The following is a 55,121-nucleotide window of genomic DNA, read 5'->3' on the forward strand; positions in this document are numbered from 1 at the left end:
AGCACCCCACAGACAAGCGTATCACACGTCAGAATTCTTACTATCTTTTGATTTCTGGCCGTCGCACATCGAGACCGCCCTCCTTGACGTCATGAGAGTGGCGTTTCTACTATCTTTTGATTTCTGGTTCCATGTTCTGTTGCCGTGTGAGATTCCAGCATCACAGCTGAGGTTTCTACTATCTTTTGATTTCTGGCGGCGGGAAGTCCGCTGTCGAATTGCTGACCGGGGAATATGGTTTCTACTATCTTTTGATTTCTGGCGGCGGGAAGTCCGCTGTCGAATTGCTGACCGGGGAATATGGTTTCTACTATCTTTTGATTTCTGGACCTCGTTAGTAAAGCAACGAAGAAAATGGCACAATAGAACCTATGTTTCTACTATCTTTTGATTTCTGGACGATTGTGTTTAACCCGGCGCCGTATCCAACAGAGCACATATGGTTTCTACTATCTTTTGATTTCTGGTTTAGGGTCGGTAGCGGAGCGGAGACGGGCGACGGCGATCAAGGTTTCTACTATCTTTTGATTTCTGGGTACCCGTGGGCAAGCGAATATTGGGCTATGGGGCTGTATAGAGTTTCTACCATCTTTTGATTTCTGGCAAGAACTCCGCGGCAAATATGTAAAGTTGCATATCATTGATCTGTTTCTACTATCTTTTGATTTCTGGTCACACTGTCTGTGGTGAGAGTACTTTAAGCCCCCCAATAGTTTCTACATATCTTTTGATTTCTGGGCCCTCAGGGCGGTTTCGGCGTCCATCATGGCGACCAGCTCGTCGTTTCTACTATCTTTTGATTTCTGGCTCTCTGCAGAGGACAGACCAAGGCTTGTCGCTCCAGATGCAACGTTTCTACTATCTTTTGATTTCTGGTTCGTGCGGACGCCGTGTAGCTTCCTCGCGAGCGAGAAGTTTGTGTTTCTACTATCTTTTGATTTCTGGATGCTAAGGCGGGCGCCAGGTTTGCGGCCGGCGGCACCGTGGAGGTTTCTACTATCTTTTGATTTCTGGCCTTAACCACGTGGCCCACGATGTCAGTCCCGATAATGTTGGTTTCTACTATCTTTTGATTTCTGGCGTGGCGGCCCTCCTCAGGGCCCTCCGCCATGAGATAGACATGTTTCTACTATCTTTTGATTTCTGGAAGAAGCGCGACGTCTGGCACAGATAGACGAGATAATACACTCAGTTTCTACTATCTTTTGATTTCTGGGGCTTGTGTTTTTGGATCTTTTGGGTTTTTAAGTTTTTTCGTGGTTTTTTGTCTGGCCGGCGGTCGCTTTCCAACCCCTCTTTACATTCATACATTCCTCTGTCTGAGAGACGGCGTACGCCATTCTTCGCCTTTACCATCATACACGCGCCTTAGAGATGGCGGAGACCCAGCGCCATTCTTCGCGTTTGGCTGTCTAGCCCCTTGTCTAAAGTATATTGTGTCCTTTACCGACATATATTGGAATGTTTTAATGCTTGTGGGATATCGTGGGCATGTATCTCTACTTTGGCCGTATGAAGATAGGCCCTCTCGTGGGGTACCTCTGGCTTTTGGGCAGGCGGCTGTACCTCAAGCTGGGCTGGCGCCCTCGGGACACTGTCTATCTCGGCTCTGTGGACGACCTTCTTGGCGTCGCCGTGAGGGTGAGGAGGCTCGTCCCGAGGCCTCTGCCCGTTAGGCAACTCGTCGCTGCGCTGGTGGACGCCCTCAAAAAGGCCTACTACGTCGCCAGCCGGTGCCGGGACTCGCCGCGTTGGAAGATACGCGCCTGGGAGGCGGCAATGGCCATCGAATACGCCGCCTCTGCGCTGGCGATGTACTGGCCAAGCGCCGCCAAAAAGATACTAGACGACGGCTAGGGTTTTAATATGTGGGTTTTTGTTTTGTTGTGGCTGTTGTGGCTTTGTTAACGGATTTTGGGTTTAGGGACTATTTTGTGGCTGTTATGAAGGGGGTTATACTTTCTATAAATCCTGGGGCGCGTATCGTCGATATTACTCACGAGGTGCCTCCGCAAGATGTTTTTACCGGCGCTTTTATCCTTAAGGCGGCTTATAGGTGGTTTCCGCCTGGCACGATTTTTGTCGCTGTGGTAGACCCTGGGGTTGGCACTGAGAGAGCTCCCCTTATTTTAAAGACGAGGAGGTATTTCTTCGTAGGTCCTGACAACGGCCTTTTGGCTCCTGCTGCTGAGGAAGACGGCGTGTTAGAGGCGTATAGGATTGAGGTGAGGCTTCCACAGCTCTCGTCGACGTTTCACGGCCGAGACGTTTTTGCGCCTGCGGCGGCCTATCTGTCGCTTGGCGTAGAGCCGCGCCTCATTGGGTCTCCTATTTCGCAGTGGAAGAGGTTGGAGATTCCAGAGGCGCGTGTTGTAGACGGCGTTGTGTACAGCCGCGTTGTGTATATAGATAGGTTTGGCAATGTATATACATCTGCGAGAAGTCTCCAGGGCGTGTCGTATGGAGAGGTTATGTGTGTAGAGACGCCTAGGGGCGTCCTCAGGGCTAGATATGTAGAGACCTATGGCAGAGTTTCGCCGGGGGAGGCGGTCTTGCTTATAAACAGCGAGGGGTATCTAGAGCTTGCGGTCGCAATGGGAAACGCCGCCGCTACATACGGCTTGAGGCCGGGAGATGAGATAAAAATCTACAGGTGTTAAAAAACGTGATGAACTTACGCCGCCGCACAGACAAGTGAAGAGGGGATAGAGACTGAACCTTCTGCCGGTTTTTAAAGATAACAAACGGCCCCCTCCCAGCACGGCGGTTTCCCGGGCCCTCGCGGAGCCCAGTACTCCCGTCCGCGGCGCCGGCCTTAACTTCCGGGTTCTGATGAGTCCGGGTGTAGCACCGGCGCCTATGGCCGGGTTAGGGGCCGGTGGCATAGTATCTGGCTGTTTATAAATTTTTTGCCTTAATGTTTATAAAGGGGGGCGTCTATTGTGTTGGAGTTGAGCGGCCCGCCTGGGCCACTATGAAGACTCCGCGTACGCCAGTGGCTAAGGCGCGTTTTCCACTCTTACGCTAGTTATATAGTCTATTGTAATTTCATAATTCCAAGCTGTAGATGGGGCGCCGCGTTGTATAGAAAATTTTGTAGACGCCGTCAGATAGCCTCCGCAGTATATATTGACTAGGTAGTCTGTGGCGGGGGCTTGGTATAGTCTTATAGAGCCGTCTGACGCAGTAGAGATAAACACGTCGACCCATCTGCCTCTGGTGGCGGCATCTATAACTCTGGCGTAGCAACCCGCCGCCGGTCTCCCCCCGGCCTCTTTTACTACGACAGTGACGGGGTAGGCCCAAGTCCTAATTTTTCCGCCTGTCGGCTCGCCTAGCTCAACTATATCGCGTAACACAGCGCTGTCGTATATCCAAATCACCTGGCCGGCTGCTATCTCTCTAGGCGACGCGATCCCCCAGGCCACTCTAAGCACATATCCAGGCCGCCAGGGGAGGCCATATAGCGTCTCTCCGCCGAATATATAAGTTAGGGCGACTAACGACCCCTCCTCGTCAAATACGGCCGCGGTGCCGTAGGCGAGAGGTCTGTCGTTCCAATCTCTAACTCCAAGAGCCGCCGCGGCTATGGCTAAAAACAAGGCGGCTAGGAGATGTTTCACAACACCTCCCCGCCACTTTTTAAAATATCTTTCCGCTATGTGACATGCGTATTCTTATCTTCGGAGGCCTCGGCTTTATAGGGGCGAACCTAGCCGAGGCTCTGTCGGAGTATGAGCTGTACGTAGCCCACAGGCCTGGGTCTAGAGAGGCTAAGCCGCAAGTAGCCCGCTTCGTGGCCCAGTACGCCACCCTTCTGGAGTATACTGACCCCGCGACGGCGTTTGAAAAGACAAGGCCCCACGTCGTTATAAACCTCGTGGGGCAGTACTACGGCAGGTCCCAGGAGCTGTGGCAGGCAAACGCCGAGTTCCCCCGCCTCCTCTGCGACGCCGCGAGGAGGGCGGGCTGGCGCGGCAAGGTGGTGCACTTCTCAGCGGCTACTGTCAGAGGGCCCGTGGGGGCCATAATCGAGGAGGAAGAGCTCCACCTCCACGGCGTGGTGCCAGACAACGACTTCGACCGGTCGAAGGCAGCCGGCGAGGAGGCCGTCGCAAATTGCTTCAACGACTGGGTGATAGTGCGCCCGGCCTTAGTATACGGCAGGTTTAACACACACCCCGAGTGGGTGACCCTCACGCGGTTTGTCAAAAGGGGGGTCGCCCCCATGTTAAAGGCCAGGGTGTCTGCCATATCTGTCAGAGAGCTGGCCAAGGTGGTGAAGGCGTCGCTGGCCTTGGCCAGGCAGTACTTCTTCGCGACAGAGTGCCAGCCGAGGCCGCTGTCGGAGTTCGTAAGAGCTATCGCAAAGGCCTTGGGAAGGCGTGTGGTTCCAATCCCAATCCCCACCGCTGTATTGCACATAGCGGCGTCTCCCGAGTTTAAGAGACACCTCCCCTATCTAGACAAGGCCTTTAGTTGTGAAAAAATGAGGCGCCTACTCGGCCTAGAGCCCAGGCCTAACTTCGAGACGGAGGTAAGGGAGATGGTAGAAAGTATCAATGTTTAAATTGTAGTATATGTACTAAAGTATGGCTTTTCAAGTTGTTTTTATTTTTAAGAGATGTCCTCTCCCCGACCTCCTTAGACTTAAGTGGTGGGGCTGCGTCCCCCTATCTCTTTCTTGGCCCCTCCCTGGGGGACTTGGGGGCCCGCCCCGGGTACACCGGGGCGAGAGGGCGGGTCATACGGGGGACGTGGCGCCAAGTCATTAACTTTCCCCATCTTCGCGCCCCCGTCGGCCGCCCCGGGGCCAAGTAGATGTCGTTCATGAGTAAAAAGTAGTTACGAGATTAAAAGTGTGATGGTTCGGAGTGGGGAAAGTGGGTTGTTTTGTCTTCTCTATCAGCTCTTGATACTTCTTCTCTGCCCATATCATGGGGACGTTGTCTCTATGTGCCCCGAAACCGCAAGAGGGACAATGCATTCGCCTGTTCCTCAGCTCCTCCATCTTCGCACCGCACTTCGGACAGATGGTTGAATACAGCCGTTCCTCCACATACGGCAGTCCGTACCACTGCGCGAGCGCTTGCAAACGTCTCCTCAACTGCCCAAGCCCGTCTAGGAAGTGCTTCTTCACGCCGTTTCCGCCCCTCTCCTTCAACTCCCGGTAGGTGTCGTCCTCCACTGCGTCAACTACGACGGCGGCTTGGTGCTCCCTCGCAAGCTTTATGATCTCGCGGGCGGCGTTTATAACGACGTCGCGGATTACGCCGTAGCGCTTTGTCTCAAGTTTCCACAGTTGTCTCTGGATGTCCAACGCTCTACGCGGATCCCTGTCTTCATCTACACGTGCAAGAGCTCTGCTTAATTGACTTATGTGGGCGTGGATCTTCTCAAGCTTCCGTATCCGCTCTTTCTTGGGGAACTTCAATAGCTCCACGACACGACCGTCGGCCACGAGACCAACCTTTACGTAGTGGTCTAGGCGGTTGACGTCAACAACGACAAGCGCCTTGGGCTCCACCGGCGCCACCTCTCTAGCGAAGACTAGGGCGATGTACAAGCCGCCGTAAGTAGGATCCTTGCCCCTCCTTACGTCAACGCCCAAATATGCCAACTTGAGTTTGGCGCCTTCCTGTAGTCTCTCTCTTATCCAAGAGATGCTGCCCTTCTTCAACTCGACGGCAAAAGGCGGTATGCCCAACTTCCGCACTCTGAGAACGCCGCTCTTTAGGTCGACGAAGACTGCCCTACTCATATCTTTCTCGTTTTCAACCCTAAGTTGGGTGCTCAACGGAATTGCCTGTTGAAACACTGTATCGTGCCAGAGGAACTTGGCATATCTCACAAGAGCTCTCCCAAGCCCGTATTTGGGGAATATCTCCTCGATAATCCGGTGCGCCAACTCCCGCCTGTCTGGCGTGAGGTGTCTGTCCAACTCCTCCGCCGTGAGTCTGGGCTCCTCTTGCCCCGTCAACTCTTTCAACAGTCTTTTGACGTACTCCTCTGCCGCCAAGTGCATTCTTGTCACAAGGTCAAGGACGTCCGGCCGCTCTTCGATGAGTTTCCAGGGGATTTCCACCTTCAGTGTTCTGTATGCGTACATGGCCTTGTATGTGGTGGGGCTGAAATCTCTGTTGGTTATAAAAGGCGCATGGGGGCAAGCCGGAAGTTTTACAAGACAAACCCACGGCGTTGTGCCCCGCCTCTCCTCAGAGCCTGCGAAACACCGACCCCCCGCCCTTCTTCCCCGGCGTTGAGAGACGCGTGCCGGCCATGTTGCTAATCTTCGCCGCCACAAGAGCAATCGTTGTCATAAGCAACGTGTTGACACCCGCCGGCGTTATACGCCGCTGTTGCCGCCCCCAAGTCCAATTCATACCGGCGATACCCACCGCCGTACCGACGGCGCTCACGGCGATAATCGCCGTAAACCCGTTTTTTAACCCACCCACACCTCTAAACAACGCAACCACACACCACTTCCCACTCCCTCGGCTCACCTGCCTGACGTCGTCGCTGTCAGGCAGGTGTGTGAAAGGAGTTGAAAGGTTGTTTCTGACTTTTTGTATGGTCCGCTGTTATTTGTGGTTGGACTCGCCGCTGTGGCGGTCAGTGACATTGCGTTGGCTCTGTCCAACCTCGTCGTGGTATATAAAGGGGCTTTGCCATCACCTCTCTTTCAGACTGCCCCGGCGTTGAGAGGGTGTTGGACCTACGGCGTTATATAGAGGGGAAGTTTGTAGTTTTAGTTGGCGATAGAGAGCTGGCCGAGAGACTCGGCGTGGCGCACGCCACGGTAGAAGAGGTAGAGAGGTTTCTGGCTTGGCTCTCGCGGGAGGTGCCGCTGGTCTTTAAGCCATATCTCCAGTAACTTTTATATAGAGGTGGCTCCCGTGGGGCGTGAGTTTTGAGAAAAACCTCCTGGAGAGAATCGCCTCCTATATACCGGGGTACGCAGGGTATAAGGAGAAGGAGGTGAGGAGGGAGACAGACGCCCTTGTTAGACGACACGTCGCGTCTATACTGTCCGCCGCCGCGGCTCAACTGACGCTGGGCCCCGCCGAGGCTAGGGCCGTGGCGGCGAACCCAGAGGCGAGGTTCCTCTGGGACTCCGTAAAGGCGGCTCTCGACAGAGTGACTCAGAAGATAGACAAGGCGCAACACGGCTACTCTGGCTTCTTCGACCTGGCTAAGGTAGACGAGTCGGTCCTCGAGGAGGTCTACAGACACGACCTAACGCTTGTGGAGACGGCGAAGAAAGTGGCTGAGACAGTTTCCTCTCTAAAGGCGCTGAGGCCTCTCTCCCAGGAATGGCTCGACGCGCTTAGGCAGATCCTCGCCCAGCTCCAGAGTCTCGACTCGGCGGTGGACGAGCGCAATAGGATACTAGACGCCATAAAGACGCCTCCGCAGCCCCAGTGGGAGTCCGGCGGGAGGAAGAGGGGGCTTTTAGACAGGCTTTTTAAGAGGACATAGCCACGTCTAGGTATAACATTGTGAGTACGCCTGCGACAAAGCCGTAGGTTGGGAGGTCTTTTCTCTTGTCTTCTGCATATATGTCTGGATATAGCTCAGCCGCCGTGACGTACATCATGGCCCCTCCCGCAAGGCCCATAGCCGCCCCCATCGCCAGAGGTACGGCTGATAAAAAGAGGGCGGAGGCCAAGGCGGCGCCGCCCTCTACTACGGCGCTGATTACGCCAATTAAAACTGCGGTTTTTAAAAGTCTGAATCTTAACAACGGCATTACCACCGCCGCCCCCTCTGGCACGTCTTGAATTGCTATAGCCAGGGCTGTGACAAAACCAAGTTCTGCGTTGTATATTGTCGAAACTCCGACGGCAAGTCCCTCTGGTATGTTGTGTATTGTAATGGCGAGGGCTATAAGCCAGCTCTTTTTCAACTTCCCCGCGAGGACAGCAGGCCCCTCATACCCCTTGACTAAGTGTTCATGTGGGAGTAAGACGTCTAGTAGACGTATAAACGCGACGCCTCCGGCAATGCCTAAGCCGACTTGCCAAAAGCCCCACCTCTCTACGGCGGGGAGTATTAAACTTGTAAAACTAGCCACAAGCATGACGCCGCCTGTAAAACCAAGGCCGAGGTCCACAAGGCCCTCGCCCCATTTTCTAAAGGGTAGTACCCCCGCCGCCACGCCTGCCAGAGTGCCCATTATTAATATTAACGCATTTAGAACTAGAGGATCCACGCCAGACGGCCGTTTCAACTTTATATACTAACGCGCTAACTTCTACAATGCCACAAGTAATCCAATGGGTTAACCCCAAGGAGGGCGAGATCATATGGAGATACCCCGTGGACAGGATCGAATGGGGGGCCCAGCTCATCGTCGAGGAGTGGCAGGCAGCTGTCTTCATGAGGGACGGCAAGGTCTACGACGTGTTTAGGGCAGGGAGACACACCTTGACCACCCTCAACCTGCCCCTCCTCACCCAAGCCCTGAGTAGGGTCGCCGGCTTCGACAAATCGCCTTTTGTAGCCGTCGTTATATACGTCTCGCTGAAGCAACACCAGCTCCCCTTCGGCGGGCGGGGGCAGACGGCGGAGCTCGCCCCCATACAGTTCTACGGCTCCGCGTGGTTCCGCGTCGCCGACCCGGCCCTCTTTGTGACCCAGGTGGTGGGGGGCCAGAATATATACACCACGGAGGACCTCCAGAAGTTTCTCAGAGGCTACTTCAACGAGCTCCTAATGGCCGAGCTCTCCCGCCAGTCCATATTCACCATATACGGCAACCTCGACCAAGTCAGCTTTATCGTTAAAAACGCCATAGACCCCCACTTCAGGAGGCTAGGCCTGGAGCTGGTAGACGTCAGGTTTGAAGGCCTAGACGTGACCGACCAGGTGTGGAGAGACCGCCTCTTCTTCATCAGAGCCACGGGGGTAAACCCCGCCGAGTATCTGAGGATGGAGACCGTGCAGAAGGCCGCGGCGGAGTTGGGCAAAAGCCCCGGGGCGGCCGCCGGGACGGGCATAGTCCTCATACCGCCCCTCCTCTGGCCTCAGCAACAAGCCGCGCCGCCGCCCCAGCCGGCGCAGCCCGCCGCTCAGCAGGGCGTGGTCTGCCCCCAGTGTGGGTATGTCAACCCGCCGGGGGCTAAATACTGTATAAACTGCGGCTATATGCTGGGTAAGAAGTGCCCCCAGTGCGGCTACGTAAATCCGCCGGAGGCCAAGTTCTGTATGAACTGTGGAGCCAAGTTATGACGCCTGGCGAGAGGGCTGCCGCCTTGGCTACACTCGCCTTCGGCCTCTACCTAATAGCGGCGTCGCTAGGCGCCGCCCCGCTGGCTTTAAATATAGCCGTCGGGCTCCCTCTGGCCGTCTTTGGAGTAGTCTACGCCGCGTTTGGAGGAAGTAGAGAGGCCCTCCTCTGGGGCGGCGTGTTGGCCATAGCGGGGGTCGCCACGGCGGCTGGCGGAGCGGCCTCTCCCCTCTTAGTCGCTGGGGTGGCGCTTGTTTTTATCTCGCTTTTTGCACTTTTAGCCGGGCGGAGATGACGCTTTTCTTAGCTATTGGAGGCGGCGGAGATGTAATAATGGCGGCGGCTATCGCCGGAGACGACGCAGTTGGCCAAATACCCTGGGAGAGGTATGTAGTAGATCCCACGCCGGGGCCTGTGCCTCCAGACGCGTTGCGGGAGGTGGTTGAGTTAGGCGGGGGGCTTTACTTAGCTACGCCTAGGAGTTACGTAGAGAGAGGCGGCAGGAGGTTTAAAACCCAGGGCATGTGCGCCGCGGGGGCTCTGGGAAAATCTATCTATATTGTAGACCCGTATAGAAAACCCTCTGAGTTAGCCAAGGCCCTGGCGCGTTTTGGCAAAGTCGTGGGCGTAGACGTCGGCGGAGACGTACTGGGGGTCGGCTGTGAGGAGTCGTTGGGGAGCCCGCTGGCAGACGCCTATGGCTTGGCTGTGTTGGCTAAACTGGCTGAGGCCGGCGCCGCCGCCGAGCTGTTAGTGATGTCTCCTGGGGCAGACGGAGAGCTCGACAGGAGGTATATAATGCAGAGAGTTGCCGAAGTGGCAAGAGAAGGCGGCTTACTTGGCGTAGTTGGCCTCTCTAGAGAGCAAGCCGCGGTTTTAGAAAGACTTGTAGAGAGGTGTGTCACAGAGGCGTCGGCCGTCGCCCTGAGGGCTCTCCGCGGCGAGTATGGCGTTTATACATTGAGGGGCGGCCTTAGGAGAGTTGAAGTAGATATATGCGCCGCAGTGGGCCTCCGGCTTGAGCCTAGAGTCTTGTTGAAGTTTAACCGCGCGGCGAGGGTAATATACGAGGGAGATCTGCCCATAGACAAGGCTGCAGACGTCCTTTTAGAAGAGGGGATCCCCACTGAGTTACATTTAGAGAGACTTTTGGCAAGCGGGCTTGAGCCCCGGCAGGCGATAGAGGAGTTGAGAAAATACAAGAGGTGTTAAGCCTTGGCGGTCTGGGCGGCTTTTGTCTCTCTAAGCACTTGTCTATATCTATCTTCGTTAAAGGGGCCTGCGGAGACGGCGGCGGACTCTATAGAAACTGTGAGCGCTAGCCTCTGGCCGTATACAGTGATATTTAAATAGGCGGTTCCCGCCGTCTTTAAAGGCACTCCATTTACTTCACATATCTTTGTCGTATATACGCCTGTGCCATTCCCAGCGAGATTTCCCAAAATCTGGGCCACGGCCTCTTGTGATATACGGCCGCGCTCCTCTACTTCAACCCCGCCGTAGCCTAAATATGTACAAGGCCCCTTCTCAACTCTAGACGTTTCAACTCCCCTCAGTAGATAAATCGTAGAGTAATTGGCCGGCCTGACTTCAGTTTGACACTGCCCCCCTGCGCAAGTTACAATATAGGCGACCCTCCCCTCTGTTGCAACTTTAAACACAAGTTTGATGGGGCCGTGCGGCGGGACAGTTGCATAAAGCTCGCCGAAGCTATAATTGCCGAGAGCCCCAGAGCCCTCTACAGACCAGCCCCTCATACTTATCGACACGTCGCCTACTGCCACAGTGATTACAACAGTGTAGTTAACCTCGTAGTTTTTAATGTCGAATGACGGCCGCACGGCGCCGACGGCAGGCGTGTTGACCGCCGGGCTTGTCTGCGTCGTAGTTGTAGTAGGCAGTTGTGACGTCGAAATTGTCTCAAGCCCGTGTCTCGGCGCTGTGTGTATAAAATAGAGCGCCGCCCCTATGATTAAAACTGCCAACACTATATACGCTGCTTTTCTCATATAGACGACTGAGGCCACATATATAAGGGTAACTAGACCTATAGCCTCGTCTCTCCCTCATACTGGCCTTTTCTTGCGGCGGCGAAAGTAGTTAGTCTAATAAACGCACCAAGCCCCGCGAGCCCCCCGCCAAACGCCCCCGGCTCCGGCGGGAGGCCTAGGAAGAAGGCGGCGAGGGCGCCCACGGCCGCGGAGCCAGAAGCCGCGGCTAGGCCTAGGGCCAGGCCCCCAGCCCTTCCCCTCTTAGAGAGGGGGTACTCTAGATAGAGGAGAGAGCCCTCGGCGCCGTCTACTAAAGCGCTGTAGCTCCTCCCGCCGTATTGATATATGAGTAGCCAGAAGGGGTAGTAGACAATGCCCTCGAAGCTCCAATTTATCTCTACCCTAGTCTTAAAGACAGAGGCGTAGGTCTTCGCCTCGTCTACAACCTCATCGAGAGATCTAAAGGCCTCCTCAGGCTCTAGGTCTGGCTGGTGGAAGACCCCCGCCCTCTCTAGAGAGGGCTTGAAGGGAGTCCTCCACCTGGCCGGGAAGACGTAGCCTTTGGGCAATCTGAAAGGCGGCTTTGACAGAGCGAGAGCGGCGGCGTAGGTCTCTAACTCTGGGAGAGGCTCGAAAGTTATGTGGTAGAGGTAGAGGGGGAGGAAGTGTAGCTCGGCGCCAGTCGGCGAGGCTGTGGGGAGGTCCTCCGGCGCCCCCACAGGCCTGAAGTTTAGCGCAGTGCGGAAGGCCGCGGTTTTGTCTACAGAGGGCTTGAATATATAGACCCTCTCGTAGGTTCTCCCCTCGCTGACAACAGTGCCGCAGTAGGGGCAGACGTAGAACTTCCTCCCCGGGGGAGCCTCGTACCTAGCCCCGCAGTAGGGGCACTGGACAATCATTTCTCCACCCTACGGCTCTTGAGGAAGCCCCCCGCCGCCATGTAGGAGAGGGCGCCGCCGGCTGCCACTACGGCTGCCCCCACATAGGGGTCTACCCCCAGCGCCGCGTAGCCGAGCCCCCCGGCGAGACCTCCGGCGGCAGCTGCAGCCAGTAGGCTCGCCGCTTTATGCTCGACGAAGACAGGCTCCTCCGCCAACACAACCTCGCCGTCCCAACCCGCTATGTAGTAGCGGAAGCTAGAGCCGCGGTAGAAATACGGCATGACCCACAGAGGGAGGTAGGTCAGGGGGGAGGCCACAAGTCTCTCCACCTCGTAGTCGACTGTCTTATCTCTCACATAGGCCGCCGCAGTGAATACGCCGACGGCAGCCCTGGCCCTCTCTTCAGCGTCTCGGTCGACGGCGGCGAGGAGCCGGGGGATGAGGGCTCTAACCGCCTTGGCCTTAGCCCGCTCTGCCGTAAACTCGCCAGCCATGAAGGCAGAGGCCTGGCCCCCCGAGGCAACCTCGGCGAGGGGCTTGGGCTCGGGCCCAGTCTTAAAGAAGTGGCTTGTAAGTCTGTCTACGGAGAGACCCCAAGCCGCCCTCCTCGCCAAGACGGCCACTACGTCTGCCAGAGCCACTCTGCCTCCCACTCTCACCACCTTAGTCACGATCTGAGTCCGCGGCTGCCCCCTCATGTACACAGTCTTAGTGTATGTTACCACCACCGTAGCCTGATACGTTGCGGAGAGCTTGACGTCTACGAGGTAGAAGGGGAGGTAGTAGAGGTCTGGGCTTGCGAAGTTTATCTCAGAGATCCTCCACCTGAGGTTGAGGTCACGCCGCGTCCTCTCAACGGCCCTCCGCACTATTTCAGACGCCGGGAGTGTGGGCACAGCCAGCACGTCCCGGGGCTCCCCAGCGAGGAAGTTGGCCCTCCCGCAGTATCTACACACCACGACGACTGAGTCGGGAGTGACGTCTAGGGGGGCTCCGCAGTAGCTACATCTCACGAAATCTCACAGAGACAACTTAATAAATATACAACGCAGCCCCGTCGTGGAGATGTTTAAATGGATTAGAGAGAGACCCGCCGAGTACGACCTCGCCAGTAGCGGCGTGGCGAAGATAGAGGTCAAGCCGGCGGACGAGCCCCCCGTAGAAGAGATCCTCACCTCGCTCTACAAGATATCCCCCCGGGAGCTTGCTCTCACGGCAGGCGCCCAGGAGGGCCTCTTCCTGGCCTTCCACGCCGTGAGGCCGAAGGCCGTAGTGACAGTGGCCCCCGAGTATGAGCCAATATGGAGACTACCCGGCGCCATGGGAGTGAGGCACGTGGAGGTTAGAGACGTCTGGGAGGCCCCCCTCGGGCCGGAGACAGTCCTCGTGTTCTCAAACCCCAACAACCCCACGGGGAGGTTCCTCGGCCGGGGGGAGCTCTGGGAGCTCGCCGACGAGGCCAGGAGGCGGGGCGCCGTCCTTATTGTGGACATCATATTCTCCGACTTCGTCACAGACGACCTCGGCGGCCTCCCCCTTGAGAACGCCGTCTACGTCCACAGCACGGATAAATTCTACACAAGCGACTACAGACTCGGCTGGGCCTTCGGCGACTCTCGCATCGTGGAGAAGATACGCGTCTTCAAGGACTTGGCAAACCCGGGCCCCCGCGACTTGGAGAAAAAAGCCGCGGCGGCTCTTCTATCAAGGAGGGAGGAGGTGAAGAAGAGGAACCTCGCCGTGATAGATAAAAACGCCGCGGCTCTGCTCTCTGCGTTTCCAAACGCCATCTACAACCCCCACATGCCCATAGCCCTAGTGGAGGTGGGATGCGACGACGTCGCCTTCGCCGAGGGGCTTCTAAAACGGGGGGTCAGGGTCATGCCGGGGACCTTTATGAAGGCCCCCCGGGCTGTGAGAGTTGGACTAGGCGTAGAGCCTCCGCCCCGCTTCGCGCAAGCTCTGGGAATCTTTGGCGAGGCTTTTGGCAACTGCCGCACGTAGTTTACACACGGCGCATATCTCGCCGCTGGCCGGCTCGCCGCAGATCTTACACTTGTGTAACTGCTCCACCTCCGCCCTTCCAAACTTCATGTTGAAGTCCACAACTCCCCCAATCAGCTTTAAGTCGAAGTCTGGGTCTCTCCTCCTGGCTGCCGCCAGCATTTCGTATACCTCGGCGTGGGCCGCGCCGCAGAGGCCGTATTCACAACAAACGGCGCTGACCGGGAGGCCCCGCCGCCTGCAGTACTCCTCGTTTTCCTCCGGCCGCGCGAAGATCAAAGGCCTGATTTTAGTCACTAGGAGGCCTCCGCCCTCCACTCTGGGCAGAATTTTGAAATTCCAGAGGTGGTTACGCCCAACTAAGTTCTTGATGTAGTACGTCAGGAAGTCGTAGGCGTGGTGGCCAGTCGCCACTTTAGTAGCGCCGAGTTCTCTCGGCACTTTGTTCATAAGGTAGCGCTTGACGGCGCCGCATACAGAACATATAGGCCGCCCCGTGGCTCTCGCCGCCGCCTCGATGTCTAAGTAGTCCCGGGCGTAAACCACGTGGATACCCACGCCGAGGGCTTCTGCAAGCGTTCTAACGGCCTCCTCGATCTTTGCAGAAGTCCTAAAGCCGAGGTTTATGTGAAACGCCCTCACCTCGGCGTCTATTCTATACTCCTCTATGTACTCCTTCAAGAGGGCCAAGGCGGCACAACTGTCTTTCCCCCCAGACACAGCCACATATATTACGTCTCTTATCTCGACAAGTCTATACCTCCTAATTGTTTCAAACACTCTCCTCCTATATGTGTCTAAGTCGACTTCGCGCGTTGGAACTCTAATAGAAATCACAGAGAGTGAGATATAAGAATTAAAAAATCTGTATCTCTATGCGCGACATCAGGCGTTGCGCCGTCTGCGGAGCTTACGTAGAGGAGGAAGTCCACTGCGGGGCGCCGACGGCGGTTGTGTTAGACGGCGCCACACGCCTCAAGATCTCCAAACTCCTATCCCTCGCCCTGCGCCACAGCCCCCACGTCTTAGGCATAACGCTAGATGTAGAAGGCTGGGCAGACATAAACGCAGTGGTGGAGGGCTTGCGGAGGGCCGGCCTCCCCGCAAGCCCACAGGTGCTGAAGGCCGTGGCCCAGCTAGACGACAAAGGCCGCTTCGAGATTAGAGACGGCCGGGTGAGGGCGCGCTACGGCCACACTATAAAGGTGCAGATCAGATACGAGGTCGACTTAGACACGCGGCTTCTCTACCACGGAACCGCCCTATACGTCCTGCCCTCTATCCTAAGCCAAGGCATCCTCCCCATGAGAAGACTCTACGTCCATCTGGCAGTGGACGTGGAGACGGCTTGTCTCAACGCAAGAAGAAGACAAAACCCGGCGGTGGTGGAGGTCGACGCAGACTGCGTCCGGAAGAGCGGCAACCCCATCTACAAAGCCACAGAAAAAATAAGGCTCACCCCCTACGTGCCCCCCACCTGCGTGAAGAAGTGGGCCATTTGCTAACGCAGAACCAGACTGTATACACCGCGCCGGCCCCCACCTCTCTATCCTTCCCCCTGAGCCTCCAGTTTCTACAATCCGGCGGAGCCACTACAACCTCCTAAGCCTATTAAACAAAAGACCCAACAGGTAGGCCAACAACGCGGCGAGGACAACTGCAAGAGACGTCGATGGAACCAACGCCAATGCAAGAACCGTTGAGAAGATATACAAGAGGTCTTTGAGGATGAGCCTTCCAGATACAGCCAGCTATCGTGTATACAACCCTTCTTGTAAGTAAGGGAGGCCTTGGAATTCCAAAGGGTCACTTCTTAAAAAGCTCAAACTCAAGGCGTATATTACCAAAGCGGATTTTAACTCTCTCCATATTTAGTTCTACACGCGGCCGGTATAGCGCCGACAAGCAAAGCGGATATGGTCGGAAATGCGGCCAAAGCCGGAAGATGTAGCCGGGCACTATAATCAACGAGATGAATACATGACCTACCAAAACTTTACAAATAAAAAATTATTTAATCCCTATGAGTTAGGCATGTTGAAAAAGAGAGTAGGAAAAAGATAGGTTGTTTATCTGCCTCTTCCGCCGCCGCCCCAATTGCCCTGTCCGCTTCCAGAGCCGCCGCCGGATCCTTGGCCGCCGCTCCAGCCTCCGCTACCACCGCCGCTAGCCTGTCCGCCCGCCCCACCTTGTCCGCCTCCACTGCTCTGTCCGCTGCCTCCGGCCTCTCCGCTGGCTCCTCCTATGGGAGCTTTACGTTGTTTTATAATTTCTTTAATTATCTCACGTATCTCCGCCCCCCTCTGTGATGCAATTTTACTGACGACCTTGCCTCTCTCTTCTGGAGTTAGGGTCTTTAACTCCTGGAGTATAGATATTGTCTCGTTGATTATACGAGCGCGTAGGGCTAGGATTTGAGACAGCTGGGCCATTTTCATTTTTTCGAGGTGGCTCTGTAGCTCTCTGAGACGTTCCATTACTTTCTCAAGGCGGTCGATGGCTTTGTCTAACTCAGACATATTCATATTTCTCACTAGATCTGAGACGTTGGCCCATCTATATACTTCACGTAATAGCTTAAGTCTCTCTATATTTCTATCTATTGCGCCAATTGCTGTACGAGAGGCATTTACAAGGCCAAGCAAGGCTCTAACTCTCATCAGAGTCCTAAGGCCCCTCTCTGTGGCGTTGTCTATGTCGGCGGAGGCGTTGATGTGTGCATAGACCCGATCCACGGTTCTGTTTAAATGCTTGCCCAGCTCCTTTATGGCGGCTAGCCTAATCTCCCTAATCTGTTGAAACACCGCCTTGGGGTCTGACACATTTAGCATCTTTAGCTCTCCCACGCCGATCATGGGGAGCGGCCGCGCCGTGGGCGTCGTAATTATAAATGTCTTATTTAACTGAGATAGTAACACGTCGCACTGTGGCAAGGTGAAGTTTGCCCCAGTTACATTTACATATAGTTCTATAGCTTTACATTTTAGCCATAGGTGGAAGTCCGACGCATTTACCGAAGCCGCCTGGGCCAGGGCGGCCAGTGCCGCCAGCGCAATTACCGGGATTAGTTTCTTTTCCATGGCTTTTTTAGACATAGGGGGGATAAATAGTCCCGCCGCGGAACTACGCGCGAAACTTTAAAATAGACAGGCGGAACAACAGCCATGCTGGTGATATTAAACCTCACCGCGCCTCCAGTCCTCATACTCCTCCTCCCAGCCGCCATGTTTGGAAACTACACGCTTCCCGCGCCTCCCGCCTCCGACGTGGCGGCCTTTACGCCGAGCGGCGCCGCCTTGCCCACCTGGGTAGTCGGCGGCAACCTGTATATACTACAGGGAGGAGACCCCGCCGTAGCTATATACGTCCCCCGGTTTGAAAACTCCAGTGGTGTGTATAAAGTAAGCCTAGGCAGGGGCGACATCATAATCCAAGCGCCTCCCGGGGTAATGATACAAGACGTAAACCCCCTGCCTAGACAGACGAAGCTGAACAAGACAGGCCTATATCTCTACCTCACAGGCCCCGCCACAGTCACGTACTACTTCTTCAAGGTAGAGATAAAGCCGCCCCCAACCCCGCCGCCTCCGACAACTCCAGCCACGCCAACGGCTACAACTCCTCCTGTAACTACGCCACCTGCCACAACGCCCCCGGCGACCACGCCTACGCCTCAGCCTACGCCGACTGCTACAGCAACTCCCACGCCGCCTTCTGGCGCCGGGGCGCAGGTGCCTATGTGGCTTGTTGGCGTGGCTGTTGTGGCGGTGGCGGCTGTGGCGGTTGTGGCTTATCTGTTGACTAGGAGGGGGGGCGGCGGGGGCGACTGCGGCGATTTACACGAGACGGATATAGCCATCCTCAAGGAGCTTGAGAAGAGGGGCGGCTCTGCCGAGAGGGGGGAGCTCCAGGAGGCTCTCGGCCTTCCGAAGACCACCCTCCACAGGCACCTCCACAAGCTCTCCAAATACGGCTTCGTGAGGCTGGTGCAGTTGGGCGGGTCCCAGAGGGTTGAGCTGGTTAGGGGCTGTAGGTGATGGATTTTTCCCCGGTGGGGGAGGAGTCCCTCGGGGTTAGGTCGATGTGTTTCTATGTCGAGACTCGCGACGTGAGGATACTCTTCGACGCGGGGGTGTCCCTAGCGCCGAGGCGCTTCGGGCTGCCGCCGCACCCCCGGGAGTTGGAGAGGGCCCGGGCGGTGAGGGCTGAGATACTGCGGCTTGCAGAGGCCGCCGACGTGGTCACTGTCAGCCATTACCACCGAGACCACTTCACCCCCTGGTACCCCAGCGTTTATATGGCTACAGACGGCGAAATGTACAAGAGAGTGTACAGGGGGAAGAAGGTCCTCATGAAGAGCCCCCAAGACCTGAACTGGTCCCAGAGGAGGAGACACTACGGTCTCTCCAAGGCCCTCCAGGAGACGGGGGCGGAGGCGGTTTACGCAGACGGCGGCGAGTGGACCTTCGGGGAGACGAGGGTCGCCGCCTCCCCGCCCCTCTGGCACGGCCCCGCCGGGTCGAAGACGGGGCGTGTCGTCGGCTTTGCCGTCAGCGACGGCGAGGAGAGGCTTGTGTTTCTCCCAGACGTAGAGGGGCCTCTGGAGCCGGAGCCCATCGCCTTCGCCAGAGAGGCGAGGCCCACCGTGGTAGTCGTCGGGGGGCCGCCCACCTACCTCGGCTGGGATCTCGAGAAGGCGATTAAGAACCTCGCCGAGCTAGTGGAGCTGAGACCCCACACCCTAGTCCTCGCCCACCACCTCCTCCGGGATATGCAGTGGAGAGAGAAAGTGGCGCCTCTCTTTGAGCTGGCCGAGAGGAGGGGGGTGGAGGTGGCCACCTACGCCAGTCTCGCCGGGAGGCCCGAGGAGCTTTTGGAGGCCAGGAGGAGGGAGCTCTATGCCAAAGAGCCCGCCGCGGCTGTGGAGACGGGGGAGGGGGAAGAGGAGGACTAGAGATAGGCGCGGTAGAGGTTGCCATAGCGGCCTGGCCTACCTCTGACGGGGATTTCGTGGCCACATCTGGGGCACCTCCCCTCTCTTAGCTCTATTCTTACAGCTCTGTCGCCGTATCTCTTGACGACGGGGTATCCGCACTTGGGGCAGTAGGTGTGTTGCCCCGGGTGCCCAGGTACGTTGCCCACGTATACGTAGTCTAGCTCTCTCCTCGCCCTGCGCCATATAGATTCGAGAAGGTCGGGCGGGGTGGGCGGGTTGTAGAGCCTGTGCGCCGGGTGGTAGGCCGTGATATGTAGCGGGGTTTCTCGGCCGAAAGAGGCCACGGCGTTTACTACTTCGTCTGCCTCGTCGTCGTTTACCCCCGGGATCACCAAGTACGTGAATTCTATGTAGATGCCGAGTCTCTTTGCCGCTCTGGCCGTGGAGAGCATCTTGTCTAAATCCGCCCCGAGCCACCTTTTATACGTCTGCCTGCCCCCCTTTATGTCTATGTTCATGCCCTCCATGCCGGCAGAGGCTAGTCGCGCCAGAACTTCCTCAGTGAGGTAGCCATTGGTATTTATAGAGGTATGTAGCCCAGCGGCCCTCGCCAGCTTGAACAAATCCTCTGCGTATTCCGCCAGAAGGGTGGGCTCGTTGAAGCTTATGTTTACGCCAGAGTCTCCGTTTTCCACAGCCCACTTAACTACCTCCTCTGGTTGGACGTAGCGGCCCACGGGAGACGCCACTTTGCTTATATGCCAGTTTTGACACCAGGCGCAGGGGAAGTTACAGCCCCACGTGCTTATGGTCATGGCCGAAGTGCCGGGGTAGAAGTGGTAGAGAGGCTTTATCTCCATGGGCCTAGATTCAGCCGCCGTCAGTAAGCCATATGCCGCTGTGTAGAGCCTGCCCCCGAGACTAAATCTCATGCCGCAGGCCCCCATGGCGCCGTCTCTCAGCCTACAGCGGCGGTGGCAGAGCTTACATACGACAGCCCCGCCGGCAGTCTCAAAGTAGGGAGAGGGCCTCACGTTGGGCAGGCGGAGGAGACTCTCGTCGACTTTATAGACAACCTCCGGCCAAGAGTATATCACATATAGCCCCATGTAAAAGTTTTAAGTAGGTTTCTAAGCCAGAGTGAGGATCTGTGACTGGCGAGGGCGAGTCCGACCGGTGGCGACGCCGGGCCGGTTGTACGCAATGGCTCTCCTAAAAACGACGTAATGTTTAAATACCCCAGGATTTTGACAAGGCATGTCGCTATTGATTCTTTTTAAAGGCGATGTGCCGCCGCATTGGAAAAGCCTAAAGGCAGAGGGGCTGGAGGTGAAGTCGTTGAAAGAGGGCCTCCCTCCGTTGGAGGGGAAGTTTGTAGTGGTTGTGGGAGATAGAGAACTAGCCGAGAGGTTAAAAGTTGGATATATGACAGAGGAGGAGGCAGAAGACTTCTACAAGTTCCTCATCCAGAGGCTTTCCTCCTCTTGATATATAGATACCCGCCTGCAGTTGCTACAGCTGTTGCTATTGCAATAACGTAGGCGGCCGGCGGCGCGGCTGTCTCTTGTTGTAGAGACTCGCGAGTTGGGGGTGGCCGTTTCGTAGAGTTTGTCACAGATACCGTCACTATATATGGCATAGTGTAGAGATTGCCGTATTGATCTGTGTAGCTCAGCAAGAGCTGTATGTCGTAATTGCCGGGCGCCGTGGCGTTAAAGCTGAGGGGTATGGTGGCGGTCTGTTGCGGGTCTAGCTGTCCCGCGAAATATATCGGCGCAGTTATCGGCCTAATGCCACGCGGCGGTTTCGCCTCTACCTGGAGGTTTGTAACTGGGGCGAAGCCCTTGTTGACTACAGTGATAGAGATATAGAAGGTCCTCCTCGGCTCTACTATCTGGGGGACGACAGATATGCTTGTGATGTTGACAACAGGCGTCTGGAGGGCTTGGAGGTAGAAGTTTCCCTGCGCCGTGCCTGCGGTCCCCAGCTCGGTGGTGTATATAATGTTGTAGGTAAAGGCTATTGCGCCACTGTAGGTGGCGGGCACTATAAAAGAGATGGGTAGCTGGGCGCTTTCCAGGGGGGCAAGTCTGCCTATCTGGAAGGTGTAGGTCGGCGCCAGGAGGGCTGACGTCGCTGGCGATATTGTCACCACTGCCTTCTGTACTACTACGTCTCCACTGTTGATAATTGTAACGACAACTGTCCTATTGCCGCCGGATTTGACGAGAGAGGGGCTCGGCACTACTGTAAATATGGAAGACGAGGGAACAGGGAGACTTACCATATACTGGTCTGTGCCCTGTCTGTGGTAGATTATGACGGCGATGACGACGGGCTGGTTGGAGAGGGGCATCACGACGAGGTTAGCAGCCGCCTTGTCCACTCCGCCGAAGGTATATGGCATGGGCTTGTCTACGGCGGCGTTAGACATAGATACCGTGGCGTTAAAGGGCCCCGGCGCCGAGACGTAGAGAGTTACGTTGTTGGCAACGCCCGCGATTAGGCGGGTCGGCCTTACGTCAAGCCTAGAGGCGCCGCCCGCCGGCTGTTGTACGGCGGCGGAGGCCAACACTTGGTCTATCTTCGACACGCCGGCGATTTGGTACATCACCTGTGCCGTGAAAGTGACGACGGAGGAGACGGGGTAGACGTCTAGCGACGCGGAGCCGCGACCGCCTCTGATGGGAATCGACACACTTGACTGAGGCATAACCGCCCCCGACGCCGTTATAACTGCTTGGCCGTCGGCAGGCGTTGGCAAGACGACTGTGAGATTCACGCGGTTATACCTATTTGCATAGAGTACGGTTGGGGTTATATAGAGGAGGGGCGGTGGGGGAGGCGTGACGGACAACGGCACAGCGTAGGCTAAAACCACAGGGTTCCCCAGCCAGTCTCTCGTCTGGATTGTCGCTTGTAGAGAGGCGCTGGGGCTGTCGGCCGCGACGACTACAGACACGACCGCCTGTCTGCCGCTGATAGCCACAGGGCCCGTTGGGGATACAACCCTGGCGCCCTGTCCTTGTATGGTCAAAACACCCACAAGGGCGTAGGGACTGGAGATAGTTAGGTTAATCTGGCTGGGGAGACCTAAGTATGTAACTCCTGCGGCTGTCACATTAGCCGTTGGATAGGGCGGTATGTAAACCTCGGCGTATTCCAGCTTCTCTATGCCGGTGGTGAGACTTGAGCCGACTGTCTTATATGTGGCGCGTATCGCCACGTTTACGGGGCACGTCACGTTGAGGGCCGAGGCCGAGGCCCGGAGCGCTATAGTGACTACGCCAGGCCCTGCCGACGGCAGAGAGACTGTCTCAAGCGGGGCGAGGTAGGGGCACCGGGGCGTCAGAGAGACAGAAACGTCGACGTACTGTGCCGAGAGGTAGAAAGAGAGGCTCAACACGCCTACGTCACCTGGGAATTTGGGCAATTGCGTCCACCTAGCGCCGAGCCAGAGGTAGTCTACCGTGGGGCTTGCCACCGTCGTCTGGCCATAGGCGATGAGAGCTAGGGCGGCGGCCAGGAAAACCCTCTTGTCCATAGTCGAGAGGGGCACCTCCTATATATATAAAACTCACGGTCTAGTGAGTTAACTTTATTACCTACACGGCCGTGGTGGGTGTGTTGTTGGAGATCTTGAGGCTGTCTTGGCAAGCCCTCTGGGAGAGGAAGGGGAGGACGGTGGGGGCTATCGTCGGCGTCGTCATTGCCTTCTCGGCGCTGAGCTACGCCTTGCTCCTCGGCCAGACCTTTAAGGACTATACCACGCGGTATTTCACCTCTAACTTCCAGACCAATGTGGTGTATGTCACAGGGACGCAGTTTACAGACGCAGACGTCGGCACTCTGTCGACTATCGACGGCGTGGAGGCGGCTATCCCCATAGCCAGCGCCAGAGGCGTCGTCAGGATCTCGGGCCAGGCCGCGCCTATCCCAGTCACCGTATACGGCGTTGACCCTGCCCTCTTGAGACAACTCTTGCCGTCTAATGTAGTATACGATGGGGAGATGGTCGTTGGCTCTAGCATGGTGTTAATTGGATATTACGTAGCCTTCGACAGATCTACGGGACAACAGAGGATTTCCGTCGGGTCGCCCCTCTCCCTCTCCATAGGCCGGAGGTCGATAAACGCCATCGCCTCGGGGATATTGGCCACCGGGGCCCTGGGCTATATAGACACCGCCAGGGGGGTGGTGATGGACATCTCGTCCTTCCGCCAAGCCACTGGCGTGACGACGTACAGCGTGGTTGTGCTCGTGCTTAGAGACCCCTCTCTCGTGGAGCAAGTGGCTAACGACGTGAGAGCCGCCTTCCCCAACGTAGACGTGATATCCCCCCAGACGGTGCTCCAGACTATAAACAGCTTCTTGACCTCCTTCCAACTCTTCCTCGGCCTAATAGCTGGGGTGAGTACAATCATCACCGCCCTCTGGCTCTACGACACTATGTCCATAGGCGTAGTCCAGAGGACCAAGGAGATAGGAGTTCTGAGGGCCCTCGGCTACAAGAGGAGACACGTGCTGGCCATGTTCCTCGGGGAGGCCGCCATAGTTGCCCTCCTCGGCGTCGCCATTGGGGTCGCTCTGCTATTCCCCCTCTCGCAGATGGGGTTGCCCTTCGGTAGCCAAAGCGCCTCTGCCGCCACGCCCCGCACGGCTCCCCACCCCACCTTCAACATATCTCACATTGAAGTAGATCCGCTTATTGTCGCAGCAACAGCCGCGCTTGTCATTGGGATAAACCTACTGGGCGCCCTTCTCCCAGCTTATAGAGCCAGTAGAATAAACATAGTGGCTGCCCTCCGTTACGAATGATATTATTCGTGGCAGATCTAACTACAGCAGCTCTTGCTACATACATAGCATATCGCGTATTTCAAGCGTGGCAATCTCTCTACGACCGCAGACTCTCTCTATATTTCTTTGGCATGATCCTCCTGGCGGCCGCCTTGGTATTAGAAGCTGTAGTCGATATATATCTAGGCCTACTTAGAGAGACAGAGCCAGGCAGATTTGTGGCGAGACAAGAAGCGGTGTTTAGAGCCGTCGTAAACCTTCTTCTCCTAGCCGCATTAACGCCGATTGCAATAGCGGTGACCCCCGCCATGTTTTATGCCATAGCGCCGTTGTTTATACTAGCGCCGGTAAACGCAATTCTCGCCATCTATATCGCTGCCGTAATGTTTATCAAAACGGCAGAGCGGAAGGCCCCGCCGTATGTACCACTTGCCTTTACAGCTCTAACTATCTCTCTGTTATTCCCAATCTCAAGCAATATAGCCACCGTCTCTAGGCTACTAACTGCAGTTTTCCTCGCGTTGGGCATATGGCACGGAAGAGGCGCACCAGGCTAGAGATAATTGCCGACATACTAGAGATTTTATCCACAGGCTGTAGACCGCCGACGCGGCTGGCCACAGAGGCCAACTTGGCATATGACCGTATGGCAAAGATAGTAGAGGCTCTCGTCAAAAAGGGCCTAGTCAAAGAAGACTACGGAGTTTTCTGTATTACACAAGAGGGGTATAGACTGCTAGAGACTTACCGACAGTGGAGATGTTTTCTAGACACACTTGGCATATAAAGTACAATGAGAACCCCATAGCGGAGTTTATGTCTACAGAATAAAACTCGGCGTCGATCACCGGCGGAAACAAATGGAGTCTCTCAAAGTCAAGCCCCCTGGAGACATCACATGGGGGAGGGGGTTGAAAAAAGGAAGTTTATAAAGTCTTCAAATTCTTCTTTTGTAAAACAGCTGTACCCCATTTTTCTAGCTGTTTCACAATCTTCATAAAATACGACAATGTCAGAGCTCTCTAAAGGAGGTGTTTCAGAGATTTCAAACCCAAATCTCTTAAGAACTTCGACGTAGCGTTCTGGCACCCTGCCTACAAAAACAACTCTCACGTTGTATTAAATGTTGTATAATAAAAATTTTATGTAGTGTCGAAATTAAGTTCTTCTCCTCTTTATTAAAAAGAGCGCTACGGCTAGTATAACTACAACGGCCGCCGCCAGTGTTGTAATTGCTATAGACTGTTCAGGCGGCGTGGCTTGAGTCTGCGTAAGTAGCTTTTCTAACTCGGCCTCTACTCTCTGATATTTCGCCCTGGCGGCCTCTCTCCATGCCTGGACAAGTCTATCTCTATAGGTGGGGTCTCCCGCTATTTTGTCGTTTATTGCGACGGCGTCTTGATATGTAAAGGCCCTAGTCTGGCCTGTGGCGGGGTCTGTGTAGTTCACTGGCGCTCCCAAGAGGCGCCACAGTCTTTCAAACTGTTGTCTAGATATTCTGCCGGAGTAGTAGGCGTCTACTAGCTTCGCCCAGACGGAGGTGAGCTGGTCTTGGAGATCTACTAGAGTGGCCTCGTAGTAGTAGATAAAGGAGTAGTAATACGACGCGCTTTTTTCAGGCGGCACTGCCAATACCTTTGCCTTCATGAGCTTGTCTAAATGGCGTTTTAAAACTGCGGCTTTAGTCTGGTTTACGTCTGGGGAGTCTAACAGAGCTAGATTGCCGGGCAGTATATACCTATCTATAAGTCTCTTCTCTAACTCGGTGAGGAAGACTCTGGTTAATAAAGCCGCTGCTGTGGCATTGGCGCCCCGAGGCACGGCGATGGGGTCAAAGAGTATGTCTGTGCCGTCTGCCGGAATACAGTAGTCAAGCCCTGCGATAAAGACGTAGTAGTCAACCATGGGGCCGAAGAGAGCCTCGCCTCTCTTTACGACGTCTCGCACTGCGCCACTTGAGTCAACAAATCTAGAGTGAGCCGCCATGGCGGTGAGGAGTCTCCAGCCCTCCTCCCAGCCGTATATCTCTGTCACCAGTTGCATCATCGCGGCTGTGGAGGTGGACTTGGTAGGCCGCGCGAGGACGACGGGCTTAGCGCCTGTCTGTAGGTAGTATTTAGTGAGATTCGGCGAGGCGAGGGCCGCCCAGCTACACGCAAGCTGAACTCCCGCCTTGGCGAGGGCCTCGTTGCTATAGCCAATTACATAGCCTAAGAGACCGTAGACCACGTAGTACGTCTTCCCATCTGGCCCCATCCGCTTGAGTAAAATACCCCCCGCCCTCTCTGGCATTTGTCTAAGCTCTGGGACATCTGGCATGGGGGCTAGGTAGCCCTCCCGCAGGAGGGCTTCGTAAAGCACCGGCGCGCCGGCCCAGAGGAAGTCTACGTCTCCCCTCTCTATGAGCCCCCTCCATTGGGTGGGGTCTGCGGGGATTATCCTAATGTCTGGTATATACTTCCGTAGTATTGGATACGCCGCGTCAATAGAGAGTTGGTCTGCTCTAGTCAACACCGTGGCGGAGGAGACAGATAAAGCCAGGAGTAATAGCGACGCCGCCAGCCGCCACATAATGGGCTTGTTTGTAGTTTATTAAAAACTTATACTCTTTCTAAAACTACGGCGGCGCCTTGCCCACCGCCGACGCAAAGAGTAGCCACGCCGTAGTCAACGCCGTCTATCTGCATCTGTCTAGCCAACGTGCCTATTATCCTCGCGCCTGTGGCCCCCAGCGGGTGGCCTATGGCGATGGCGCCGCCTCTTGTGTTAACAATCTCGGGGTCTAGGCCGAGTTGTTTAATTGCATATAGCGTAACTACGGCAAAAGCCTCATTTATCTCCCACCTCCCTATCTGTTTGACCGTAAGTCCGGCCTTCTCAAGCGCTTTTTTCGACGCAGGCACGGGGCCCATGCCCATAACCTCAGGCGGCACTCCGGCGAAAGCCACAGCCCTAATCTTAGCCAGAGGTTGAAGGCCGTGTTTTTTCACAACTTCGCCAGAGACAAGCATTATATATGCAGCGCCGGAGTTTAAAGGCGAGGAGTTGCCCGCAGTTATTACGCCATCTGGCTTAAACACAGGCGGGAGTTTGGCAAGCGCCTCGAGGCTTGTGTCTGGCCTAACAGACTGGTCTCTATCTACAACTTTCCTCTGGCCGTCTTTTTCCACCGCGACGGGCACTATCTCGTCTTTGAAATAGCCCTTTTCATACGCCTCTGCCGCCCTCCTGTGGCTTCTAAGAGACCACATGTCCATCTCCTCCCTCTTTATGCCCGAGACCTCGGCTAGTCTCTCGGCGGTGAGCCCCATGACGTAGCCAATTGGCAGATTGTATAGTCTTACATACTCCTCGTCTGTAAGAAATTTAGGATTTATCTCAATATGTGGGTTTTCATACATAGGGGTCTTAGACATTTTTTCGACGCCGCCAGCTATTACCACGTCGGCCATACCCGTTGCCACTTCCATAGCTCCAAAAGCCACTGTAGTAATTGAAGAGGCGCACTGTCTATCTATATGCGCCGCCGGAATTGTGTAAGGCAGTTTGGCGGCGAAAACAACATGGCGGCCGCCGTAGAGCCACTGCTCGCCTACCGGCAGAGCTGTCCCTGTCAAGAGATCTTCTACATCTTCCGGCTTGACGCCAGTTTTTTCTAAAATCGCCCTCACAGGCACCGCCGCCAACTCCTCCGGTCTTACGTCCCAAAAGTCGTCTTTCTGAGGCTCCTTCCTAGAAAATCTCGTAAAGGCAGTTCTTGCAAACGCCACTATATAGACATTTTCAAGTCTTTTACCTACTGCAGACATAGGGGAGCGGATTTCCTAAGTTAATAATTATTACTTCAAAATTTTTATAGAGGTCTTTTGCATCTCACTAATGTCGTTGCCAAGGGCGTTTATAACATCAGTAGTGGGCTCTTGGCCTAGGCCAACTTGGCTAATAGAGGCCTTCGAGAAGTTCGAAAAGGGCCAGATGGACCAACAGACCTTCAACCAATACCTTGACGATGCCGTCAAACTCGCCATAAAAGACCAAGAGGAGGCGGGCCTAGACGTGATCACAGATGGAGAGCAGCGGAGAACCTCCTTCGTGGCGTTCGTCGGTCAGAAGATAAGGGGGTTCAAGATCGTGAGGGTGGAGGAGCTACACCCCAACGCCAAGGAGATCATGAAGAGATACAAAGCCCCCCTCACCCTCTGGAGGCCTGTCATTGCGGGCTATATAGAAGACAGCGTACTCGCCGTAGATGAAGTGCAATACGCCAAGAAGGTCACCCAGAAGCCTCTCAAGGTCACCCTCCCCTCCCCCTACCTCATAATGTGGGAGGCGTGGCACGCCAAGATCTCCGCCCCCTACTACCCTAGGCCGGAGGACGCCGCGGAGGCCTACGTCAAAGTGCTGAGGAACGAGATAGCACGGCTTATAGACGCCGGCGTGGCCTTCATACAGCTGGACGAGCCCATGCTCGGCGACTTAATCGAGGCGGAGCAAGACAAGCCGGATAGGTACAAACAGGTGGCCTCTGAGCTCTACGGCCAGAAGTACAGAGGCCTAAAAGACGAGATACAGCTGGCGGTTGACCTCGTCAACGAGACGGTAAAGGGCTACACCACCTCTGTGAGGATAGGCATGCACCTAGACCGCTGGCCCACCGAGGAGTCCCCCATAGTTGGCTACGAACGCCTGGCCCCCCAGCTCTTCGACGTGAAAGTAAAGCAGTACGTAGTCGAGTACAAACACCCGAGGATGGGCAACCCCGAGGAGTTCGCCAAGATACTCCCCACAGACAAGGAGATAGGGCTGGGCTCCATCGACGTCCGGGACCCCAAGAGGGTAGAGACCGTCGACGAGGTGGTGGCGCACGTAGAGAAGATTGTCAAATACGTCGACCCCACCAGGATATGGCTAAACCCAGACTGCGGCTTCGCCCCCGGCATGTACCGCGCCTTCCCGCGCGCCGTCGCCATAGAAAAGCTAAAGGTGATGGTAAAAGCCGCCCAGATTCTACGCCAGCGCTACTGGTGGGCTTAGGAACATACAATTTTTGTCGCAACTCCTACAAACAGACGTCAGATCTCTAGTAACATCTTCTGCATGTCGTCTATACAGGCATCCTCTTGGCTAGGCTTTTTATAAGTGCGTTGTCGTTAACGAACCAATCTGCTTGTTTAGGCCGTCTGCCGCCAGTCTATTGGCGTCGTCAACCCTCTCTAGCCGCGCTACTCCTAATGTCGAGGTATAGGAAGACGTCCTCGGTGGAGAGCTCTCTCCCTAAGCTTCTCCACCACCCTATCCGCCGCCACACTGAGGGCCTTCTGTAGGGGACGTGTTTTCAAGTTTTTATGTTGGGCTTGTTTGAAATGGCGTGGTGACTCCGCTTTGGAAGATATTTTTCCAGTTCTTAGCCCAGAGGGGGGTGGACTCTCTGTGTCTCCCTCTGCACTTTAAATGTAGGTGGGAGATTCCCCAGTGTGTGGCTGTGGGAGTACTTGTGGGGAGATACGCCGTGTGTAGGTGGGAGGGACGGGGGGAGTTCCTGGGGAGGTGGGAGGGGGTGGAGGTTTTGAGAGGCCGCGGCGTGGGAGTCTGCCGTTGGGTTTTGGCAAAGCGGTGCGTGGGGGAGCGGCTGGAGGTCGGTTTTTCGCCGCCGGAGAGGCCGCGGATTGTTGTCGACCTATCGCTGTGGGGAGAGCACACGCCGGGGGAGAAGCACGAGCTGGTGGAGCAGATCCTCGCGACGTTGGACGCAGTCCGTAGGGTGCTCTGGGACGGCAACCTCTGGGTGACGAACGCCCCTGGGGAGTTCCTGGAGTTGCTCGGCCTACACGCCAGGGGGCTTGTCCACCGGATGAACATCTCGGGCGGCCCCCCGCCTCTGGAGAAGCCGGTGGTTCTCGACCCCGAGGGAGACTGTCTCTTCACAGAGGAGACAGCGCGGTCCCATTCAGAGTTTATCATCGGTGGGATTGTGGACAAGGAGAGGACGGCTAAGTCGGGCACCAGGAGGCTGGCGGAGTTGCTCGGCGTGGAGAAGAGGTGTAGGATAGAGCTGAGGGGGTCTCTCGTGGGGGTGCCAGACAGGATAAACAAAATAGCCGAGATCGTGCTGTCGGTTCTCGCCGGCGTACCCCTGGAGGAGGCCATCCTCAGGGCCCAGGCCAAGAGAGACAGAGTCTACAGACTCATGTGGGAGATCCAGAAAAGGGCCCGCCGGCTCCCAGACGGCAGACTGGCGATCACGAGAGACGCCCTCGCCGAGGCCAACTGGCTGGGGGCGCCCCCCGGTGAGGTGGAGCTAGCCCTCAGGAAGACCCATGCTGTGGTTCTAGGGTAAGACCTCTCTGAGCACTCTGGCGGCGTTTCTCCACATGACTGCCTCCACCTCCTCACGTCTGAAGCCGGCCTCTATCAGCGCCTCTGCCAGGCGGGGGATCTTATCCACCGACTCCAAGCCCTGGGGCGTTGTAGATATGCCGAGGTAGTCTGTGCCTATGGCTAAAATCTCCACGCCGAATTTATCCCTTATGTATCTCGCGTGTTTCGCCAAATCTCTAGGGGTCGGGTCGCTGGATATAGTAGACGGTATAAAGGTGAGGCCTATCACTCCGCCTACGTCGCGCAGCTTCTTAAGCACCTCGTCTCCGACGTTTCTCCTATGGCTATACACCGCGACGGCGTTGGCGTGGCTCACCACTACCGGCCTCCTCGCCGCCTCTAGGACATCCAAGGCGGTCCTCTCCCCAGCGTGCGCCAGATCCACCAAGACCCCCATCCTCTGCGCCGTCTCCACAAGCCCGTAGCCCTCTTCGGAAAGGCCGCGGTCTCTCCCCCCGCAACACGACCCTCCCCACCGGTTGCTAAGATTCCATGTCAAGCCCAAGGCCCGTAGCCCCAGCCTGTAGAAGAGCCTTAGGTCGTCCGCCGACGAGAGGACGTCGGCTCCCTCAAGTACAATGAGGAACTTCAGCCCCGGCGCGGCTAAATCGCCCCTTCTCTCCACGATCTTTATGCCGTGGGTCTCAGACAGAGCGTAATACACCTTGAACCCCTCCAGCGCCAGCTGGAGACTCGGCGACCAGCCGCTGTAGGAGTTGACAAATGGGAAGACAGCCGCGACCACGAGTTCTGCCCCCGCCCTCCTCAGCTTCGGCAAATCGCTCTGTCTCCACTCTGCGTCTACGTCGAAGGGCTGGGGGCTGAGAGAGGTGAGAAAATAGTGGGCTATGTCTTCGTGTAGATCTATAAACATCACTCTTCTAACTCATCGATTATACTACGGAGTTCGTCTATCGCCTCTTCAACTAGTTTACAATCGCCCTCCTCTACGGCAGACTCTAAGAGATCTACTACTTCGCGAAGCCGTCTAGCCAATTTTTCAGACATACGTCCAAGTTCTCACAGCCTTATAACACTACCTACCTCTGACATTGCCCCACGCCTCTACGTGGAGCCTGGGGGTGACGCGGAGCTTGTGTTTAACCGCGGCGTCCCATATGCGGCGGAGCACCTCGGCGTGTTGCTCCGGCGTCTCGGCGAGCGGCATTAGGAAAACTCTCTCGCGTGGTATGCCGTGTTTCTCAACGTAACGGACTGCCTCCTCCACGTCCTCTTCGCCCCCCACCACGAACTTAAACCATGCCTTGGGGCTCCTTGGGTAATGGGGATGGAGGAGGGCGTCTACTCTTGCGTTAGAGAGCTTAGGCGACACGTCGTAGAAATCAACACAAGCGTCTAACTGTGGAGTGGGCGGGTAGACGCCGCTGGTCTCGACTTCAACAGTGCCCAGCCGCCGGAGGGGGCAGGCCAACTCGTGGAGGTTGCGCCAGATCAACGGTTCCCCTCCCGTGATGACGACATGACCCAGCTGGCCGTATGCCGCAGCCCTCTGGACGACCTCTTCGGCGTCTATCTCAACTCCGCCTAGAGGGTCCCAGCTGTATTTCGTATCGCAGTACCGACACCGTATTGGACAGCCCGCCAGCCTTATGAAGACGGCAGGTTTGCCGAGGTTCACCCCCTCGCCTTGGAGAGAGGCGAAGATCTCAACTACGCGGAATTTCACGGAGGAGAATACTCCAATTGCATTTGGGCCAGTTGTTTTAACACGGCGTCTATATACCGCTCTGCCTCAGCTCTATTGATAGCCCTCTCTGTGTATATATGGCGGAGGACTTCTTCATATTTTTTATACTGCTCGTTTAACTTCCTCCAGGGGATTGTCTTTAGTTTTTCCGCGAGCTGCGGGTCTGTCGGCAGTCTGCCCTCCGCCATTAGACAGGCAATTATTGGATAGCCCACATACCCCCTATACACAGTGCCGTTATCATCGCTATATACACGTCTGCCGGAGATTTCAACGTGATACACTCTGTCTCCCTCTGAAGACAATACTTCACAACGGCCTGGCCCCAACATTTTCACTCTGCCATCTGCCACAGCGCCGAGGGCCTCAAGCACTTTTATCCTAGGCGGCAGTTTAAGTTTCATAGTCCGTCCATTAACCCGACTCATCTAGTCAATAAAAAAGGGGTTATTTAATCCATACACACTCTCTACGTTAGTTGTTACAACGTCGGGATGCAAAGACAACACATCGCGCTATCGGTCAGGGCTGTTGCGTCTGTCGAGCCCGTCCGCCTGGGCGCGGCCGGCCCGCCTGCCAGGGCGTCTGGCAGGGGCGGGCCCCGAGCCCCCGGGGGAAGGCCGGCGTGACATTAAGGGAGCCAAGTTTCACATTGCCTTCTCAACTATAACCTTTTCAATACTCTCTACATACCGCCTTGCTTGCTCTGGCAGATATCTGTGTATATCTGTAGTGACAAACCCCCTCACTAATAGAGACACAGCCTCTTCGTAGGTAAAGCCCTTGGCCTGTAGATAGTTTATCTCCTCCTCAGCCAGTCTCCCAATAGAGGCTTCGTGTGTCAACATCGCGTCTTGGTGATAAGCCGCCAGCTGTGGGATGGTGACTATGTTGGCACTGCCGGAGAGTAAAAGGCCGCTACACTCAACATGGCCTCTAGAGAGCTTATGCGCCTCGACTAAAGCCCTCATGGTGATGTTAGATCTGTCTGTCGCAAGCGCCCTCGTGGTCAACTCAACTGCAGCCCCGTCGCCTTCCAATACAGCCGTCGTCCCCACGTCAATCTGCGCACTCCCCAGCCCCAGGAGTATAGAAGTCGCGTGGGCTCTCGCCCCCTCTCTCAACACAATCCTCGGACTCGTCTGGAGGGAGTTCACCTCTTGGAGATTGGCATAATATCCGACGTACTCTCCGCCCTCCTCTACGAGAACCCCCGTGCGAGGTCTTACATGCGCCGCCTTCGTCCAGTTATGTACCATTATATAACGGAGTTTGGCCCCCCTTAATACGTAAAACTCAGAAATCCCCACGTGTAGCCCCACGACCTCCGGTGCAATTACACACCCAGTGTAGACCACCGCCTCAGCCCCCTCTTCTACAATAACGACGTTGTGCGGCGCCTGGAGACCCCCCCGGACGATAGAAAGACAGGCGAGGATAGGATCTCTCACCTTAGCCCCCGCCTTGACTCTAATCACATATCCCCCAACCCCCCTTAGAGCTGCTACAGCTGTATATTTATCAAGGTCAGGCGGCACAAGACGCCAGAGGTACTCCCTGGCGAGGTCTGGATATGCGTCGGCAAACTCCTCTACTCTATACACCTCGACCCCCGGGATCCTACTTAAGTATCTGAAATATGCACTATCTCCCTGTATGTAGTAAGCCGGCGCTCCCATAGACACGCCGACTTTATTCGCGACTGCAACCACAGCCTCCTCACTAGTGGGCGTCCTCCCGTCGCCAAACTGTGTAACATCGACATCTGGGCCGTGGGGAGCCGGCTTGTTTAACGCCGCTTTAGCTCTCTCTCTTATTTTTTCAAACCAGCCCTGCGAAGCCATAGGTAAACACAGCGTCTAAAACCTCTCTACCCCCACATTTTTTAAACCCGCCGCCGTAGAGAACACAGACTTTATCCGGGGGGAGATGTCTAGCTATATGTGCGCCATGTGTTACAATAATTAACGCAGCGTCTTTTACAAGCTCTTTCAACGCCCTAGCCACAATTACAAGACTTTCTACATCTACGCCGCTGTCTGGCTCATCTATAAGAGCGACTCTAGGCCTCTGGGCTAAAACGGTGGCGAGCTCTACCCTCTTCCCCTCGCCGCCGGAGAGCTTTCCTATTTCTCTATCAAGAAGATGATCTACCTCGACGACCTTAGCCACCTCTCTATAGTCACACTTAGTCTTCCTACATATATTCGACAGAAGTACGCCTACGCGAACGCCCTGTAGCCGCGGCGGGATTTGAAAAGCGAGGGCTAGGCCCCGGCTGGCTTTTTCAAACGGCTTTAGTTTTGTAATATCTTCGCCATCTAAAAGGACTCTGCCCCCCACGACTTCATACCCCGGGATCCCCATTATCGCCTTGAGAAGACTTGATTTGCCAACGCCGTTGGGCCCCAAGATGTAAAACACCTCCCCCGGCGAAATAGAAAAAGAGACTCCGCCGAGGAGAGCCCGCCCGCCTACAGCCACCGAGAGATTTTCTACAGTAAACACATGTGTAAAAAATAAACTAGTTTTAATTCTCTTGGTGCAAAATCTACACCTTTTGGAGAATCTCAGCTATCTTTCTAATACGCTCTCTATACGGCGCTATTCTATCAGGCTCTGTAGTAGCGACGTCGGCGAGATACATCGACCAGCTCTCCAACTCTTCGACAACTTCTTCGATATTCCGCGGGGCGCCGGGCCTAGGTATTTTAGCCCAGGGTATGAGCTTGACGGCGCGTCTGCCGGCCTCCGTCAGCTCGTACCGCCCGTCTTCTCTCCTCTTGGCCAGACCCTCCGCCTCGAGTTGTTTCAACAGCGGGTAGACCGAGCCGGGAGACGGCTTCCAAAAGCCCCACGTGAGCTCTTCCACAGCTCTTATAACCTCGGCGCCGTTCATAGGCTTGTCTGAGAGCAACCAGAGCACTACCTCCCTCAGCCCCCTCCTCGATATAAACGCCCAGGGCGGAGGTGCCATGTGTATAACATCTCTCGTATTTTTAAACTTTTCGATTCCGATATCGAAATCGAAATGCTAATGTATATAAACGACGGCCAACGTCATGTTGTGAAACTACTTACATTTAGAAGGGGGGAGGTTAGAAAAGTTGGGCTTTTTAAAAACGGCAGGATTTTAGACTTGCCCGAGGCGTACAAAGCGGTGTTTAACACAGAGGAGGCGCCAGATTTTCTATACGACATGAGACGCCTTATTGCACTAGGCGAGCCTGCGCTTGAGATAGTTAAGAAGTTAGACGAGAGAGCCAGAGGGCCGTTTTACAAGCCAGAGGAGATAAAGTGGGAGCCGCCTGTGCCAAACCCAGAGAAAATACTCTGCGTAGCCGTCAACTACAGAGAACACGGCGCCGAGACTGGGATAGAGCCCCCCGACAAGCCCTACTTCTTCCCCAAGTTTCCAAATGCCCTAGTGGGCCACGAGGGCTATGTAGTGAAGCACAGGGTGGTACAGAAGCTAGACTGGGAGGTAGAGCTCGTCGTCGTAATGGGGCGCCCCGGCAAATACATAGAGCCAGAGAGGGCGCTGGACTACGTCTTCGGCTACACCGTCGGGCTAGACATGTCTATGCGCGACTGGCAGAACCCAGACGAGAAGACCGCCAGACAGTACGGAAAGAACTGGATATGGGGCAAGACTATGGACACCGCCGCGCCTGTGGGCCCGTACATTGCGACAAGAGACGAGGTGCCAGACCCCAACAGACTGGGGCTGAGGCTTTGGGTAAACGGCCAGCTAGAACAGGAGGGAAACACCTCCCAGCTCATCTTCAATATCCAACAGTTGATATACTGGGCATCCCAAGGCATAACCCTCCGCCCCGGCGACCTCATTTTCACAGGGACGCCGCCCGGGGTGGGCTGGGCCAAGGGGAAGTTCTTAAAGGGGGGAGACATCGTAGAGGCCGAGGTGGAGTCTATAGGCCGTCTCAGAGCGTATATAATTGAGGAGTAGCTACAACACGACAATTTTCCTCACTACCTCAGGCCGGTCGATTCTAACTCCGCCAAACTTAGAGGCCAAGATAAACACCCTGCCGCCCACTTCTACTCCAGACAAATCGAGACGGCCTCCCTCCGACTCTACAAGCACTATATCTCCAGTAGTACGCGCCCCCGACAGATCTACATCTCCCCTAGACCCACATATTGTTATAGAGTAGGCCCCCGCCCTAGCTACAACACCCCCTCTGAACCTCTCGACAATAATTTCGCCGACCACCCCCGCCCCAGTTAAATCAAGACGCCCCGAGGACTCTACCACTTGTAGATGGCCCCCAATTTTTGCGCCGGCCGCCGAGATTTCGCCACGTACTGAAAACACGGCGAAGAGCTCAGCTCTCCCCCCTCTAAAATCTACATCGCCGACGACTTGGTCTATGTATATATGGCGGAATCTAGCCCCCTCGAGATATATATTCCCCCTCACGCTGTAGATAAAAAGATCTATGCCCCCAGCCCCACGGAGGTCTACGTCGCCAGTTACATAGTATATAAAGAGCGGGCCGTGGACTCTAGCCTCCCTCAGCCTAGGCGCGACATCTGACACCTCGCCCCCCGGCAGGTGGCACCTCTCGCAGTCGGCTGTAAAAACTAACTTCCGCCGGCAAGCCAGGTCTTTAACACAGTTGGGGTCGTGGTATGGACAAAAGCCGCTCTCTCTTGCAGGCCTCCCACAGAAACACCTCACAGCCGCCTCATCTACGTGGCTTTAAAAAATATAAGCAAGTGGGCAGATCTATACGTCAGATAGGTGAAGAGCCGGAGTACCCCCGACTGTTGAGGAACACCCGCCCCACCTTTATAACCTAGAGGCCGATGTTATTTATGGCAGTGTATCTCATGTCTATCAAGCCGAAATTTGGCGAAGAGATACTCGGCGGGGCGAAAAAATGTGAATTGAGGAAGCTAGTGGGGCCTTTGATACAGCCAGACGACGTGGTGTATCTATACTTTACAAAACCCACGGCGGCTGTAGTTGGATATTTCACCGCAGGCCTAGTCTTCATAGTCCCCACCCACAACCTATCCAAACTACTCTCCGAGCTGGGGGGCTGTGGCGTTGGAGAAGAAGATTTAAAATACGTCGAGGGCGCCCGCTACTCTATGTTAATAGAGGCCAGAGGCCCAGCCCGCTGTCTAACGCCTGTCAAACTGACAGAGATAGGCCTGAGGCCGCCCCCCAGCTATAGAAAATTAGACGGAAAGACAGCGGCTAAACTCAAAGCGCTTTGCGAAGGCAAAAAGATATAAGGCAGCACGCCGTTTACGATATGAAATTCCCAACTGTCAGACCCCGCCGCCTCAGGACAAACAAAATCATTAGAGACGCCGTTGCCGAAACTGCCCTCGACCCCAGCGACTTCATCTACCCCATCTTCGTCAAGGAGGGCCCCGGCCGAGAGGCCATACCCACCATGCCCGGCCAACACCGGTGGCCCGTCGGCGAGGAGCTAATTAAACACGTAGAGGAGGCCCTCGCCCTAGGAGTCAACAAGTTCATCCTATTCGGCGTGGTGCCAGAGGAGCAGAAAGACCCCCACGGCTCCAGGGGCTACGACCCAGAGGGCCCCGTCCCCAAGGCCCTCCGCCTCCTAAAAGAGACCTTCGGCGACAAGATACTCCTCTTCGCAGACGTCTGCCTCTGCGAATACACAGACCACGGACACTGCGGCGTGGTAAAGACCACCGGCGGCAGGTGGCACATTGACAACGACGAAACTATAAAGCTATACGCCAAGGAGGCCCTCGTGTACGCAGACGCCGGCGCTGACTTCGTCGCCCCAAGCGGCATGATGGACGGCCAAGTGGCCGAGATCAGAAAAGCCCTAGACGCCCACGGCTTCCACCACGTGGGCATCATGGCATACAGCGCCAAATACGCCTCAGCCTTCTACGGCCCCTTCCGCACAGCCGCCGCCTCAGCCCCCAAATTCGGCGACAGGAGGACATACCAGATGGACCCCAGAAACGCCCACGAAGCCCTCAAAGAAGTCGCCATGGATCTGGAGGAGGGCGCAGACATAGTCATGGTAAAGCCAGCCCTCGCATACCTAGACGTAATCCGCCTAGTAAAACAGCACTACCCCTGGGCCCCCCTAGCCGCCTACAACGTCTCCGGAGAATACGCCATGGTAAAAGCCGCCGCAGCCGCCGGATATATAGACGAGAGGGTCGTCACACTAGAAATCCTAACCGCAATAAAAAGAGCAGGCGCAGACCTAATCCTCACCTACCACGCCCCAGAAGCCGCAAAATGGCTAAAAGACGGCACCCCATTCTAGCCGTCGTCTAGTATTTTCTTCGCCGCGCTTGGCCAGTACATGGCGAGGGCGGAGGCGGCGTATTCTATGGCCATTGCCGCCTCCCAGGCGCGTATCTTCCAACGCGGCGAGTCGCGGCAGCGGCTGGCGACGTAGTAGGCCTTCCTGAGGGCGTCCACCAGCGCAGCCACGAGGTGCCTTACGGGCAGGGGCCTCGGGACGAGCCTCCTAACCCTCACGGCGACGCCAAGAAGATCGTCCACACTGCCGAGGTATACCGTATCACGCGGACGCCACCCCAACTTCAGATAAAGCCGACGGCCCAAAAGCCACAGGTACCCAACGAGAGGGCCTATCTTCATACGGCCAAAGTAGAGATACACACCAGCCACAAAACCCACACATTAAAACATTCCCATATATGTCGGTAAAGGACACAATAGACATTTGGAAAACGGTTGTGAGGGTAGAGGCGAAGAACGGCGCTGGGTTCTCCCTTCGGCTAGGCGTAGTTACGATCGTAAAGGCGAAGAACGGCGCACGCCGTCTCTCAGACAGGAGAATATATGAATGTAAAGGGCGGTGGAAAAGCGACCCCCGGACAAACAAAAAACCACGAAAAAACTTAAAAACCCAAAAGATCCACACAAACAAGCCCCAGAAATCAAAAGATAGTAGAAAGCTCCTGCTCGGATGCAGAAGGGACTCGGACGGGCGTGTCGTCTCCAGAAATCAAAAGATAGTAGAAAGTATGCTCCGGGCTAGACGGCCTCCCCGAGCCCGTGCGGGCGAGCCAGAAATCAAAAGATAGTAGAAAGTCGCGGTAGCACTGGACGACTGTGTCCCACCCACGCTCCTCAGCCAGAAATCAAAAGATAGTAGAAAGCAATCGCGTCCATAACCGCCCGCCAGTCCTCGTCGCACCCAGAAATCAAAAGATAGTAGAAACGCCGCCATCGCGATAGCGTACTACGCAGGCGTCAAGAGGGGCGCCAGAAATCAAAAGATAGTAGAAACATAAACAGACGCCGCCCTTCTGGTGGCTCCCCGTCGACCTCTGGCCAGAAATCAAAAGATAGTAGAAACTCTGTAATCAACTCCTCCAGACCATACCTCCTCAGCAATCTGTAGCCAGAAATCAAAAGATAGTAGAAACTACGTCTCGTGGAGCGGGGCGAAGCTAGGCACATACGTCGTCACCAGAAATCAAAAGATAGTAGAAACCTCCAACAGGTGGGGAGGTGGGAGAGGGACATGAACAACCAGAAATCAAAAGATAGTAGAAACTTAATATAGAGAACTCCCCTGTCCACAGGGGCGAAACGTTTATTCCAGAAATCAAAAGATAGTAGAAACGCAAACGTAGTGAAGACCGCGGTCATCGGGAATGGCGGTCATGCTTGCGCTCCAGAAATCAAAAGATAGTAGAAACCCTCTTCTAGCTCTCTGTCTAGGTCTTGAAGAAATTCGGCCCAGAAATCAAAAGATAGTAGAAATGCCCACTCCATAGACCATATCAGTTGTCTTTCCGCCATTATCTGCCAGAAATCAAAAGATAGTAGAAACGGGGCGTCTGAGACGTCTATCACGACGGGGACAGACGTAATGTCCAGAAATCAAAAGATAGTAGAAACATGTATATGCATAGGAGGTGCGCTTCAAGGAGTTTTTCCCTAAACGCCCAGAAATCTAAAGTGTGGGCTTGTTGGTGTGGTGGGGGTTGTCGGGTTGATGTTTTTATGTGCCAGTGGTTTTTCTGGTATGGATTCTCGGTTAGTGGATGTGTTGATGGAGGTTCAGTATGACTTTCCTCTGGTGGAGCGGCCTTTTGCTGTGGTGGGTGAGAGGGTTGGGCTTGGGGAGGGGGAGGTGGTTGAGGTTCTGCGGGGGGCTGTGAGGGCTGGGGTGCTTAAGAGGATTGGGGCGATTTTGAACTACAGGGCGAGGGGGATGGAGGCGGCTTTGGTGGGGATGGCTGTGCCGGAGGACGTCATCGAGGTGGTGGCGGCGGAGGTGAATAGGGACCCGTACGTGAGCCACAACTTCCAGCGGGATTTCAAGCCGTACAACCTGTGGTTTGTGACTAAGGCGCGTAGTAGGGAGGAGCTGGAGGGGAAGGTGGCGGCTGTGGCTGGGAGGTTCGGCCTGGACTACGTGATCCTCTACTCGCTTAGGTCCTACAAGGTGGATGTGAGGTTTGACTTGAGGAGGGGGGTGTCGTGGACGAAGGGCGAGGTCATGCCGGAGTCGCCTCCCTCTGTGGAGTCGCTTGGGGTGCCGCAGGCCTTCTTCTCCAGGGTGAAGTCTCTGCCGCTGGTGCCCGAGCCGTTTAGGGAGGTGGCCGAGGCGCTGGGCACCTCCGTGGGGGAGGCGCTGGCGAAGATCAGGGAGCTCATTAGGCTGGGGGTGCTCCGGGACCTCCACGGCACTCTGGACGGGGAGGCGGTTGGGTTTAGGGAGAACGCCATGGTGGTGGTTAGGGAGCCGGTCTGCGAGGCGGCGGCTAGGCTCAACATCACCACCCACGTGGTTTTGAGAAACACGGTGCCGGGGAAGTGGGAGTATCCCTGCTACTTTATGGTCCACGGCGTGTCTAGACAAGTGCTTGAGGACTATATTAGAGACGCGGTTAGGAAACTGGGCGTCTCTGACTACCGCGTTTTATATAGTGTGCGGGGTTTTTTGAGTGGGCGGGAGATGGGGAGGAGGGTGGAACAAGTGGCGGACTAGGGGCAGACCACGCGGCCTATATTTTCCTTCGCCTGGCTTCCAGAACCTAGCTTGAGATTGGCGGCGAAGTTTGCCGTCTTGCCGCAAGCCTCTGGCTTGCAGACAAAGTCGAAGTCCTCCTCCCAGAGCTTCTTGAAGTGTAGGCCGTATCTCTCCGCCGTCGATCTCGTCGTCACTGTGTACTCTGCCTCACCGGCGGCTACCTTGGCGGCGGCCTCGTCGTGTGTTAAGGCGATGTTGTAATAGCCGGGGGCCTCCCTAGGGGCGAGGCCCAGCTGGCGGAGTAGCCTATCTATGTGTATCCTAGTGCCGGCGCCTGGCGGTCTGTTCACCAGCCTCATGTTCGCCAGCTGGGAGAGGTCGGCGATGGGGCGTCTCGTGGCCACCCCCACCTCCCTCCTGAAGCCCTGGACTAGGCAGAGGTGTGGGGCGTAGGCGGCGACGGCCTGGAGGTTGTCGCCTAGGTGGACCCCGCCGAAGTGGGCCAGCCCCCCGGCTACCATCAGAAGTCCCTGTAGCGACCCGACGAAGTAGGCTTCGCCGCCGCGGAGAGCCTCCTCTACCGCGGGGTCGTGGCTACCGGCGTATATAAAGTCGGAGAGACCCAGCACTATCCCCCTCCTAGCCGCCTCTGCCATATAGAGGCGGAGGGACCTCCGGCCCTCCTCCGTGAGCTTTGTCCCGCCTTTTCTTGACGTCTCCACCAGCCTCGCCCCCAGGGCCCTCTCGGCGCGGGCTACCAGATTCCAGAGGGTGGTGTAGGGCATCCCCAGCGTCTGGGCGGCCCTCTTCATAGAGGCCGTCATGTCTATAGCGAGGAGCGCCTTAAATACGTCTACCCCCAACGAAGCGTCTCCCACCTCTACCCTCAGCTCGGTCACAAAACGCACAACAGTTATAAAGCTCAGTTATATAGCTTCTTATGTCCAAAATTGGATATCTGATAATTGTAGTAGTGTTAATTGCCGCGGCGGCGCTCTTCATTGCCAGCCAGCGGCCGCAGGCCGCCGCGCCGCAACAGACGGCGACTGCAATCGCGGCGCCTAGGCAGCACGTCGTCCTCTACATGGCCACTACCACCAGCGTCAAAGACACGGGTCTCCTCGACGTATTGATTCCAGACTTCGAGAGGTGGGCGGCGGAGAGGGGGTACGACGTGGAGGTTAGGTACTCCGCAGTCGGCACGGGGCAAGCCCTCCTCATGGCGGCTAGGGGGGATGTGGACGTGGTGCTCGTGCACGCCCCCGCCCTCGAGAGGAGGTATCTGGAGAACGGCACCCTAAAGTGCCGAGACGTCGTAGCCTACAATTTCTTCATCGTGGTTGGGCCCAGGGGCGACCCCGCAGGCGCAAGGGGGACTTCCGCGGCTGAGGCCTTCAAGAAGATTGCGGAGGCGAAGGCGCCCTTCGTGTCGAGGGGCGACAGATCGGGCACCCACCTTAAGGAGCTGTCTCTCTGGCGCGAGGCCATAGGGAGGGAGCCTGACCCCAAGGTGGACACGTGGTACATCTCGGCGGGGGCCGGCATGGGGCAGACACTGCTTCTCGCCAACGAGAAGAGGGCCTACGCCCTAACCGACGTGGGGACTTGGCTGAGGTACAGAGATAAGCTAGACCAGCTAGAGGTGGTGGTGCCGGCGGCGCCCGACCTGATAAACATATACAGCTTCGCGATTGTCAAGCCCTCCCCCGCCGCAAGACTCATGGCTCAGTACATGCTGACGAGAGGCCAGGAGGTCATCGGCAATCTGACGGTGGCAGGCCAGCCCCTCTTCACCCCCATCTCCAGAGCTGACCCCAAGGCTCTGGAGTGGATAAAGCCGGCCATCTTCGGCCCCAGCTGTGTCGGCTGAGCTAGTCGGCATAGTGCTGAACTCGGTCTACGTCTCCGCCGTCCCAGCCCTCATCTCAGCTGTCGTGGGCACCCCAGCCGCCCTGTGGCTACACATGAGGGGCGGGCGGCTGGCGGCCGCACTTAAGGCCCTCTTCAACGGCCTCGTGGGGGTCCCCACCGTCCTCCTCGGCCTACTCCTCTACCTCCTCTTGGCTAGGTCCGGCCCCCTAGGCGGCCTGGGCATCCTCTACACCCTAGAGGCGGTGGTGGTGGGCCACACCCTCCTGGTTCTCCCCCTCTACCTTTCCTACGCCCTAACTGCGCTTGAGGGCGTCGACCCAAGGGTGAGAGAGCTGGCAGAGATGTTTGGCCTTGGGAAGGCGACTCTGCTCAAGATATATCTCAGAGAGGCGGCGGGGGGCTTGGCCGGCGCGGTCGCCGCGTCGTATGGAAGGGCGCTGGGGGAGCTGGGGATAGCCCTCATGTTGGGCGGCGACATTAGATATAAGACGCGGGTTCTCACCACGGCGGTGGCCCACGAGACTATGTTGGGAAACTGGGACGTGGCCATACAGCTGGGGGTCATCCTCTTGGTCATGGCTGTCGCAGTAAGTGCTGTCGTAACGGCCCTGGGCTTTAAATACAGGGGATGATAAAGGCCGTCCGTCTCGGCAAAAAATACGGCGGTGTGTGGGTCTTCCGTGGGGTAGATCTGGAGCTTCCAGAGGTCGGCATGGCGGTTGTCGTGGGGCCAAACGGCTCTGGCAAAACCACTCTTCTTAAAATTCTAGCCGGCTTGTTGGAGCCAGACGAGGGGGAGGTGTATATAATGGGGATGCCGCCGGCTGTAGCAATACGGCGTATGAGACGCGCCGTGCTTTATGCACACCAAGAGCCGCTTGTGCTCGCGGGCGCGGTGGAAGACAACTTGTTCTGTCGTAACGACGAGGTATTTGACGCGCTGGGGCTAGGGGGGCTTCTGGGTAGAAAGGCGAGAGAGCTCTCTGGCGGTTATAAAAAGCTTCTTACAATTGCCAGAGTGTTGTCTTGCCGGCCGAAGGTCGCGCTTTTAGACGAGCCGACGGCATATTTAGACGCGGAAAAGAGAAAGGCGCTTATGGAATACCTATGGCAATACTCCAAGAGAGCTCTCGTTGTTTGGACTACGCATTATATAGCTGAGGTGCCGCCTGGAGTGCCGCTTTATGAATTGAGAGATGGGCGCTTGAGGAATTTAGCCACGCCCTAGCAATTGGTATATTGCCTCACTTATCAACTCGGCGCATTTTATACAAGTTGCGCCGTCTCCAGAAAACGCTTGTCTCTCGAGACAGTAGGCGCATTTTTCCACATCTCTAGGCGGCTGGCCTCTAAACGCCTCTCTTACAAGAGCGGGGAGTCGCTTGACGTTATGAACTTCGCCGTATGGGTCAAATCCGAGGGCTCCCTTTATAAGAGCCTCTATAGAAACATAGGCGTTATAACACGCGGCGGCTTCATCGCCAGTTTCAAAAGCGGCTAGCGCCTGTTGGAAATGTCTAGTATGTCTCTCAAGCCATTTTATATGCATAAATGCCGTTAGTCTCTCTGTTTAAATTTTTGACGCACTTCGGCAATCAGCTGTGCGGCCCTCTTCCCCACCTCGACGGGATCCTCTCCGAATACCTTCACCACATATTTAGCTCCGCCTGCGGCGTATCCTGCGGTAAACTCCAGAGACCCCTGGGGGGTGAGTTTCGCCACGCCGCCGATTGCGACGTGGCAGCCGGCGCCTACCCCCGCCAAGAAGGCTCTCTCTGCAGTTGCCTCAATTGCCGCAGTTTTGTCACTAGCTTTTTTCAAAAGGTCTATCAGCCAGCTATCTTCCTCTTTCACTACAGCGACGACAATGCCTTGGCCGGGGGGCGGCGGCACCTCCTCTACGCGGAGCGGCACTATAGAGACGGGGGGAGAGCTCCCATATAGCCTTTGGAGCCCCGCAGCTGCCATAACAGCTGCGTCGTATTGACCAGACAACACCTTCCCCACTCTTGTATCTACATTCCCCCGGAGGGGTTTAACTTCTACGTCAGGTCTCACAGCCTTTAAAAACTCTGCCCTCCTAACGCTAGAGGTCCCCACCACCGCGCCTTTCGGCAGAGTCTCCAGCGTGTAGCCCCCGCGGCTTATAAGTACGTCATGCGGCGGAGCTCTCTTAGAGAAGCCAGCTAAGACGAGGCCTGGGGTGAGCTCAGAGGGGAGGTCCTTTAGACTGTGTACTGCCATGTCAGCCTCGCCCCTCAAGACGGCGAGGTTCACCTCTTTTTCGAAGATGCCCTTGACCCCTATCTGGAAGAGGGGCTTGTCTTGTATCAAGTCGCCAGTGGTCTTCACCACCACGATCTCGAACTGGACGTCTGGCTCCACCGCCTTTATCTGCGCCAAGAGCTCCTCCGTCTGGATAAGGCTGAGCTTCGACCCCCTAGTCGCAACTCGGATCTTCATTTAAACAGGTGGGGGATGGGGCAGAGAGGGTCGTCGCCAAACATATCGCCAGATAGATAATAGGCCCTCGCCCTATCGCCGCCTTTACAATACTGTTTAAACTTACACGTCGAGCACTTCGGCCCTCTGAGGTACCTCTCCGTGTTTATAAACGGCTCTAGCTTCTCGGGGGTGAGGATCTCTCTGAGGGGCTTCTCTCTGACGTTGCCAAGCTTGTAGAAGTCTATGAACTGGCAGGGATATACGTCGCCGTTTGGGTAAATGGAGATTATCTTCCTCCCGCATCCGCCTGTCGACTCTACGAACTTTAGGTATCTCTCGTCCCCCCCGCCGACCGTCTGGGCGATGTATATGCCGTCGTAGGGAGCTAGGGTGGTCTCTATCTCCAGTTTCCCGGCGTACTGCCTGGCCTTGGAGATGAGCGTCTCTATGAACTCTCTGTACTGCTGGGGGGTGTACCACCAGTCGGGGGGGAGCTTCTGGGCTCTGCCGGCGGCGGAGAGGTGGTAGAAAGTTATCCTCTTGACTCCCAGCGAGGCGGCGAAGTCCACGTAGGCCCCCACCTCGTGTATGTTCTTGGCGGTTACAGTGAAGCGGAGCCCCACGTCGAGGCCGGCCGCGATGGCGTTTTTTATCCCGGCGAGCGCTGCGGCGAAGCTACCCGGCGTCCCCCTGAACTGGTCGTGGAAGGCGGGGTCTATAGAGTCTAGGCTGACTCCCACGTAGACTATCCTCACCTCCTTCAGCCTCCTGGCGACCTCGGGGGTGATCAAGGTCCCGTTTGTGGAGAGGACGAGCTTAATCCCGGCGTCTCTAGCCCTCTCGGCGATTTCGAAGAAGTCCTGCCGGACGAGGGGCTCGCCTCCGGTGAAGAGGATGAGGGGTACCCCCACCTCGGCCATCTGATCGACGAGGGCTAGGGCCTCGGCGGTGGTGAGCTCGCGGGGGTCTTCGGCGCCGGCGTCTATGTAGCAATGTAGACACTTTAGGTTGCACCTCCTGGTTATGTTCCAGCTGACGATGGGCCTGAGGGGGGCCGAGAAGTTGCTTGGCTTGTCTATGCCAAATCTGCCCTTGACCTTGAAGGAGGTGGTTCCCACGCCGGCTACCATCACGCTGATGGGGATCATAGAGAATGGGGCGTTTCCGTATATATCATTTTTCATCAGCGGAAGGACTCATCAAGAGTCAGTCTTTTAAAATTGGCTCTATCTATATAAGTGTTTAAGGCGAGGATAAGAGGTATCTATGCCACAGCACTTACAAAACTCGCCCTTGACTGGGGCTTTGAAATTGTACAACCGACTCAACAAATTATAAACCGCTTTGGCCTAAAGCCAGACTACTCACCGCCAGACATCACAGTAAAAGACCACGAGTCAAAGACAGGAGTTGTGACAATTGGGGAATGCCAAGCCGTCGACTACTTTTTGGAGAGACTTAGGCAATATGTAGACCCGGTGATAGCTAAGGCGTCGGCTGGGTTGCACGACGTTTTTATAGGCCGCGTAGTTGGAGAGGGGCTTGTGGAGGCCCCTGGCGGCCAGCTTATGGAAGTGCCAAGGCGCTATGTAGTCCAGCCAGGTAGTACGTCTGTCTTTACAGTTGTAAAACCTCCCATGGGCCCCTTCCGGGGCGTCGCCGTTCCGGAGATAGTCGTCGAGGGGAAGCTTTTGGAGCTCAACACCACGGGGAGGGTCTCCTACAGTAGACATATTGCAGAGCAGGAGAGACTCAGACTGAGGATACTGGCCGAGACGAAGTTAAAAAACTACGCCTCGATAGGCCTACGTTTTAAATCTTCGGCAAAATACGCCAGTGAAGATGAGTTGGCCAAAGAGGCAGAGGAGCTTTACAAAGAGATGCTTAAGATATCGCAGGGAGGGCCCCCCGGCACCTTGTTGAGGAGAGGCAAATGCATAGCCGTGGTGTTATTTGACAGACAGGCGAAGTTTAAACTTGACGAGGCCAGGGCGGCAGTTGTGCCGACGATACGGGGCCACCACGCATTGAGAGGGCAGGGCCTTGGCAAATGTCTAGATCTGCTAGACTACGCAGGAGCTGACGTCTATGAGAAAGCCGTAGAGTTCTTAGCCAGGGGAAGAGTCGTCATCTACCACGTCAAGCCCTGGGGCGAGGTGATCAAAATGCGGGGGGAGGTGGTAAAAATATCTGACGACGTCCTCGTGGTGAAGAGGCCGCTGAGACCCGGCGGCGTCCTCGACGGGATCGGCGCTAAGATCGAGCCGGGGACCTACGCCCTCACTTGTGTGCCGAAGTCCGGCGGGTATGTGGTACACAGTTACTACAGCGCCTCCGGCGTCTATCTGGGGACCTACGTGAACATAAATACAGATCCCGAGTGGGGCCGCCGCATTATATACATAGACCTCCTAGTGGACAAGGCCTATGGTCTCGACGGCGTTGAGAGAGTACTAGACGCTGACGAGCTCCAGCGCTACGCCCACATGCTCCCTGAGAGACTGAGGAGGCCCGAGGCCCCCGGCGGAAAAATATGTACTTCCGAGGGACTTACCTCAGCTCTTCCTCAGTCTTCCTCCGCTTAACCGCCTGGTCGAAGATTATCCAATTCCTGTACCACTGTTCATTTATCTTCTTGAGCTCCGCCAGTATCATCCTCGTCAGCTCTTGGGCTGTCACGTTTTCCCTGTCCATCACGGCGCACTCTACTTTCTTCGCGATTTTCCTCGCCACGTCTGCTGGCGCGCCTGCCTTCAAGACGCTGACGACAACTTTCTCAGGGATAAACTCCTCTACTCTCCCATCTCTCTTTACAACCTTAACCATGTATCTACTGGAGAGGTGTTATATATTTTGCGCCAGAGCGCCCTCTGTTATTGATGCCACCTTGACCTCTGCTCTCAAGCCCTCCTCTATGTAAGCCCTCTCTACAGCTGCCTTTACTACGTCGCTATTTTTCTCTTCCACAAGGGCGATTATAGAGGGGCCGGCCCCCGATATGGACACGGCCAGCGCCCCGGCCTCTAGCGCATACCTCTTGACTCTGCCGTAGGCTGGTACATAAGGCGCTCTAGCCGGCTCGACTACTTCGTCACTCATTCCGAGGGCCACAAGTCTTGGATCTGATTTTGCAAAGCCGGCGACTAGCGCAGAGACTCTTGCCAACTGCGCCACGTAGGTTCTAAAAGACACCTCTCTGGGGAGGACGCTCCTCATGACTTTTGTCTTCTCTGGCATAGGGGGGACGTCTGGCACGCCGATTACAAATATGAGCTTTGGCATAAATTTAACCAACTCCAGAGGCTTGACGGAGGCGATAACTACAGCGCCGCCCAGCGCCGCCGCCGCCACGTTGTCAAAATGCGGACTGCCGGCCGCCGCGACCTCCCCCAGCCCAGCTGCTTCTACCACAACGGCGGGCTCCACCCTAAGGCCGGCCTCCCGTATAAAAGCCGCCAAAGCCGCCACCGCCGACGCACCGCTACTCCCCAAACCTCTGGCGATGGGGATGTTATTTACCACCTCCGCCTCAACTCCCCAACATCTGCCCAGTCTCTCGAAGAGGTGTTGGAAGGCCCTCTTCACTGTGTTGTCACTCCCTGGGTTAAACCCCCGGAACTTTATATCTACGCCGCATCCAGACGTCAGTTTTATATACGCCTCGGCGAAATATGCGTCGTGAGCCACAGCCACTACATCAAATCCAGAGCCTAGATTTGCGCTTGTAGACGGCGCCCTCATACGTCATAACTGTTTGAGACTCATCTCAGGGGTCGCATCGCCGCTGCTGTAGTTCTTTTGCCAAGTCGGGTAGAGAGATAGCGCCGCGCCCACTATGTACATACTCCCGCGGTTGTATATGTATATAAGCTTGGCGGCTCTAGCGCCAGAGGTATTTATATATAGACACTTTACAAATATTAAAGCAATAAATATTACATAAATATTGCGAAGTTACTGTTAAATTTATGTAGACCTATAGCTACAGCCCACGGCGTCTAACCGCCCCCAGGGCCCAAGTCCCCGGAGGCCCCACCTCCGGGGGCTCGGGGGATAAACCGACGGCGCTGGACGGGCCACCCCGCCCGGCGCTGTCGGCCAAATCGGCGCCGACGGTTAGACGCCGTGGGCCCCTTCTCTTCAATAATAAGGTCTACCTCCTCTTTCTAAAGTAGAGTAGGGCCAGGCCTGCCGCTAGCCACAAGAGCAACGCCCATAGATATCTATACTTCTCTAATATTGTAAGGCCTATGCCCACAGGGAGGAGGGCCATGGCTATGGCAGAAGACAGGGGGACGCCGGCTACGACTGGAGTTTTAAACGCGCTGTAGAGAGTGCCACTTCTAGAAAACTTAGCCAGCGCCACGGCGACCATGAGGTAGTTTATTAAAGAGCCGACGGCGTATATGGCTAGGATTATCTCTATTTCTCCCGGCGCTATTAGAACTAGAGATATTATATAGACCAGGAGGAGAGAGAGATGTGGAGTTCTAAACCTCTTGTGTAGTCTTCTAAATACTCCAGGGAGGAGGCCCTCCTCAGCTAACATATATGTCAGTCTCGAGAAGGACACATAACCTGCGAGAGCCGCCGTAATCATTACGAGAAATAGGTTTATAGCCACGGCGTATGTCAAAGCCGGGTTTATCTCCGCCGCGAGATACAGCGGCGCAATAGCTGGGTCGACAAGTTCCTCTGGCCTCAGCGCCGACATTAAAGCAGCTGTGAGGCCCAGGCCGAAGAAGGCTCCTATGGCGACGACAAGCGCAGTCGCCTTGGGCACTTGCACAAGGGGCTCCCTGGCCTCTCCAGCCAGCTGTCCGATGGCGTCTACGCCTGTAAAGCCGCGGGAGAGGAGAGAAAAGGCGAAGAGGAGACTCGCCCCCTCGACGCCGGCCCAGTTGAAGTAGGGCGGCCAGGAGGGGTGGGTGGCTAGAGCCCAGATTATCAACGCCGGCATCACTACGAGGTCGACCACGGCCACAGCCTTTGCGAAGTTCGCTGACTCTCTTATCCCCAGGACTGTCAAGACGAAGAGAGCTGTGGTGATGGCGGCGGCTAGGGCAACTTCCTGTATCCCAAGCCCAAGCGTCTTGTTTATAATTTTGGCGGCGTCTATTGCGCCATATGCAACCATGACAATTTGGTCAAAGGCAATTAGCCACGCCGATATATACGCCAGCGTAGAGCCGAAGGCCGATTTAACATATAGATAAGAGCCGCCTGTCTCGGGGAATCTAGACCCCATCTCGCCATATGTGACAGCTATTGCCGCCATTAACAACACGCCGTATATAGCGCCGAAGAAAGCGTACTGCCCGGCATAGAGGGCAATAAAGCCAAGGAGGAAGTAGTAGGTGCTCTGGGAGTCAGAATGCACCAGGGCATACATGTCGAACACCCCAAGTCTCCGCCTCAGCCACGCTCTAGTAAGTACCACGGCAAAAAAGTGGCAAGGGTATATAAGGCATTTTTAAAAACCCAAAATCCTGCATAGACATGTTCGACTTGGCCTACCTAATTCTCAATACAATAGGCGGCATCTATCTTTTTATCCTCGCCCTTGGCGCAGTTAAAAAGCCTGGGGGCCGCCCGGCGGGGCCTATAGATAACTACCTCGTAGTAGTCGTCACAGTAGGCAACGAGAGAGTCCTCCCGGCTCTTCGCGAAACTGTGGCACAGTTAGAACGCCTCGGTCTCCGCTACGTCGTCGTCTCCTCAAACCCCCTCAACATGAGAAACGTCCTCGTCGTGCCGCGGGAGGAAGACGGCACGAAGTACAAAGCCATCAGGTGGTTTGTCCTCAACTACGCCCGGCCCGACACATGGTACATATTTCTCGACGACGACTCCTACCCCCTTGACACGGAGTTCCTCAGGGACATCGCCTACTACGGCGCCAGAGGCTATGTCGCCGGCAACGGCGTGATTGTGCCTAGGCCCGGCCGCTCTAAGTTGGCCTACGCCCTAGATTGGATTAGACACTTCGACGACCTCACCCGCTACCGCTTCGCCCTAGAGGTGCTGAGGAGGCCCATCTTCGGCATGCACGGCGAGCTCCTCATAGTAAGGGGAGACGTCCTCAGGGAGATATGGCCCGCCATGGGCGACACCATCACCGAGGACTTCCGCTTCGCCATGGAGCTCCTCAAGCGGCGCTACAAGACCTTCCAGACCAAGACGAGGGTCTCTATCAGAAGTCCCAACTCTCTGCTAGACTTCATCAGGCAGAGGGCGAGGTGGGCCGCCGCCCTCGGCGAAGCCGTGAGATACAGAAACCCCATCCCGCCGGCCTCAGCAGCCGTCGCCATTTTCCTCGCCGCCGCCGGCCCCCTAACCGCACTCTACGGCCCCACCCTCGCCACTGCAGTAGCCGCCGTCTACGCTGCCGTGTATATATATGGTAGCCTAAGGGCGAGGAGATACATAATAGACGTCCTCCTGGCGTCTACACTTGAGCTATTAGCCATGGCGGCAGGCGTGTTCCACAGACAGAGACACTTCTACATAATAGACAAGACCTAAAGAGCCGTCTCCCGTCGTGACAACCCCAGGGCTGGAGTAGAGGAATATATAGCTAAAGGGCCGCCGCCGGGATTTGAACCCGGGTCAACGGGACCACAACCCGCCATCCTAACCGCTAGACTACGGCGGCTTGACACATCAACAGCCGGAGTTTATAAACTTTAGCTACACAGGCGACGATGTAGTACGCGGTTTATGACCGCGCCCTAAAGGGCGGGGCTTTCAGTTGTAACGCCACATCTCTAGCTGAACAGCTTTTTCACCACGGGCTCGGCCAAGTCGGCTGGCTTGTTCTCTATGCACTTCTTCAAGCGGCCCCCCTCTATGACGCATATGACGTCGCCTATATAGGCGGCTTCATAGGGGTCGTGGGTTACGTAGAGGACGGGCTTGCCCAGCCGCCTGACGGCATCGTCCACAAGCCGCTTGTTGAACCAGTCCAGGTGGGAGGTGGGCTCGTCCATGAGGAAGCCGCAGGCCCCCGCCAGGAGGCCAGCCGCGATGTTGACAAGCTGCTTCTGGCCGGTGGAGAGGCCTCCCCTGTCCAGCAGCTCCCTTATGCCCAGGAGGCCGGCCACCTCCTCCACATCCCGCTCCCCCCGGCCCCACCTCGCCGCCACCCACTTCAGGAACCTCCTCGGGCCGCCGGGCGGGTCCACCGGCGTGGACTGTATATATACGAGCCCCCTCTCCTCCGGCGGGAGGCGCGACACCTCTCTCCCACACGCCGTCACCGACCCCTCCGCCGGTATGGCGCCGGCTATCGCGTCCAGTAGCGTCGTCTTCCCGCTGCCGTTTCTCCCAAGCACCACTGTGACAGAGTTGACGGAGAGGCGCTCCACCTCCAGCTGGAACCTCCCTCTCCTGGCCCTAAGCCCCCTCACCTCGATAGCCATAGCCTCAGTAGGTACGCCGTGGAGACCCCCAGAGCCGCAACAGCCATGGAGGCCGCCACCGTGGCGCCCAGCCCCTCCTGGAGGAAGGCCTGGTATATGTAGATAGACATGGTGGGCGGGTAGGAGGCGAAGATGAGGAGCACCCCCAGCTCCCCAAAGCCCCGGAGGAAGGACAGCAGGAAAGCAGCCGCGGTAGCCCTCTTTAGCGAGAGGAGGAGAGCCACCAGAAGCCTAAGCCCCCCAAGCCCCAGCGACCTGAAGTAGAGCTCCGCCCTGACGTCCTTAAGCGCTCCGTCGAAAACTGCGTAAGACACCGGCAGAGCCATGACGAACATGGCCAGGAGGACCCCTGCCGCCTTGTTTACAAAAAAGCCGTAGAGCCACTCCGGCAGGAGGGGGTTCCTAAAGGCCGCCAGGAGGAGAACCCCCACCGCCGTAGGCGGCACGACGGCAGGCGCGTAGAGGATCTGCGCCACAGCCGCCTGCCAGCCCCCACGCCCCCAGACGGCCACAGCCAGCCCCGGTAGCAGGCCGAGACCGGCCGCCGCCCCGCTAAACAGAGCAGTAAGGAGAAACGCCTCCCCGAACCCCGGCGGAGGCGCCCCCAGGTAGGCAATCGGCAGTATAAATAGTAGAAGCGCCACAAACACGACGGCGGCCAATGCCAGAGCCACAGAAAACAACACAGCCAGGGATTTAGGCTTTACCTACACAAAAAATAAATAATGGAAAACTACATAAACTAGTTCAAATAAAAGACAAAAACAAACAAAATATACATAAACAAAGTAATAAGACAAAAAATTAAAAGAAGACCATTTATATAATACAAAAGCACAAAACTTTAAAAAATTTAAACTTGATATTTCGTATGTAAGTTATATAGATAAGCCACGGCTTTCATACAGACATGCGGCGGGCGGTCCTAATCGGAGCTCTAATCTTGGTAACAATAGCATTTTTGTTGCAAATCCAACAGCCGCCGCAGAAGATGCAAGAGACGGCGGCTACAACGGCGACTCCTCCTTTGAAGTCTCCGGAGGCGGCGGCACCCGGCGCCACGGCGACTAAAGCGTGCTCGGGCTCGCCTCTTGGGTACGTGGCGCCTACGTTGGTTAAGGTGGTTAAAGACGCGGCGGCGGCTGCGGGCCTCGGCACGGAGGGGATACAGTCTGTGGGGTCTGTGGAGGGGCTTAGGAGGATACAGGGCGGCGCCAAGCCGGACCTCTTCGGGTCGGTGGATATAGAGCTGAGGCCAGACGCCGAGAGGGCGGGAGCCCTCCAGACCTACTCTCTGGGGAGGTTCAAGCTGGCCCTCGTCTGCAGAGCCCCCACGACGCTTGAGGAGCTGGCCTCCGCCAAGACGGTCTTCCCGGACCCCAACAAGGCCCCTATCGGCTATAGGGAGCTCGCCGCCGCGTGGATGCTGTCTCGGGACCTCGGCGTCAACCTCACGGCGAAGTACACCGCCCTGGGGGTGAGGTTTGTATACAACGGCACTCTCTACGTCTACATACCCAGCTCCCTCCCCAACACCGAGGCGGTAGACGTGGCCCCCAACCTAGACGGCTCCTGGGCTAAGTTCGAGGCGGGGGCGGGCCGCTGCATGTTCGCCTACGTCCCCTTCCTCCTCGGCAAAGGCCTCCAGCTTAGGCCCGCCGGCGGCGGCACCAGCTACTGGGAGCCATACACGGCCGAGGCGGGCGGGAGGACCTACTACGTGTACGTCTTCAAGCCGCCCTACGACTTCGCCGAGGACCCGCCCATCAAAGCCGTGGCCGTCCTCCTCGGCCCGCCGGTCAAAACTATAAGGGTGGGCCACTTCGAGGCCTTTGTGGCCTCCTACACGGAGCTGGGCAACTGCGTCATAGAGTCACTGAAGAAGATGGATTTGTCGAAGTACGGGTTTATAACCACGGCCCGGGCTACGGCCGGCGCGTCTAAGTCAGCTGTTGTAGAGGTGGTGGATGTGTTGGGGCGGCGGGTGTCTGTGAAGGCGCCTGTGTCTAGAGTTGTGGCTTTGGGGCCGGGGGCGCTTAGGCTCGTGGTATATCTCAACGCCACAGACAAACTAGCCGGGATAGAAGAGATAGAGAAGAGGCCACCGCGGGGTAGAGACTACGGCTACATCCTCTGGACAAAAAACCTCACCTCGCTCCCAGTGGTTGGGCGGGGTGGGCCTGGTAGCCCTGTTGACTACGAGAGGATACTATCTGTGAGGCCGGACGTGATTATCATGTCGCCTTTAGTGGCCGACGCCCCCGACAAGATCCAGGAGAAAACCGGCATACCCGTGGTGGTTGTGTCGGCTTTTATCGACAGCGGCGAGGGCTGGGTCAACTTCACTAGTTTGTACAAGTCTCTTAGGACCGTCGGCGTTTTGTTGGGTAGAGAGGAGAGGGCTGAGGAGCTGGTTAGATACATGGAGGGTTTGATCAAAGATCTCAAGAGGCGCACCGCCAA

60 protein-coding genes, 1 tRNA gene, 1 rRNA gene and 3 CRISPR repeat arrays (1 of these 65 running past the window's edge) are annotated in these 55,121 nt (G+C 56.1%); of the genes, 28 read left to right on the plus strand and 34 right to left on the minus strand.

From position 1 onward, the window contains the following. Positions 1-33 precede the first annotated feature (33 nt). A CRISPR array of direct repeats spans positions 34-673; the repeat unit is 25 nt; unit sequence GTTTCTACTATCTTTTGATTTCTGG. A gap of 109 nt (positions 674-782) precedes the next feature. Further along, positions 783-1,216: direct repeats of the CRISPR family, unit length 25 nt; unit sequence GTTTCTACTATCTTTTGATTTCTGG. A gap of 275 nt (positions 1,217-1,491) precedes the next feature. Together PISL_RS00005 and PISL_RS00010 are read left to right on the plus strand one after the other, a co-directional pair. After that, positions 1,492-1,857, plus strand: a complete 366-nt coding sequence (locus PISL_RS00005; RefSeq protein WP_011761762.1) for a hypothetical protein — start codon at positions 1,492-1,494, stop codon at positions 1,855-1,857. A gap of 29 nt (positions 1,858-1,886) precedes the next feature. Next, entirely contained in the window at positions 1,887-2,660 is a 774-nt protein-coding gene (locus PISL_RS00010) for an SAM hydrolase/SAM-dependent halogenase family protein (RefSeq protein ID WP_167827573.1), read from the plus strand. 90 nt (positions 2,661-2,750) lie between these two features. Here PISL_RS00010 and rrf read toward each other — a convergent pair. Together rrf and PISL_RS00020 are read right to left on the minus strand one after the other, a co-directional pair. Then, positions 2,751-2,871: ribosomal RNA gene (gene rrf, locus PISL_RS00015) — 5S ribosomal RNA — on the minus strand. 128 nt (positions 2,872-2,999) lie between these two features. Further along, on the minus strand, positions 3,000-3,623 hold the full coding sequence (locus PISL_RS00020; protein WP_011761764.1) for a hypothetical protein: 624 nt from the start codon (positions 3,621-3,623) through the stop codon (positions 3,000-3,002). Between the two features lie 44 nt (positions 3,624-3,667). Between PISL_RS00020 and PISL_RS00025 the strand changes: the two genes are divergently transcribed. Further along, complete coding sequence (locus PISL_RS00025; protein WP_011761765.1) at positions 3,668-4,570, plus strand: NAD-dependent epimerase/dehydratase family protein; 903 nt, start codon at positions 3,668-3,670, stop codon at positions 4,568-4,570. A 258-nt stretch (positions 4,571-4,828) separates the two neighbouring features. Here PISL_RS00025 and PISL_RS00035 read toward each other — a convergent pair whose 3' ends face one another. Next, complete coding sequence (locus PISL_RS00035; RefSeq protein WP_011761766.1) at positions 4,829-6,109, minus strand: zinc ribbon domain-containing protein; 1,281 nt, start codon at positions 6,107-6,109, stop codon at positions 4,829-4,831. A gap of 106 nt (positions 6,110-6,215) precedes the next feature. Further along, the gene (locus PISL_RS00040) at positions 6,216-6,458 is read right to left on the minus strand and encodes a hypothetical protein (RefSeq protein WP_053240215.1); all 243 of its coding nucleotides are present in this window, start codon (positions 6,456-6,458) and stop codon (positions 6,216-6,218) included. 251 nt (positions 6,459-6,709) lie between these two features. Here PISL_RS00040 and PISL_RS00045 point away from each other — a divergent pair, with 251 nt between their 5' ends. Together PISL_RS00045 and PISL_RS00050 are read left to right on the plus strand one after the other, a co-directional pair. Beyond that, the gene (locus PISL_RS00045; RefSeq protein ID WP_011761768.1) at positions 6,710-6,877 is read left to right on the plus strand and encodes a hypothetical protein; all 168 of its coding nucleotides are present in this window, start codon (positions 6,710-6,712) and stop codon (positions 6,875-6,877) included. Positions 6,878-6,906: 29 nt separating this feature from the next. Further along, positions 6,907-7,482, plus strand: coding sequence for a hypothetical protein (locus tag PISL_RS00050; protein ID WP_011761769.1), 576 nt, complete (start codon positions 6,907-6,909; stop codon positions 7,480-7,482). Here PISL_RS00050 and PISL_RS00055 read toward each other — a convergent pair. After that, a complete protein-coding gene (locus PISL_RS00055; protein ID WP_011761770.1) occupies positions 7,469-8,215 on the minus strand; it encodes a ZIP family metal transporter in 747 nt (248 codons plus the stop codon). The two genes, PISL_RS00050 and PISL_RS00055, sit on opposite strands and share 14 nt — an antisense overlap. A gap of 47 nt (positions 8,216-8,262) precedes the next feature. Between PISL_RS00055 and PISL_RS00060 the strand changes: the two genes are divergently transcribed. The 3 genes from PISL_RS00060 to PISL_RS00070 are packed head-to-tail and all read left to right on the plus strand — an operon-like array spanning position 8,263 to position 10,444. Then, complete coding sequence (locus PISL_RS00060; protein WP_011761771.1) at positions 8,263-9,234, plus strand: SPFH domain-containing protein; 972 nt, start codon at positions 8,263-8,265, stop codon at positions 9,232-9,234. Then, positions 9,231-9,527, plus strand: a complete 297-nt coding sequence (locus PISL_RS00065) for a hypothetical protein (protein WP_011761772.1) — start codon at positions 9,231-9,233, stop codon at positions 9,525-9,527. The genes PISL_RS00060 and PISL_RS00065 overlap by 4 nt, the downstream gene beginning before the upstream one ends. Beyond that, positions 9,524-10,444, plus strand: coding sequence for a DUF1152 domain-containing protein (locus tag PISL_RS00070; RefSeq protein WP_011761773.1), 921 nt, complete (start codon positions 9,524-9,526; stop codon positions 10,442-10,444). Before PISL_RS00065 ends, PISL_RS00070 begins: the two co-directional genes overlap by 4 nt. Here PISL_RS00070 and PISL_RS00075 read toward each other — a convergent pair. The 3 genes from PISL_RS00075 to PISL_RS00085 are packed head-to-tail and all read right to left on the minus strand — an operon-like array spanning position 10,441 to position 13,117. After that, the gene (locus PISL_RS00075) at positions 10,441-11,241 is read right to left on the minus strand and encodes a hypothetical protein (RefSeq protein WP_011761774.1); all 801 of its coding nucleotides are present in this window, start codon (positions 11,239-11,241) and stop codon (positions 10,441-10,443) included. The genes PISL_RS00070 and PISL_RS00075 overlap by 4 nt on opposite strands. A gap of 38 nt (positions 11,242-11,279) precedes the next feature. Further along, complete coding sequence (locus PISL_RS00080) at positions 11,280-12,122, minus strand: TFIIB-type zinc ribbon-containing protein (protein WP_011761775.1); 843 nt, start codon at positions 12,120-12,122, stop codon at positions 11,280-11,282. After that, entirely contained in the window at positions 12,119-13,117 is a 999-nt protein-coding gene (locus tag PISL_RS00085; RefSeq protein ID WP_011761776.1) for a zinc ribbon domain-containing protein, read from the minus strand. The genes PISL_RS00080 and PISL_RS00085 overlap by 4 nt, the downstream gene beginning before the upstream one ends. A gap of 52 nt (positions 13,118-13,169) precedes the next feature. Here PISL_RS00085 and PISL_RS00090 point away from each other — a divergent pair, with 52 nt between their 5' ends. After that, positions 13,170-14,108, plus strand: coding sequence for a pyridoxal phosphate-dependent aminotransferase (locus tag PISL_RS00090; RefSeq protein ID WP_011761777.1), 939 nt, complete (start codon positions 13,170-13,172; stop codon positions 14,106-14,108). Here PISL_RS00090 and PISL_RS00095 read toward each other — a convergent pair. Beyond that, entirely contained in the window at positions 14,031-14,945 is a 915-nt protein-coding gene (locus PISL_RS00095; RefSeq protein ID WP_011761778.1) for a PP-loop family protein, read from the minus strand. The genes PISL_RS00090 and PISL_RS00095 overlap by 78 nt on opposite strands. 38 nt (positions 14,946-14,983) lie before the next feature. On the opposite strand from PISL_RS00095, the gene PISL_RS00100 reads away from it, so the two are divergent. Then, positions 14,984-15,613: an RNA 2'-phosphotransferase gene (locus PISL_RS00100; RefSeq protein ID WP_011761779.1), complete on the plus strand. Its 630-nt coding sequence runs from the start codon at positions 14,984-14,986 to the stop codon at positions 15,611-15,613. Between the two features lie 564 nt (positions 15,614-16,177). Here the strand turns inward: PISL_RS00100 and PISL_RS11145 are convergent. Then, positions 16,178-17,188, minus strand: a complete 1,011-nt coding sequence (locus PISL_RS11145) for a leucine-rich repeat flightless-interacting protein (protein ID WP_209319996.1) — start codon at positions 17,186-17,188, stop codon at positions 16,178-16,180. An 84-nt stretch (positions 17,189-17,272) separates the two neighbouring features. Between PISL_RS11145 and PISL_RS00110 the strand changes: the two genes are divergently transcribed. Together PISL_RS00110 and PISL_RS00115 are read left to right on the plus strand one after the other, a co-directional pair. Beyond that, on the plus strand, positions 17,273-18,145 hold the full coding sequence (locus PISL_RS00110; protein ID WP_011761781.1) for a helix-turn-helix transcriptional regulator: 873 nt from the start codon (positions 17,273-17,275) through the stop codon (positions 18,143-18,145). Continuing rightward, complete coding sequence (locus PISL_RS00115) at positions 18,145-19,062, plus strand: MBL fold metallo-hydrolase (protein ID WP_011761782.1); 918 nt, start codon at positions 18,145-18,147, stop codon at positions 19,060-19,062. The genes PISL_RS00110 and PISL_RS00115 overlap by 1 nt, the downstream gene beginning before the upstream one ends. Here the strand turns inward: PISL_RS00115 and amrS are convergent. Further along, positions 19,059-20,141, minus strand: a complete 1,083-nt coding sequence (gene amrS, locus PISL_RS00120) for an AmmeMemoRadiSam system radical SAM enzyme (RefSeq protein ID WP_011761783.1) — start codon at positions 20,139-20,141, stop codon at positions 19,059-19,061. The genes PISL_RS00115 and amrS overlap by 4 nt on opposite strands. Before the next feature lie 160 nt (positions 20,142-20,301). Between amrS and PISL_RS00125 the strand changes: the two genes are divergently transcribed. After that, a complete protein-coding gene (locus PISL_RS00125; RefSeq protein ID WP_011761784.1) occupies positions 20,302-20,532 on the plus strand; it encodes a hypothetical protein in 231 nt (76 codons plus the stop codon). On the opposite strand, the gene PISL_RS00130 is transcribed toward PISL_RS00125, so the two are convergent. Next, the gene (locus PISL_RS00130; RefSeq protein WP_011761785.1) at positions 20,507-22,588 is read right to left on the minus strand and encodes a COG1361 family protein; all 2,082 of its coding nucleotides are present in this window, start codon (positions 22,586-22,588) and stop codon (positions 20,507-20,509) included. The two genes, PISL_RS00125 and PISL_RS00130, sit on opposite strands and share 26 nt — an antisense overlap. 80 nt (positions 22,589-22,668) lie before the next feature. On the opposite strand from PISL_RS00130, the gene PISL_RS00135 reads away from it, so the two are divergent. Genes PISL_RS00135 through sso10a form a run of 3 tightly spaced genes read left to right on the plus strand, consistent with a single transcriptional unit; the run spans position 22,669 to position 24,631 of the window. Next, entirely contained in the window at positions 22,669-23,862 is a 1,194-nt protein-coding gene (locus PISL_RS00135; protein WP_053240218.1) for an ABC transporter permease, read from the plus strand. Then, complete coding sequence (locus PISL_RS00140) at positions 23,859-24,401, plus strand: hypothetical protein (RefSeq protein ID WP_011761787.1); 543 nt, start codon at positions 23,859-23,861, stop codon at positions 24,399-24,401. Before PISL_RS00135 ends, PISL_RS00140 begins: the two co-directional genes overlap by 4 nt. Further along, positions 24,374-24,631, plus strand: coding sequence for an Sso10a family chromatin protein (gene sso10a, locus PISL_RS00145; protein ID WP_011761788.1), 258 nt, complete (start codon positions 24,374-24,376; stop codon positions 24,629-24,631). The genes PISL_RS00140 and sso10a overlap by 28 nt, the downstream gene beginning before the upstream one ends. 107 nt (positions 24,632-24,738) lie before the next feature. Here the strand turns inward: sso10a and PISL_RS00150 are convergent, their stop codons facing one another. From PISL_RS00150 to PISL_RS00160, 3 genes are read right to left on the minus strand one after another with little or no spacing between them, the layout of a single operon-like run. Further along, entirely contained in the window at positions 24,739-24,957 is a 219-nt protein-coding gene (locus PISL_RS00150) for a hypothetical protein (protein ID WP_053240219.1), read from the minus strand. Between the two features lie 45 nt (positions 24,958-25,002). Continuing rightward, positions 25,003-26,415, minus strand: coding sequence for an ABC transporter substrate-binding protein (locus PISL_RS00155; RefSeq protein WP_011761789.1), 1,413 nt, complete (start codon positions 26,413-26,415; stop codon positions 25,003-25,005). A 29-nt stretch (positions 26,416-26,444) separates the two neighbouring features. Continuing rightward, on the minus strand, positions 26,445-27,653 hold the full coding sequence (locus tag PISL_RS00160) for an acetyl-CoA C-acetyltransferase (RefSeq protein WP_011761790.1): 1,209 nt from the start codon (positions 27,651-27,653) through the stop codon (positions 26,445-26,447). Positions 27,654-27,723: 70 nt separating this feature from the next. On the opposite strand from PISL_RS00160, the gene PISL_RS00165 reads away from it, so the two are divergent. Both PISL_RS00165 and trm10 read left to right on the plus strand, forming a co-directional pair. Next, complete coding sequence (locus PISL_RS00165; protein ID WP_011761791.1) at positions 27,724-28,878, plus strand: cobalamin-independent methionine synthase II family protein; 1,155 nt, start codon at positions 27,724-27,726, stop codon at positions 28,876-28,878. A gap of 337 nt (positions 28,879-29,215) precedes the next feature. After that, complete coding sequence (trm10, locus tag PISL_RS00170) at positions 29,216-30,181, plus strand: tRNA (adenine(9)-N1)-methyltransferase Trm10 (RefSeq protein WP_011761792.1); 966 nt, start codon at positions 29,216-29,218, stop codon at positions 30,179-30,181. On the opposite strand, the gene PISL_RS00175 is transcribed toward trm10, so the two are convergent. From PISL_RS00175 to PISL_RS00200, 7 genes are all read right to left on the minus strand, one after another. Then, a complete protein-coding gene (locus PISL_RS00175; RefSeq protein ID WP_011761793.1) occupies positions 30,173-31,096 on the minus strand; it encodes a dipeptidase in 924 nt (307 codons plus the stop codon). The genes trm10 and PISL_RS00175 overlap by 9 nt on opposite strands. Then, positions 31,096-31,230 carry a hypothetical protein gene (locus PISL_RS11480; protein ID WP_011761794.1) on the minus strand — a complete coding sequence of 45 codons (135 nt, stop codon included), beginning with the start codon at positions 31,228-31,230 and terminating at the stop codon, positions 31,096-31,098. The genes PISL_RS00175 and PISL_RS11480 overlap by 1 nt, the downstream gene beginning before the upstream one ends. Positions 31,231-31,258: 28 nt before the next feature. Continuing rightward, a complete protein-coding gene (locus tag PISL_RS00180; RefSeq protein ID WP_011761795.1) occupies positions 31,259-31,909 on the minus strand; it encodes a 7-carboxy-7-deazaguanine synthase QueE in 651 nt (216 codons plus the stop codon). Continuing rightward, entirely contained in the window at positions 31,906-32,334 is a 429-nt protein-coding gene (locus PISL_RS00185) for a hypothetical protein (RefSeq protein ID WP_053240220.1), read from the minus strand. The genes PISL_RS00180 and PISL_RS00185 overlap by 4 nt, the downstream gene beginning before the upstream one ends. A 243-nt stretch (positions 32,335-32,577) precedes the next feature. After that, positions 32,578-33,774, minus strand: a complete 1,197-nt coding sequence (locus tag PISL_RS00190) for a SufD family Fe-S cluster assembly protein (RefSeq protein ID WP_011761797.1) — start codon at positions 33,772-33,774, stop codon at positions 32,578-32,580. Further along, positions 33,752-34,438, minus strand: a complete 687-nt coding sequence (locus tag PISL_RS00195; RefSeq protein WP_011761798.1) for an ABC transporter ATP-binding protein — start codon at positions 34,436-34,438, stop codon at positions 33,752-33,754. Before PISL_RS00195 ends, PISL_RS00190 begins: the two co-directional genes overlap by 23 nt. A gap of 43 nt (positions 34,439-34,481) precedes the next feature. Then, the gene (locus PISL_RS00200) at positions 34,482-34,907 is read right to left on the minus strand and encodes a PadR family transcriptional regulator (RefSeq protein WP_011761799.1); all 426 of its coding nucleotides are present in this window, start codon (positions 34,905-34,907) and stop codon (positions 34,482-34,484) included. A 90-nt stretch (positions 34,908-34,997) separates the two neighbouring features. Between PISL_RS00200 and PISL_RS00205 the strand changes: the two genes are divergently transcribed. Continuing rightward, on the plus strand, positions 34,998-35,900 hold the full coding sequence (locus PISL_RS00205) for a fumarylacetoacetate hydrolase family protein (protein ID WP_053240519.1): 903 nt from the start codon (positions 34,998-35,000) through the stop codon (positions 35,898-35,900). Here the strand turns inward: PISL_RS00205 and PISL_RS00210 are convergent, their stop codons facing one another. Next, positions 35,901-36,635 carry a hypothetical protein gene (locus tag PISL_RS00210; protein ID WP_011761801.1) on the minus strand — a complete coding sequence of 245 codons (735 nt, stop codon included), beginning with the start codon at positions 36,633-36,635 and terminating at the stop codon, positions 35,901-35,903. It abuts the gene before it with no gap. Positions 36,636-36,772: 137 nt separating this feature from the next. Here PISL_RS00210 and PISL_RS00215 point away from each other — a divergent pair, with 137 nt between their 5' ends. Together PISL_RS00215 and hemB are read left to right on the plus strand one after the other, a co-directional pair. Further along, positions 36,773-37,198 (plus strand): hypothetical protein, encoded by a 426-nt coding sequence (locus tag PISL_RS00215; protein WP_011761802.1) that lies wholly within the window; start codon positions 36,773-36,775, stop codon positions 37,196-37,198. 20 nt (positions 37,199-37,218) lie between these two features. Further along, positions 37,219-38,229, plus strand: coding sequence for a porphobilinogen synthase (gene hemB, locus PISL_RS00220; RefSeq protein ID WP_011761803.1), 1,011 nt, complete (start codon positions 37,219-37,221; stop codon positions 38,227-38,229). On the opposite strand, the gene PISL_RS00225 is transcribed toward hemB, so the two are convergent. Further along, the gene (locus PISL_RS00225) at positions 38,226-38,591 is read right to left on the minus strand and encodes a hypothetical protein (protein ID WP_053240221.1); all 366 of its coding nucleotides are present in this window, start codon (positions 38,589-38,591) and stop codon (positions 38,226-38,228) included. The genes hemB and PISL_RS00225 overlap by 4 nt on opposite strands. A 274-nt stretch (positions 38,592-38,865) precedes the next feature. After that, positions 38,866-39,842: a CRISPR direct-repeat array (repeat unit 25 nt; unit sequence CCAGAAATCAAAAGATAGTAGAAAC). Positions 39,843-39,969: 127 nt separating this feature from the next. Between PISL_RS00225 and PISL_RS00230 the strand changes: the two genes are divergently transcribed. After that, complete coding sequence (locus PISL_RS00230) at positions 39,970-40,938, plus strand: Lrp/AsnC family transcriptional regulator (RefSeq protein WP_053240222.1); 969 nt, start codon at positions 39,970-39,972, stop codon at positions 40,936-40,938. Here the strand turns inward: PISL_RS00230 and PISL_RS00235 are convergent. Beyond that, positions 40,935-41,828 (minus strand): substrate-binding domain-containing protein, encoded by an 894-nt coding sequence (locus PISL_RS00235; RefSeq protein WP_011761806.1) that lies wholly within the window; start codon positions 41,826-41,828, stop codon positions 40,935-40,937. The two genes, PISL_RS00230 and PISL_RS00235, sit on opposite strands and share 4 nt — an antisense overlap. Before the next feature lie 32 nt (positions 41,829-41,860). Between PISL_RS00235 and PISL_RS00240 the strand changes: the two genes are divergently transcribed. Genes PISL_RS00240 through PISL_RS00250 form a run of 3 tightly spaced genes read left to right on the plus strand, consistent with a single transcriptional unit; the run spans position 41,861 to position 44,020 of the window. After that, positions 41,861-42,790: an ABC transporter substrate-binding protein gene (locus PISL_RS00240; protein ID WP_011761807.1), complete on the plus strand. Its 930-nt coding sequence runs from the start codon at positions 41,861-41,863 to the stop codon at positions 42,788-42,790. After that, on the plus strand, positions 42,780-43,424 hold the full coding sequence (locus tag PISL_RS00245) for an ABC transporter permease (RefSeq protein WP_011761808.1): 645 nt from the start codon (positions 42,780-42,782) through the stop codon (positions 43,422-43,424). The genes PISL_RS00240 and PISL_RS00245 overlap by 11 nt, the downstream gene beginning before the upstream one ends. Positions 43,425-43,459: 35 nt before the next feature. Next, the gene (locus tag PISL_RS00250) at positions 43,460-44,020 is read left to right on the plus strand and encodes an ABC transporter ATP-binding protein (RefSeq protein ID WP_245218404.1); all 561 of its coding nucleotides are present in this window, start codon (positions 43,460-43,462) and stop codon (positions 44,018-44,020) included. On the opposite strand, the gene PISL_RS00255 is transcribed toward PISL_RS00250, so the two are convergent. From PISL_RS00255 to PISL_RS00265, 3 genes are read right to left on the minus strand one after another with little or no spacing between them, the layout of a single operon-like run. Beyond that, positions 44,006-44,341 (minus strand): HEPN domain-containing protein, encoded by a 336-nt coding sequence (locus PISL_RS00255; RefSeq protein ID WP_011761810.1) that lies wholly within the window; start codon positions 44,339-44,341, stop codon positions 44,006-44,008. The two genes, PISL_RS00250 and PISL_RS00255, sit on opposite strands and share 15 nt — an antisense overlap. A gap of 8 nt (positions 44,342-44,349) precedes the next feature. Next, entirely contained in the window at positions 44,350-45,255 is a 906-nt protein-coding gene (gene hemC, locus PISL_RS00260) for a hydroxymethylbilane synthase (protein ID WP_011761811.1), read from the minus strand. Next, positions 45,252-46,385: a radical SAM/SPASM domain-containing protein gene (locus tag PISL_RS00265; RefSeq protein ID WP_053240521.1), complete on the minus strand. Its 1,134-nt coding sequence runs from the start codon at positions 46,383-46,385 to the stop codon at positions 45,252-45,254. The genes hemC and PISL_RS00265 overlap by 4 nt, the downstream gene beginning before the upstream one ends. A gap of 90 nt (positions 46,386-46,475) precedes the next feature. Between PISL_RS00265 and PISL_RS00270 the strand changes: the two genes are divergently transcribed. Next, positions 46,476-47,822, plus strand: coding sequence for a ribonuclease FAU-1 family protein (locus PISL_RS00270; RefSeq protein ID WP_011761813.1), 1,347 nt, complete (start codon positions 46,476-46,478; stop codon positions 47,820-47,822). Here PISL_RS00270 and PISL_RS00275 read toward each other — a convergent pair. From PISL_RS00275 to PISL_RS00285, 3 genes are all read right to left on the minus strand, one after another. Beyond that, on the minus strand, positions 47,788-48,063 hold the full coding sequence (locus PISL_RS00275; protein ID WP_011761814.1) for an ATP cone domain-containing protein: 276 nt from the start codon (positions 48,061-48,063) through the stop codon (positions 47,788-47,790). The two genes, PISL_RS00270 and PISL_RS00275, sit on opposite strands and share 35 nt — an antisense overlap. Before the next feature lie 18 nt (positions 48,064-48,081). Beyond that, complete coding sequence (locus PISL_RS00280) at positions 48,082-48,978, minus strand: homoserine kinase (RefSeq protein WP_011761815.1); 897 nt, start codon at positions 48,976-48,978, stop codon at positions 48,082-48,084. Positions 48,979-49,390: 412 nt separating this feature from the next. After that, the gene (locus PISL_RS00285) at positions 49,391-50,677 is read right to left on the minus strand and encodes an APC family permease (protein WP_011761816.1); all 1,287 of its coding nucleotides are present in this window, start codon (positions 50,675-50,677) and stop codon (positions 49,391-49,393) included. Between the two features lie 59 nt (positions 50,678-50,736). Between PISL_RS00285 and PISL_RS00290 the strand changes: the two genes are divergently transcribed. Next, the gene (locus tag PISL_RS00290) at positions 50,737-51,762 is read left to right on the plus strand and encodes a glycosyltransferase family 2 protein (RefSeq protein WP_011761817.1); all 1,026 of its coding nucleotides are present in this window, start codon (positions 50,737-50,739) and stop codon (positions 51,760-51,762) included. A gap of 58 nt (positions 51,763-51,820) precedes the next feature. Here the strand turns inward: PISL_RS00290 and PISL_RS00295 are convergent. The 3 genes from PISL_RS00295 to PISL_RS00305 all read right to left on the minus strand — a co-directional run bounded on the left by PISL_RS00295 (position 51,821) and on the right by PISL_RS00305 (position 53,344). Continuing rightward, a tRNA-His gene (locus PISL_RS00295) sits at positions 51,821-51,892 on the minus strand. A gap of 112 nt (positions 51,893-52,004) precedes the next feature. Then, complete coding sequence (locus tag PISL_RS00300; RefSeq protein WP_011761818.1) at positions 52,005-52,658, minus strand: ATP-binding cassette domain-containing protein; 654 nt, start codon at positions 52,656-52,658, stop codon at positions 52,005-52,007. After that, positions 52,643-53,344 (minus strand): ABC transporter permease family protein, encoded by a 702-nt coding sequence (locus tag PISL_RS00305; protein WP_011761819.1) that lies wholly within the window; start codon positions 53,342-53,344, stop codon positions 52,643-52,645. Before PISL_RS00305 ends, PISL_RS00300 begins: the two co-directional genes overlap by 16 nt. A gap of 224 nt (positions 53,345-53,568) precedes the next feature. On the opposite strand from PISL_RS00305, the gene PISL_RS00310 reads away from it, so the two are divergent. Next, positions 53,569-55,121 carry the 5' portion of an ABC transporter substrate-binding protein gene (locus tag PISL_RS00310; protein ID WP_011761820.1) on the plus strand. Its footprint extends 514 nt past the window's final position, so 1,553 of the gene's 2,067 nt are visible here — the first part of the coding sequence; its start codon is at positions 53,569-53,571; its stop codon lies off the right edge, out of view.

Origin of the sequence: Pyrobaculum islandicum DSM 4184 (genome assembly GCF_000015205.1) — an archaeon.
Lineage (GTDB): Archaea > Thermoproteota > Thermoprotei > Thermoproteales > Thermoproteaceae > Pyrobaculum > Pyrobaculum islandicum.

What these genes read in the sequence shown, in the direction of transcription:
- PISL_RS00005 (WP_011761762.1), top strand. Translation starts at nt 1,492, where the DNA reads ATGTATCTCTACTTTGGCCGTATGAAGATAGGCCCTCTCGTGGGGTAC.
- PISL_RS00025 (WP_011761765.1), top strand. Translation starts at nt 3,668, where the DNA reads ATGCGTATTCTTATCTTCGGAGGCCTCGGCTTTATAGGGGCGAACCTA.
- PISL_RS00035 (WP_011761766.1), bottom strand. Translation starts at nt 6,109, where the DNA reads ATGTACGCATACAGAACACTGAAGGTGGAAATCCCCTGGAAACTCATC.
- PISL_RS00060 (WP_011761771.1), top strand. Translation starts at nt 8,263, where the DNA reads ATGCCACAAGTAATCCAATGGGTTAACCCCAAGGAGGGCGAGATCATA.
- PISL_RS00065 (WP_011761772.1), top strand. Translation starts at nt 9,231, where the DNA reads ATGACGCCTGGCGAGAGGGCTGCCGCCTTGGCTACACTCGCCTTCGGC.
- PISL_RS00070 (WP_011761773.1), top strand. Translation starts at nt 9,524, where the DNA reads ATGACGCTTTTCTTAGCTATTGGAGGCGGCGGAGATGTAATAATGGCG.
- PISL_RS00075 (WP_011761774.1), bottom strand. Translation starts at nt 11,241, where the DNA reads ATGAGAAAAGCAGCGTATATAGTGTTGGCAGTTTTAATCATAGGGGCG.
- PISL_RS00080 (WP_011761775.1), bottom strand. Translation starts at nt 12,122, where the DNA reads ATGATTGTCCAGTGCCCCTACTGCGGGGCTAGGTACGAGGCTCCCCCG.
- PISL_RS00090 (WP_011761777.1), top strand. Translation starts at nt 13,170, where the DNA reads ATGTTTAAATGGATTAGAGAGAGACCCGCCGAGTACGACCTCGCCAGT.
- PISL_RS00100 (WP_011761779.1), top strand. Translation starts at nt 14,984, where the DNA reads ATGCGCGACATCAGGCGTTGCGCCGTCTGCGGAGCTTACGTAGAGGAG.
- PISL_RS11145 (WP_209319996.1), bottom strand. Translation starts at nt 17,188, where the DNA reads ATGGAAAAGAAACTAATCCCGGTAATTGCGCTGGCGGCACTGGCCGCC.
- PISL_RS00110 (WP_011761781.1), top strand. Translation starts at nt 17,273, where the DNA reads ATGCTGGTGATATTAAACCTCACCGCGCCTCCAGTCCTCATACTCCTC.
- PISL_RS00115 (WP_011761782.1), top strand. Translation starts at nt 18,145, where the DNA reads ATGGATTTTTCCCCGGTGGGGGAGGAGTCCCTCGGGGTTAGGTCGATG.
- PISL_RS00125 (WP_011761784.1), top strand. Translation starts at nt 20,302, where the DNA reads ATGTCGCTATTGATTCTTTTTAAAGGCGATGTGCCGCCGCATTGGAAA.
- PISL_RS00130 (WP_011761785.1), bottom strand. Translation starts at nt 22,588, where the DNA reads ATGGACAAGAGGGTTTTCCTGGCCGCCGCCCTAGCTCTCATCGCCTAT.
- PISL_RS00140 (WP_011761787.1), top strand. Translation starts at nt 23,859, where the DNA reads ATGATATTATTCGTGGCAGATCTAACTACAGCAGCTCTTGCTACATAC.
- sso10a (WP_011761788.1), top strand. Translation starts at nt 24,374, where the DNA reads ATGGCACGGAAGAGGCGCACCAGGCTAGAGATAATTGCCGACATACTA.
- PISL_RS00155 (WP_011761789.1), bottom strand. Translation starts at nt 26,415, where the DNA reads ATGTGGCGGCTGGCGGCGTCGCTATTACTCCTGGCTTTATCTGTCTCC.
- PISL_RS00160 (WP_011761790.1), bottom strand. Translation starts at nt 27,653, where the DNA reads ATGTCTGCAGTAGGTAAAAGACTTGAAAATGTCTATATAGTGGCGTTT.
- PISL_RS00165 (WP_011761791.1), top strand. Translation starts at nt 27,724, where the DNA reads ATGTCGTTGCCAAGGGCGTTTATAACATCAGTAGTGGGCTCTTGGCCT.
- PISL_RS00175 (WP_011761793.1), bottom strand. Translation starts at nt 31,096, where the DNA reads ATGTTTATAGATCTACACGAAGACATAGCCCACTATTTTCTCACCTCT.
- PISL_RS11480 (WP_011761794.1), bottom strand. Translation starts at nt 31,230, where the DNA reads ATGTCTGAAAAATTGGCTAGACGGCTTCGCGAAGTAGTAGATCTCTTA.
- PISL_RS00185 (WP_053240220.1), bottom strand. Translation starts at nt 32,334, where the DNA reads ATGAAACTTAAACTGCCGCCTAGGATAAAAGTGCTTGAGGCCCTCGGC.
- PISL_RS00190 (WP_011761797.1), bottom strand. Translation starts at nt 33,774, where the DNA reads ATGGCTTCGCAGGGCTGGTTTGAAAAAATAAGAGAGAGAGCTAAAGCG.
- PISL_RS00200 (WP_011761799.1), bottom strand. Translation starts at nt 34,907, where the DNA reads ATGGCACCTCCGCCCTGGGCGTTTATATCGAGGAGGGGGCTGAGGGAG.
- PISL_RS00215 (WP_011761802.1), top strand. Translation starts at nt 36,773, where the DNA reads ATGGCAGTGTATCTCATGTCTATCAAGCCGAAATTTGGCGAAGAGATA.
- hemB (WP_011761803.1), top strand. Translation starts at nt 37,219, where the DNA reads ATGAAATTCCCAACTGTCAGACCCCGCCGCCTCAGGACAAACAAAATC.
- PISL_RS00230 (WP_053240222.1), top strand. Translation starts at nt 39,970, where the DNA reads ATGGATTCTCGGTTAGTGGATGTGTTGATGGAGGTTCAGTATGACTTT.
- PISL_RS00240 (WP_011761807.1), top strand. Translation starts at nt 41,861, where the DNA reads ATGTCCAAAATTGGATATCTGATAATTGTAGTAGTGTTAATTGCCGCG.
- PISL_RS00255 (WP_011761810.1), bottom strand. Translation starts at nt 44,341, where the DNA reads ATGCATATAAAATGGCTTGAGAGACATACTAGACATTTCCAACAGGCG.
- hemC (WP_011761811.1), bottom strand. Translation starts at nt 45,255, where the DNA reads ATGAAGATCCGAGTTGCGACTAGGGGGTCGAAGCTCAGCCTTATCCAG.
- PISL_RS00265 (WP_053240521.1), bottom strand. Translation starts at nt 46,385, where the DNA reads ATGATCCCCATCAGCGTGATGGTAGCCGGCGTGGGAACCACCTCCTTC.
- PISL_RS00275 (WP_011761814.1), bottom strand. Translation starts at nt 48,063, where the DNA reads ATGGTTAAGGTTGTAAAGAGAGATGGGAGAGTAGAGGAGTTTATCCCT.
- PISL_RS00280 (WP_011761815.1), bottom strand. Translation starts at nt 48,978, where the DNA reads ATGAGGGCGCCGTCTACAAGCGCAAATCTAGGCTCTGGATTTGATGTA.
- PISL_RS00290 (WP_011761817.1), top strand. Translation starts at nt 50,737, where the DNA reads ATGTTCGACTTGGCCTACCTAATTCTCAATACAATAGGCGGCATCTAT.
- PISL_RS00300 (WP_011761818.1), bottom strand. Translation starts at nt 52,658, where the DNA reads ATGGCTATCGAGGTGAGGGGGCTTAGGGCCAGGAGAGGGAGGTTCCAG.